The 57,671-nt window shown below is 69.6% G+C and carries 48 protein-coding genes and 2 tRNA genes (2 of these 50 cut by a window edge); 22 read left to right on the top strand and 28 right to left on the bottom strand.

The window, feature by feature from the left end:
* A protein-coding gene (locus C8K38_RS10780; protein WP_097211464.1) for an FUSC family protein crosses the window boundary here: on the top strand, positions 1–201 show its 3' end. 840 nt of this gene lie to the left of the window's left edge; 201 of the gene's 1,041 nt are visible here — the last part of the coding sequence; its start codon lies beyond the left edge, outside the window; the stop codon is at positions 199–201.
* Here C8K38_RS10780 and C8K38_RS10785 read toward each other — a convergent pair.
* The 9 genes from C8K38_RS10785 to C8K38_RS10830 all read right to left on the bottom strand — a co-directional run bounded on the left by C8K38_RS10785 (position 176) and on the right by C8K38_RS10830 (position 12,201).
* Complete coding sequence (locus C8K38_RS10785) at positions 176–892, bottom strand: HNH endonuclease family protein (RefSeq protein ID WP_245220985.1); 717 nt, start codon at positions 890–892, stop codon at positions 176–178. The two genes, C8K38_RS10780 and C8K38_RS10785, sit on opposite strands and share 26 nt — an antisense overlap.
* A gap of 137 nt (positions 893–1,029) precedes the next feature.
* Positions 1,030–1,596: a hypothetical protein gene (locus C8K38_RS27120; RefSeq protein ID WP_097211465.1), complete on the bottom strand. Its 567-nt coding sequence runs from the start codon at positions 1,594–1,596 to the stop codon at positions 1,030–1,032.
* Between the two features lie 313 nt (positions 1,597–1,909).
* The gene (locus tag C8K38_RS10795) at positions 1,910–2,593 is read right to left on the bottom strand and encodes a response regulator (protein ID WP_097211466.1); all 684 of its coding nucleotides are present in this window, start codon (positions 2,591–2,593) and stop codon (positions 1,910–1,912) included.
* Positions 2,590–5,142: a sensor histidine kinase gene (locus C8K38_RS10800; RefSeq protein WP_097211467.1), complete on the bottom strand. Its 2,553-nt coding sequence runs from the start codon at positions 5,140–5,142 to the stop codon at positions 2,590–2,592. Before C8K38_RS10800 ends, C8K38_RS10795 begins: the two co-directional genes overlap by 4 nt.
* Positions 5,143–5,152: 10 nt before the next feature.
* On the bottom strand, positions 5,153–6,088 hold the full coding sequence (locus C8K38_RS10805) for a potassium-transporting ATPase subunit C (RefSeq protein ID WP_097211468.1): 936 nt from the start codon (positions 6,086–6,088) through the stop codon (positions 5,153–5,155).
* 1 nt (position 6,089) lies between these two features.
* A complete protein-coding gene (gene kdpB / locus C8K38_RS10810; RefSeq protein ID WP_097211469.1) occupies positions 6,090–8,237 on the bottom strand; it encodes a potassium-transporting ATPase subunit KdpB in 2,148 nt (715 codons plus the stop codon).
* Positions 8,237–9,907 carry a potassium-transporting ATPase subunit KdpA gene (gene kdpA, locus C8K38_RS10815; protein WP_097211470.1) on the bottom strand — a complete coding sequence of 557 codons (1,671 nt, stop codon included), beginning with the start codon at positions 9,905–9,907 and terminating at the stop codon, positions 8,237–8,239. The genes kdpB and kdpA overlap by 1 nt, the downstream gene beginning before the upstream one ends.
* The gene (kdpF, locus tag C8K38_RS27610) at positions 9,907–9,996 is read right to left on the bottom strand and encodes a K(+)-transporting ATPase subunit F (protein ID WP_099459046.1); all 90 of its coding nucleotides are present in this window, start codon (positions 9,994–9,996) and stop codon (positions 9,907–9,909) included. The genes kdpA and kdpF overlap by 1 nt, the downstream gene beginning before the upstream one ends.
* 660 nt (positions 9,997–10,656) lie before the next feature.
* Positions 10,657–12,201 carry a Na+/H+ antiporter gene (locus C8K38_RS10830; protein WP_097211472.1) on the bottom strand — a complete coding sequence of 515 codons (1,545 nt, stop codon included), beginning with the start codon at positions 12,199–12,201 and terminating at the stop codon, positions 10,657–10,659.
* A gap of 194 nt (positions 12,202–12,395) precedes the next feature.
* Here C8K38_RS10830 and C8K38_RS10835 point away from each other — a divergent pair, with 194 nt between their 5' ends.
* The gene (locus tag C8K38_RS10835; RefSeq protein ID WP_097211473.1) at positions 12,396–13,190 is read left to right on the top strand and encodes a TetR/AcrR family transcriptional regulator; all 795 of its coding nucleotides are present in this window, start codon (positions 12,396–12,398) and stop codon (positions 13,188–13,190) included.
* Here the strand turns inward: C8K38_RS10835 and C8K38_RS10840 are convergent.
* Positions 13,172–14,155, bottom strand: coding sequence for an endonuclease/exonuclease/phosphatase family protein (locus C8K38_RS10840; RefSeq protein WP_097211474.1), 984 nt, complete (start codon positions 14,153–14,155; stop codon positions 13,172–13,174). The two genes, C8K38_RS10835 and C8K38_RS10840, sit on opposite strands and share 19 nt — an antisense overlap.
* Before the next feature lie 78 nt (positions 14,156–14,233).
* Positions 14,234–15,475 carry a PucR family transcriptional regulator gene (locus C8K38_RS10850; protein WP_218840962.1) on the bottom strand — a complete coding sequence of 414 codons (1,242 nt, stop codon included), beginning with the start codon at positions 15,473–15,475 and terminating at the stop codon, positions 14,234–14,236.
* Positions 15,476–15,723: 248 nt separating this feature from the next.
* Between C8K38_RS10850 and C8K38_RS10855 the strand changes: the two genes are divergently transcribed.
* Both C8K38_RS10855 and C8K38_RS10860 read left to right on the top strand, forming a co-directional pair.
* Entirely contained in the window at positions 15,724–16,569 is an 846-nt protein-coding gene (locus C8K38_RS10855) for an alpha/beta fold hydrolase (RefSeq protein WP_375124787.1), read from the top strand.
* Positions 16,566–17,147 carry a DUF4203 domain-containing protein gene (locus C8K38_RS10860; protein ID WP_097211476.1) on the top strand — a complete coding sequence of 194 codons (582 nt, stop codon included), beginning with the start codon at positions 16,566–16,568 and terminating at the stop codon, positions 17,145–17,147. The genes C8K38_RS10855 and C8K38_RS10860 overlap by 4 nt, the downstream gene beginning before the upstream one ends.
* On the opposite strand, the gene C8K38_RS10865 is transcribed toward C8K38_RS10860, so the two are convergent.
* Both C8K38_RS10865 and C8K38_RS10870 read right to left on the bottom strand, forming a co-directional pair.
* A complete protein-coding gene (locus tag C8K38_RS10865) occupies positions 17,120–18,454 on the bottom strand; it encodes an MFS transporter (protein ID WP_097211477.1) in 1,335 nt (444 codons plus the stop codon). The two genes, C8K38_RS10860 and C8K38_RS10865, sit on opposite strands and share 28 nt — an antisense overlap.
* 10 nt (positions 18,455–18,464) lie before the next feature.
* On the bottom strand, positions 18,465–19,673 hold the full coding sequence (locus C8K38_RS10870; protein ID WP_108168816.1) for an amidohydrolase family protein: 1,209 nt from the start codon (positions 19,671–19,673) through the stop codon (positions 18,465–18,467).
* 62 nt (positions 19,674–19,735) lie between these two features.
* Here C8K38_RS10870 and C8K38_RS10875 point away from each other — a divergent pair, with 62 nt between their 5' ends.
* From C8K38_RS10875 to cmrA, 4 genes are all read left to right on the top strand, one after another.
* Entirely contained in the window at positions 19,736–21,109 is a 1,374-nt protein-coding gene (locus C8K38_RS10875; RefSeq protein WP_097211478.1) for a glutamine synthetase family protein, read from the top strand.
* Positions 21,110–21,199: 90 nt separating this feature from the next.
* Complete coding sequence (locus tag C8K38_RS10880; RefSeq protein ID WP_077042177.1) at positions 21,200–21,727, top strand: PadR family transcriptional regulator; 528 nt, start codon at positions 21,200–21,202, stop codon at positions 21,725–21,727.
* Between the two features lie 351 nt (positions 21,728–22,078).
* The gene (locus C8K38_RS10885; RefSeq protein WP_097211479.1) at positions 22,079–24,109 is read left to right on the top strand and encodes an NADPH-dependent 2,4-dienoyl-CoA reductase; all 2,031 of its coding nucleotides are present in this window, start codon (positions 22,079–22,081) and stop codon (positions 24,107–24,109) included.
* A 17-nt stretch (positions 24,110–24,126) separates the two neighbouring features.
* Positions 24,127–24,930 (top strand): mycolate reductase, encoded by an 804-nt coding sequence (gene cmrA / locus C8K38_RS10890; protein ID WP_097211480.1) that lies wholly within the window; start codon positions 24,127–24,129, stop codon positions 24,928–24,930.
* A 263-nt stretch (positions 24,931–25,193) separates the two neighbouring features.
* On the opposite strand, the gene C8K38_RS27385 is transcribed toward cmrA, so the two are convergent.
* Entirely contained in the window at positions 25,194–25,421 is a 228-nt protein-coding gene (locus C8K38_RS27385) for an RGCVC family protein (RefSeq protein WP_245220986.1), read from the bottom strand.
* 62 nt (positions 25,422–25,483) lie between these two features.
* Here C8K38_RS27385 and C8K38_RS10900 point away from each other — a divergent pair, with 62 nt between their 5' ends.
* From C8K38_RS10900 to lysA, 6 genes are all read left to right on the top strand, one after another.
* On the top strand, positions 25,484–26,662 hold the full coding sequence (locus C8K38_RS10900) for an ankyrin repeat domain-containing protein (protein WP_257017445.1): 1,179 nt from the start codon (positions 25,484–25,486) through the stop codon (positions 26,660–26,662).
* The gene (locus C8K38_RS10905; RefSeq protein ID WP_097211482.1) at positions 26,652–27,221 is read left to right on the top strand and encodes a DUF4274 domain-containing protein; all 570 of its coding nucleotides are present in this window, start codon (positions 26,652–26,654) and stop codon (positions 27,219–27,221) included. The genes C8K38_RS10900 and C8K38_RS10905 overlap by 11 nt, the downstream gene beginning before the upstream one ends.
* On the top strand, positions 27,218–28,228 hold the full coding sequence (locus tag C8K38_RS10910) for a hypothetical protein (RefSeq protein ID WP_097211483.1): 1,011 nt from the start codon (positions 27,218–27,220) through the stop codon (positions 28,226–28,228). The genes C8K38_RS10905 and C8K38_RS10910 overlap by 4 nt, the downstream gene beginning before the upstream one ends.
* Positions 28,221–29,084 (top strand): hypothetical protein, encoded by an 864-nt coding sequence (locus C8K38_RS10915; protein ID WP_097211484.1) that lies wholly within the window; start codon positions 28,221–28,223, stop codon positions 29,082–29,084. Before C8K38_RS10910 ends, C8K38_RS10915 begins: the two co-directional genes overlap by 8 nt.
* 166 nt (positions 29,085–29,250) lie before the next feature.
* A complete protein-coding gene (locus C8K38_RS10920) occupies positions 29,251–30,273 on the top strand; it encodes a beta-ketoacyl-ACP synthase III (RefSeq protein WP_097211485.1) in 1,023 nt (340 codons plus the stop codon).
* A 104-nt stretch (positions 30,274–30,377) separates the two neighbouring features.
* A complete protein-coding gene (lysA, locus tag C8K38_RS10925) occupies positions 30,378–31,721 on the top strand; it encodes a diaminopimelate decarboxylase (protein ID WP_097211486.1) in 1,344 nt (447 codons plus the stop codon).
* On the opposite strand, the gene C8K38_RS10930 is transcribed toward lysA, so the two are convergent.
* Together C8K38_RS10930 and sigJ are read right to left on the bottom strand one after the other, a co-directional pair.
* Positions 31,718–32,908 (bottom strand): NAD(P)/FAD-dependent oxidoreductase, encoded by a 1,191-nt coding sequence (locus tag C8K38_RS10930; RefSeq protein ID WP_097211487.1) that lies wholly within the window; start codon positions 32,906–32,908, stop codon positions 31,718–31,720. The two genes, lysA and C8K38_RS10930, sit on opposite strands and share 4 nt — an antisense overlap.
* Positions 32,909–32,988: 80 nt before the next feature.
* Entirely contained in the window at positions 32,989–33,930 is a 942-nt protein-coding gene (gene sigJ, locus C8K38_RS10935; protein WP_097211552.1) for an RNA polymerase sigma factor SigJ, read from the bottom strand.
* Positions 33,931–34,096: 166 nt separating this feature from the next.
* Here sigJ and C8K38_RS10940 point away from each other — a divergent pair, with 166 nt between their 5' ends.
* The gene (locus C8K38_RS10940) at positions 34,097–35,731 is read left to right on the top strand and encodes an AMP-binding protein (protein WP_097211488.1); all 1,635 of its coding nucleotides are present in this window, start codon (positions 34,097–34,099) and stop codon (positions 35,729–35,731) included.
* Positions 35,732–35,792: 61 nt separating this feature from the next.
* On the opposite strand, the gene C8K38_RS10945 is transcribed toward C8K38_RS10940, so the two are convergent.
* The gene (locus C8K38_RS10945) at positions 35,793–37,637 is read right to left on the bottom strand and encodes a helicase HerA-like domain-containing protein (protein WP_097211489.1); all 1,845 of its coding nucleotides are present in this window, start codon (positions 37,635–37,637) and stop codon (positions 35,793–35,795) included.
* 117 nt (positions 37,638–37,754) lie between these two features.
* On the opposite strand from C8K38_RS10945, the gene orn reads away from it, so the two are divergent.
* Together orn and C8K38_RS10955 are read left to right on the top strand one after the other, a co-directional pair.
* Positions 37,755–38,354, top strand: a complete 600-nt coding sequence (gene orn, locus C8K38_RS10950) for an oligoribonuclease (RefSeq protein WP_097211553.1) — start codon at positions 37,755–37,757, stop codon at positions 38,352–38,354.
* Positions 38,355–38,443: 89 nt separating this feature from the next.
* Positions 38,444–38,516, top strand: a tRNA-His gene (locus C8K38_RS10955).
* A 146-nt stretch (positions 38,517–38,662) separates the two neighbouring features.
* Here C8K38_RS10955 and C8K38_RS10960 read toward each other — a convergent pair.
* Positions 38,663–39,808 (bottom strand): L,D-transpeptidase, encoded by a 1,146-nt coding sequence (locus C8K38_RS10960; protein ID WP_373560250.1) that lies wholly within the window; start codon positions 39,806–39,808, stop codon positions 38,663–38,665.
* Between the two features lie 366 nt (positions 39,809–40,174).
* Between C8K38_RS10960 and C8K38_RS10965 the strand changes: the two genes are divergently transcribed.
* A tRNA-Lys gene (locus tag C8K38_RS10965) sits at positions 40,175–40,247 on the top strand.
* Positions 40,248–40,340: 93 nt separating this feature from the next.
* Here C8K38_RS10965 and C8K38_RS10970 read toward each other — a convergent pair.
* Both C8K38_RS10970 and C8K38_RS10975 read right to left on the bottom strand, forming a co-directional pair.
* Entirely contained in the window at positions 40,341–40,826 is a 486-nt protein-coding gene (locus C8K38_RS10970) for a hypothetical protein (protein ID WP_097211491.1), read from the bottom strand.
* A gap of 8 nt (positions 40,827–40,834) precedes the next feature.
* Positions 40,835–41,056 carry a DUF3618 domain-containing protein gene (locus C8K38_RS10975; RefSeq protein ID WP_077042185.1) on the bottom strand — a complete coding sequence of 74 codons (222 nt, stop codon included), beginning with the start codon at positions 41,054–41,056 and terminating at the stop codon, positions 40,835–40,837.
* A 127-nt stretch (positions 41,057–41,183) separates the two neighbouring features.
* On the opposite strand from C8K38_RS10975, the gene bcp reads away from it, so the two are divergent.
* Positions 41,184–41,657, top strand: coding sequence for a thioredoxin-dependent thiol peroxidase (bcp, locus tag C8K38_RS10980; protein WP_097211554.1), 474 nt, complete (start codon positions 41,184–41,186; stop codon positions 41,655–41,657).
* Between the two features lie 15 nt (positions 41,658–41,672).
* On the opposite strand, the gene C8K38_RS10985 is transcribed toward bcp, so the two are convergent.
* The 4 genes from C8K38_RS10985 to C8K38_RS11000 form a co-directional block, all read right to left on the bottom strand.
* Positions 41,673–43,019, bottom strand: coding sequence for a dipeptidase (locus C8K38_RS10985; protein ID WP_097211555.1), 1,347 nt, complete (start codon positions 43,017–43,019; stop codon positions 41,673–41,675).
* A 33-nt stretch (positions 43,020–43,052) separates the two neighbouring features.
* The gene (locus tag C8K38_RS10990) at positions 43,053–43,550 is read right to left on the bottom strand and encodes a hypothetical protein (RefSeq protein WP_097211492.1); all 498 of its coding nucleotides are present in this window, start codon (positions 43,548–43,550) and stop codon (positions 43,053–43,055) included.
* Positions 43,550–45,019 carry an APC family permease gene (locus C8K38_RS10995; protein ID WP_097211493.1) on the bottom strand — a complete coding sequence of 490 codons (1,470 nt, stop codon included), beginning with the start codon at positions 45,017–45,019 and terminating at the stop codon, positions 43,550–43,552. The genes C8K38_RS10990 and C8K38_RS10995 overlap by 1 nt, the downstream gene beginning before the upstream one ends.
* Before the next feature lie 171 nt (positions 45,020–45,190).
* Positions 45,191–45,997, bottom strand: coding sequence for a TetR/AcrR family transcriptional regulator (locus C8K38_RS11000; RefSeq protein WP_306455727.1), 807 nt, complete (start codon positions 45,995–45,997; stop codon positions 45,191–45,193).
* A gap of 66 nt (positions 45,998–46,063) precedes the next feature.
* Here C8K38_RS11000 and C8K38_RS11005 point away from each other — a divergent pair, with 66 nt between their 5' ends.
* The 3 genes from C8K38_RS11005 (at position 46,064) to C8K38_RS11015 (ending at position 48,594) form a co-directional block, all read left to right on the top strand.
* Complete coding sequence (locus C8K38_RS11005; RefSeq protein WP_097211495.1) at positions 46,064–47,035, top strand: ATP-binding cassette domain-containing protein; 972 nt, start codon at positions 46,064–46,066, stop codon at positions 47,033–47,035.
* Positions 47,032–47,811 (top strand): ABC transporter permease, encoded by a 780-nt coding sequence (locus C8K38_RS11010; RefSeq protein ID WP_179800521.1) that lies wholly within the window; start codon positions 47,032–47,034, stop codon positions 47,809–47,811. The genes C8K38_RS11005 and C8K38_RS11010 overlap by 4 nt, the downstream gene beginning before the upstream one ends.
* 93 nt (positions 47,812–47,904) lie before the next feature.
* On the top strand, positions 47,905–48,594 hold the full coding sequence (locus C8K38_RS11015) for a TetR/AcrR family transcriptional regulator (protein ID WP_245220990.1): 690 nt from the start codon (positions 47,905–47,907) through the stop codon (positions 48,592–48,594).
* 8 nt (positions 48,595–48,602) lie between these two features.
* On the opposite strand, the gene C8K38_RS11020 is transcribed toward C8K38_RS11015, so the two are convergent.
* The 4 genes from C8K38_RS11020 to C8K38_RS11035 all read right to left on the bottom strand — a co-directional run.
* Positions 48,603–49,349, bottom strand: a complete 747-nt coding sequence (locus C8K38_RS11020; RefSeq protein ID WP_097211496.1) for a MerR family transcriptional regulator — start codon at positions 49,347–49,349, stop codon at positions 48,603–48,605.
* Between the two features lie 7 nt (positions 49,350–49,356).
* On the bottom strand, positions 49,357–49,848 hold the full coding sequence (locus tag C8K38_RS11025; protein WP_218840965.1) for a DUF6194 family protein: 492 nt from the start codon (positions 49,846–49,848) through the stop codon (positions 49,357–49,359).
* A 110-nt stretch (positions 49,849–49,958) separates the two neighbouring features.
* Complete coding sequence (gene acpS / locus C8K38_RS11030; RefSeq protein ID WP_077042191.1) at positions 49,959–50,375, bottom strand: holo-ACP synthase AcpS; 417 nt, start codon at positions 50,373–50,375, stop codon at positions 49,959–49,961.
* Positions 50,375–57,671, bottom strand: partial view of a type I polyketide synthase gene (locus tag C8K38_RS11035; RefSeq protein WP_097211497.1) — the 3' portion only. It continues 2,006 nt past the right edge of the window; 7,297 of the gene's 9,303 nt are visible here — the last part of the coding sequence; the start codon falls outside the window, past its right edge; it ends in the stop codon at positions 50,375–50,377. The genes acpS and C8K38_RS11035 overlap by 1 nt, the downstream gene beginning before the upstream one ends.

Genomic DNA, 57,671 nt, shown 5'->3' on the forward strand with positions numbered 1-57,671 from the left:
ATGACACGCAACTACGGCCTGGCCATCGGGTTCTTCACACCGTTGATCATGCTGATGACCGAACTGGCCGACCCGACCGAGCCGTGGGCGCTCCTCGAAGCCCGGGTGATCGCCACCCTCGTCGGAGTCGCCGCTGGCGTCGCGGTCGCGGTCGTCACCCACCGACCTCCGGTCACTAGCAGGACGAGAGCACTCGCGTGATCGCGTCCTTCTCCGCCTGGGTGACCCACAGCCGGTAGGCGGCCTTGACCTCGACCTGCTTCGAGACGTAGGTGCACCGGTACGGCTTCGCCGGCGGCAGCCACGTCGCCGCGTCGCCGTCCGACTTCTGCGCGTTCGTCGGGCCGTCGACCGCGAGCAGGTTCCGCGGATCGTTGGCGAAGTCCCGACGGGTCGGCTCGTCCAATTGCTGCGCGCCCTTCTGCCAGGCGTCGCTGAGCGCGACCACGTGGTCGATCTGGACCGCGCTGGAGGTGCCCGAACCGCGGGTGAACGCGATCGACTTGCCGGTGTACGGATCGTGCAGGGTGCCGGTGAGCACGATGCAGTTCCTGGTCCCCGGCTTGACCGTCGTGTCGACGAGGTCGCGGGCGAGGATGTCGTTGCGGGTGTCGCAGCCGTTCCTGCCGCCCGCGACGGTGACGTCGTCGGTCCAGGACGGTCCGAACTGATCGCGCGAGTATCCCGTCTTGGGTGCCCGGCCCTTGACCGGGATCGTCTCGAGCGTGGCGAGGGTGGCGGCCACCCCGTCGGCCTGGGCGCTACCGGAGTCGCCCGCGCTCCCGGTCGGCATCGCCTCCGCCGCTGGAGCAGCGCAGCCGGTCAGGGCCAGTGCTGCCACCGCGGTGGCGATCAGGAAGAGACGCGGACGGGCGGCCGAACGAAAACGCAAGGGGGAACTCCTGTTCGAGATGTGAGCGGGCCGCCCAGTATGGCGCACAAAGGGGTCGGTCCCCGCGCGACGCGCGGGGACCGACCCCTTTGTTGACCCACATCACGGACCCGGTGCGGTCCCGATGCGCATCGCGGCTAGCGATGATCCCGGACGATCGGTCCGGACTGGTCGCGATGGTCGCGGACGATCGGTCCGGATCCATCGGAAGGCCCGACGATCACGCCACCGGGCGGGTTCGGGTCGACCCCGTCCCCCCGATGATCACGAACGACGGGATCGGACACCGGGCCAACGGGTCCCGGTTCGACCGGGTCCACCACCGGACCGGGATCCACCGGCCCTGCAGGCGGCGGGACCACCGGATCGGCCACGGGTCCGCCGGGCTTCGGGCCGGCCGGGCCGCCCGGGTTCTGACCCGCCGGTCCGACCGGATCGGTACCCACGGGCCCGCTCAGACCCGGGACCGTCGCCGCGTCGACCGGTGCCACGACGGCCCCCTGTCCCACACCGCCACCCGTGGCGCGGCTCGTATCCGAGCCCGGTACGACCGCACCCCCCGGCCCGACCGGGGCGTTCACGCTCGTCGCCGTTCCCGGATCGGTGTGCGATGCGATCGACACGGCACCGACCCCGGCGAGGGCGATGGCGGCGGCCGCCGCGGCTGAGGCGATGATGGTGCGGGTCATGGTGGTCTGGCGCATGGGATGTCGCTCCGTTCGGTTCGGTATCGGGTTCGAATTCAAGAGTCGCCCGCCGCGCCGTCTTCCGAAACACACCCAAGGGTGAGCAATCCGCTCCCCCTGCTCCCCCGTCCGGGCCCGCCACAGCACCCATGCCTGGATGCCGAGCACAACGGCGCCGATCAGTCCCACGATGTCCGGCCCGGTCGCACTACCTGTCCGCGGCCAAGCAGACACTCAAGGTCCCCGAACAGCGCTACCTCGAATCCTGTGCTGCCCAACCGGCAACGCGCACGGCAGGCGACGCACAGTGACCTGATCGGGCACCCCCGGATCATGGCTCGAAGCGGTAGCCCATGCCGGGTGCGGTGATGAGGTAGCGGGGCCGCGACGGGTTGGGTTCGAGCTTGCGCCGCAGCGACGACAGGTAGATCCGCAGGTAGTGCCTGTCGGCGGTGTGGCCGGGTCCCCACACCGCGGTCAGGAGTTGCTCTCCGCCGACGAGGATTCCGGGATTGCGCAGGAGTGGTTCGAGAATTCCCCACTCGATCGGTGTGAGGTGCACCCTCTCGTCGTGGGGGCCGGTGACCACCTTGCGGGCGAGGTCCACGCGCAGGTCGCCGACCTCGACGACAGCGGGCCGGGCGTCATCGGCGGCTCGGCGCAGTACGGCGCGGACGTGGGCGAGCAACTCGTCGATGCCGAACGGTCCGGTGATGTAGTCATCGGCACCCGCGTCGAGGGCCGCTACTTCGTCGTGGCATCGGGAGTGGCCGCCCACCACGATGATCGGCATGCGGGTCCGCTCACGCAGCCTCGCGATCAACTCGCTGCCGTCGCCGCCCGAGAGGTCCAGGTCGATGTCGAGAATGACCAGGTCGGGATGCCAGGTGGTGGCCTGTACCAGGGCCTGCGAGGCATCGGGGGTGGTGCACACGTCATAGTGCCGCGTCCTGAGTATGAATCCGAGTGCCTGCAGGAGTTGCGGCTCGGTCTCAACGAGCAGGATGCGAGTCATGCGGGGTCCCTCGGGCGGTCCCTCGTCACGGTCTCCTCCGCCGGCAGGGTGATGATCATCGTGACACCGCCACCGGGCGTGTCCGTGGGCACGATGGAGCCGCCCATCGCTTCGGCGAGGCTCTCGGCCACGGCAAGCCCGAGATCGACCCGGCGATCGTTCTCGCCGTCCGGCTCGGGCGCCGGTAGGCCGAGCGGATCCCGGTCGGCGTCGACGGGGAGGTCCGGGCCGTGGTCGATGACTCGCAATTCGACGATGTCGCCGAACACGCTTGCCGCGACCAGGACGTCCTCACCCGGTGGGGTGCGGTGCAGGGCGTGCGCGATCAGGTCGACGAGCACTCGCTCGAGTAGCCCGGGGTCGGCGAGCACGGCAGGCAGTTCTTCGGCGATCTGCACCCGGATTCGATCGGCGCCCGCGCCGATGGCGTCGAAGACCCGTGGAATGGCGTCGTCGAGCGCGACCGGTTGAACCGCCGTACCCAGCCCCCCGGCTCGCGGACGACCCATCTCGACCAGCGTGGCGGAAAGATGATCGAGCCGTTTCAGCGAGACGGCCGCAGTCGCGAGGAGCTCGTCCCGGTCCGCCGCGGTCCGGTTGCCGTCGGCGTGTCGGAGGCGTTCGATGGCCGAGGTGGCGGAGGCCGACGAGGTGCGCAGGTCGTGACCGACGGCCTCGAGGAGCGCGGTGCGCATTCGATCGGCCTCGGCCAGGGGCCGGGCATGTTCCGCCTCGTCCGCGAGCCGCTGCTGGCGCAACGCCACCGCCGCCTGGGCTGCGAAGGCCTCGAGGACCTGTCGGTCGGCGGCAGGCAGCGTCCGCCCACGCAGCGCAAGGGAGAGGTCGTCGTCGACGGCAACGACCATGTCGCCGTCGTCGGGGCTGAGGCAGGGCTCACCCCCGACCGTGGCAGCCACCCGCCACCGCGCCGGTTCCTGCTGGCGGGCCGGCGTCAGTGGGGTGTCGGGTGGACGCTCGAGCAGGGTGACCGATGTCAGCGCGTAGGTTTCGCGCAGACGATCGAGAATCGCGGACAGCGCCTTCTCACCGCGCAGCACGCTGCCCGACAGGTTCGCCAGGACGGCCGCGTTGGCACTCGCCTGCGCCGCGTCGCGGGTACGGCGGGCGGCCAGGTCCACCACCGCGCTGACCGCGATCGCGATCACGACATAGGCGATCAGCGCGAGCGCATTCTGTGCCTCGGCGATGGTGAACTCGTAGATCGGCGGGGTGAAGTAATAGTTGAGCAGCGCGGAGCCGAGAAGTGCGGCGACCAGCGCCGGCCACAGCCCGCCCACCAGCGCCACCCCGACGACGCCGAGCAGGAACAGCAGGATGTCGCTCGGCAGCGACAGGTGCCCCCGCAGGTTCGCCAGCACGACCGCCAGCAACGGCATCCCGACGACGGCGAGAACGAACCCGGCCACCCGCCGCAGCCGGGTCAGCGCCGACAACCGTTGGGCACGGCCTTGTTTCGTCGCCTCGTGCGTGACCATGTGCACGTCGATGCTGCCCGACAGCGCCGTCACTTCCACCCCGACCCCGCGGGAGAATATCTGGGCGAGCCGCCCCCGTCGGGACGCGCCCAGCACCAGCTGGGTCGCGTTGACGCCGCGAGCGAACTCGAGCAGCGCATCAGGGACGTTGTCCCCCACCACATGGTGGAAGGTGCCCCCGAGACTCTCCACCAGTGCCCGCTGCCGGGCCAGGTGGGCGGGGTTGGCGCCTGCCAGACCGTCACTGGGGGTGATGTGGATCGCGAACAGGTCGGCACCCTTGGATCGATCAGCGATCCGCGCGGCCCGGCGGATGAGGGTCTCCCCCTCTGGGCCTCCGGTCAGTCCCACGACGACACGTTCACGGGCCTCCCATGTGCCGGTGATGTGGTGGTCGGCCCGGTAGCGATCGAGTTGGTCGTCGACCTTGTCTGCGAGCCAGAGCATCGCCAGTTCGCGCAGCGCGGTCAGGTTGCCGACCCGGAAGTAATTCGAGAGCGCGGCACCCACCCTCTCCGGTGGATAGACGTTGCCGTGGGCCATCCTGCGTCGCAGCGCCTCGGGGGCCATGTCCACGAGTTCGACCTGGTCGGCGCGGCGGACAACCTCATCGGGGACGGTTTCACGCTGCGGGATGCCGGTGATCTGTTCGACGACGTCGTTGAGGGACTCGAGATGCTGGATGTTGACGGTCGAGACGACGTCGATGCCGGCGTCGAGGAGATCCTCTATGTCCTGCCACCGCTTGTCGTGACTGGATCCCGGAACGTTGGTGTGGGCGAGCTCGTCGACGAGGGCCACTCGCGGTGTTCGTGCGATCACCGCCTCGGTGTCCATCTCGGTGAACGTGGCACCGCGGTAGGTCATGGCCTTGGTGGGGACGACCTCGAGATCGTCGACCATTTCCAGCGTGCGTGGGCGGCCATGGCAGGCGACATACCCGATGACGACGTCGGTACCACGGTCGCGGCGTCGGCGCCCCTCACCGAGCATGGCGTAGGTCTTCCCGACCCCGGGGGCAGCGCCGAGGTAGATACGCAATGTGCCCCGCATGCGAGCCTGCCTACCTCGGAACCGGGTACTCGGCGTCGAGTGCGAGGTTCAGCTCGAGCACGTTGACGCGCGGTTCTCCGAGGAATCCCAACCCGCGCCCGTCCCCGTGGTCGTCGATCACCGACCGGACCTGGTCGACGGAGATCCCACGGGTCCTGGCCACCCGCGCCGCCTGCAGATCCGCGTAGGCCGGTGAGATGTGCGGATCCAGTCCGCTGCCACTGGCGGTGACCGCGTCCGCCGGGACCACCGGTGTCGCCGGGGCGTCACCGCGGATCGGCACGATCTGACCGATCGAATAGTCCTCACCGAACTCGGCACATTCGACCCTGACACCGTCGTACGCCCCGATAAACGGAGTGACCGGTGTCGACTTGTCCGTCGAGCATTGCTCATTGACGCTGACCACCCGTGTGGGGTGCACGACGTTGCCGCCCTGGTCCCGTGGACCGATCACCGACAACACCGCGCCGACACCACCTGGGGTGCAGAACGGACGGGACCCGTCGACACCCTCCAGTTCACCGACCGAGCGGCTTCGTGAGCACACCAGGGTGAGCAGTCCGGCTTTGAACCCGGCGTCCTCCGGCGTCGCACCCTGTGCGATCAGGGCCGGATCCGGCAGTATGTCCCGGACGCTCTCGGGCCCGAGGTTGCTCGCGCCGGTAGCGGTCGGGTCGTAGCCGTCACCCGCGGCGGACGGGCGGGGTTGGACATATTGCGGCAGCGGGTTCCCGTCGGAATCGGTGAAGGATTGCCCGATCAGGGCGCTGCCCACAGCCTGGCCGTTGACCTGGATGATCGATCCTTCCGCGTTGTCATGCAGGCCGGGAAGGGACGCCACCACCCAGACCACGAGCGGGTAGGCGATGCCGGTGATGACGGTGAGCACGACCAGGGCGCGCAGCGCGGCCAGGTGCTGCCGGATCCACGAAGAGGTTTGCATGTCAAGACATCCCGGGGAGGAACTGAACGATCAGGTCGAGGAGCTTGATCCCAACGAACGGTGCGATGATGCCGCCGAGTCCGTAGACGTAGAGGTTGCGGCTGAGCAGTTTCGACGCGCTGCTCGGCCGGTACTTCACCCCGCGCAGCGCCAGCGGTATCAACGCGACGATCACGAGCGCGTTGAAGATCACCGCAGACAGGATCGCGGACTCCGGGCTGTGCAGGCGCATGACGTTGAGCAGATCCAGTCCGGGGAACAGTGCCACGAACATCGCGGGGACGATGGCGAAGTACTTGGCGATGTCATTGGCGATCGAGAAGGTCGTGAGCGCGCCGCGGGTGATGAGCAGTTGCTTGCCGATCTCCACGATCTCGATGAGCTTGGTCGGGTCGGAATCGAGGTCGACCATGTTGCCGGCCTCCTTCGCCGCCGAGGTGCCGGTGTTCATCGCGACCCCGACGTCGGCCTGCGCGAGCGCGGGGGCATCGTTGGTGCCGTCGCCGGTCATCGCGACGAGCTTGCCGCCCTCCTGTTCCCGCCTGATCAGCGCCAGTTTGTCCTCGGGTGTCGCCTCGGCGAGGAAGTCGTCCACGCCGGCCTCGTCCGCGATCGCCTTGGCCGTCAACGGGTTGTCGCCGGTGATCATCACGGTGCGGATCCCCATCCGGCGCATCTCGTCGAAGCGTTCCCGCATGCCCTGTTTGACGACGTCCTTGAGGTGGATGACACCGAGTACCGCGGCCCGCCCGTCGGCGACCTCGCCGACCACCAGCGGGGTGCCGCCGGAGGCGGAGATGCCGTCGACGAGCTGCCCGAGCTGCGGGGAAACCTCGCCGCCCTGCCTGCGGACCCAGTCCGCGACCGCGGTGGCGGCCCCCTTGCGGAGCATGTGGCCGTCGAGGTCGACACCCGACATGCGGGTCTGCGCGGTGAAGGCCACCCAGCTCGCCTGTGAGAGCTCCCCCGGGGTGCGTTCGCGCAGACCGTAGGCCGCCTTCGCGTACACCACGATCGAGCGCCCCTCCGGGGTCTCGTCGGCGAGGCTGGAGAGCTGCGCCGCATCTGCCAGCTGATCCTCGGAAATCCCCGCGACAGGGAGGAATCTCGATGCCTGCCGGTTACCCAGGGTGATCGTGCCGGTCTTGTCGAGCAGCAGCGTGTTCACGTCGCCTGCCGCCTCGACCGCACGCCCGGACATCGCCAGCACGTTGCGCTGCACCAGGCGGTCCATCCCGGCGATGCCGATGGCCGAGAGCAGCGCCCCGATAGTGGTCGGGATGAGACACACCAGCAACGACACCATGACGATGCCGGTTACACCGTGAACGTCCAACGCCGCCGTGTCGGGAACGCCGGGGTTGTTCGCCTTCGAATAGATCGCCAGCGGCTGCAGGGTGGCGACCGCGAACACGAAGATGATCGTCAGCGCGGCGAGCAGGATGTTGAGGGCGATCTCGTTCGGCGTCTTCTGCCGGTTCGCGCCCTCGACCAGCGCGATCATCCGGTCGATGAAGCTCTCGCCCGGTTTCTGCGTGATCTTCACGACGATCCGGTCGGAGAGCACCCGGGTGCCGCCGGTGACCGCGGACCGGTCGCCGCCCGACTCGCGGATCACCGGCGCGGATTCGCCGGTGATCGCGGACTCGTCCACGGAGGCAATGCCTTCGACGACGTCTCCATCGCCAGGGATGGTCTGGCCTGCCTCCACGACGACGTAGTCGCCTTGCTGCAGTTGCGGCGCTCCGATCTGCTCCTCAGTGCCGACGACGCCCGGCGCCCAACCGTTGATCCGGCGCGCGATCATGTCGGTCTTGGCCCTGCGGAGGGTTTCGGCCTGGGCCTTGCCGCGGCCCTCGGCGACTGCCTCGGCGAGGTTGGCGAAGATCACTGTCAGCCAGAGCCAGAACACGATCGCCCAGGCGAACCACGAGGGATCCGTGACGGCAAGCACGGTGCTCCAGATCGCGCCGACCCAGACGATGAACATCACCGGGTTGCGCCACAGGGTGCGGGGGTCGAGCTTGCGCACGGCGTCGGGCAGCGATCTGATCAGCATCTTCGGATCGAGAAGCCCGCCCGCCACGCGCCCGACCTGTGTCGGCGGCGGTGACGCCCCTCCAGGCGGTGCCATGGTCGTATCGGACATCAGTGCATTCCTTCCGCCAGCGGTCCGAGCGCAAGCGCCGGGAAGAAGGTCAGCGTCACGAGGATGACGGTGACCCCGGCGACCATGCCGACGAACTGCGGCCGGTGGGTGGGCAGTGTCCCGATCGACGCCGGGGTGGTGCCCTGCGAGGCCAGCGCACCGGCGAGGGCGAGGACGAAGATCATCGGCAGGAACCGACCGAACAGCATGGCCAGCCCCAGCGCCGTGTTGTACCAGGTGGTGTTCACGGACAGGCCGGCGAACGCGGAGCCGTTGTTGTTGGCCGCAGAGGTGAAGGCGTAGAGGACCTCGGAAAGTCCGTGCGGGCCGGTGTTCAGCATCGCGGCTCGTTGTGCGGGCAGTGCCGTCGCCACGGCGGTGCCGACCAACACGACCAAGGGTGTGATCAGGAAATATGAAGCGGCCAGCTTGATTTCGCGGGGGGTGATCTTCTTTCCCAGGTATTCGGGTGTCCGGCCGACCATCAGCCCGGCCACGAACACGGTGATCACCGCGAGCACGAGCATCCCGTACAGACCGGACCCGACGCCGCCGGGGGCGACCTCGCCGAGCTGCATGTTGAACAGCGTCATCAGGCCGCCGAGGCTGGTGTACGAATCGTGGAAGGAGTCGACCGCACCGGTCGAGGTCAAGGTGGTGGCGTCGGCGAAGGTGGCCGAGTTCGTCACGCCGAACCGCCCTTCCACCCCTTCCATCGATGCGCCGATCGCGGTCGGCACCGTGCCGTGGTGTTGCAGTTGGAAGACGCTCATCAATGTCACGCTGACCACGGCGAGTGTCGCCATGACTGCGGCGATCGCATAGCCCTGCTTCGTGCTGCCGACCATCCGTCCGAACGTGCGCGGCAGGGAGAAGCTGATCATCAGCAGAAGGAAGATCTCGACCCAGTTCGTCCACGTGGTTGGGTTCTCGAACGGATGCGAGGAGTTGGCGTTGTAGAAGCCGCCGCCGTTCGTGCCGAGTTCCTTGATCGCTTCTTGGCTGGCGACCGGGCCGCCGGTGATGGTTTGCCGCGTCCCGGCGAGAGTGTCGACGATCTGAGTGTGCAGGTGGAAGTTCTGAATCACCCCGCCGGCGATCAAGACGATCGCGGCGACGAAGGCGATCGGAAGCAGGATTCGGATCGTGCCTCGCACCAGGTCCACCCAGAAGTTGCCGAGATTGCCGGTCCGGGTGCGGGCGAAGCCGCGCACCAAGGCCATCGCCACACTCATCCCCACCGCGGCCGATACGAAGTTCTGTACGCCGAGACCTGCCATCTGCACCAGGTACCCCATGGTGGATTCACCGGAGTACGCCTGCCAGTTGGTGTTCGTCACGAAGCTGGCCGCGGTGTTCCAGGCAAGCGCCGGGGTCATCGGCGTGGCCGGATCGGACAGGTGCAGTGGCAGATGCTGTTGCAGCAGTTGGAAGCCGAACAGAAAGAGGATGCTCACCGCGGAGAACGCCAACACGCTCCGTGCGTAGGCGGGCCACGCCTGCTCTCCATCGGGGTCGGCGCCGATCATCCGGTAGATCGCCCGCTCCACGCGTGAGTGTGTGGTGCGGCTGTAGACGCGATACATGTAGTCGCCCAACGGCTTGTGCACCAGGACGAGTGCGAGCACGAGAGTGCCGGTGAACACGATCCCCGCGGTCGCGGTATTCACTAGAATCTCTCCGGGAACAGCAGGGCCGCGATCAGGAAGACGGCCAGCAGCACGACCAGAATCAGGCCGACGGCGTTGTCGACGTTCACAACCGCTCCACGGCCTTTTGGATCAACCCGAGCACGGCGAAGACCGCCACAGTCAGCACGATGAACGCGAGAACCATCATCTTTACGTTCCTTTTGCCGAACGCCTGTCGAGATTCGTGCCGGTACCGACCGCGGCTTCGAAAAGTAGGGTCGACAAATCGATCGGCCGAATCCCCAGCATCAAGGTGGGACGGTCCACCGGACCACCCGCACGTTTCTGTGTCAGTCAACACCCGTCAGCGCCGGATTCGACATTCCTTACGGATTCATAGCGCCCACGACATGGACATTGACGAGGCGTTGACACCACGACCTCTCCTGGCCGGCCGTGGCCCGGCCACTTCACGCGGTGTGCACGTATAGATCTCGCGAAGAATGTGTCGGCAGCCTTCTCGCCGAACCGCCGTGGGTCGACGCTGGTCTTGCACGGTATCGAGATATGAATAGGAAAGAAGCCTCGTCGTGGGTGATCAACTCATCACCATCCTGCTCCTGGGTTCGTTCCTCGGCGCTGCCCTGACGATCCGCCATCTCAACCATGGCGGTCCCACCCCAGCTGACGTGAACCCGGTGCCCCGGTGACCCGGCGGAATCGCCACGGGTTCTTCACCCCAGGTGCGATTCCGCACGTGGCCCATCGACCGTGTCGTGCTCGTGCCGTCAGCGGTCGCCGAGGGCTGCGTCCTCCCGGTCGAGGTCGCGTTGCAGGCTCTTGCGGGTGGTTTCACTGATCTGGTGCTCGTCATATAGGCGGCGCAGTTCGACGTTCTGGACGGCGATCACCTCGTGCCGCAGTTCGCGATATGCGGCGTCGAGGGTGCTGCCGTCGGGGCTGTCGGTGGTGTGGTCCAGCCGGGCACCGAGGCCGCGCCGCACGCGGTCGATAACAGGCTCTGGCTGGGTCTCCAGGTCGGCGAGGCGGTCGACGAAGGCAAGGGCGGCGCGATCGAGGATGTCGCGGGCCTCGACCTCCTCGCGGGCGGTGTGCTCTGGCTCCAGGGCCAGGCCGGAGCGGTTGACCACCCGAGCCAGGCTCAGCCCCTGTACGACAAGGGTGAAAACGACGACGGCTGTGGTGAGCACGAGGGCAAGGGGCCGCCCGGGCAGGAGCTCACCGCTGGTGGTTGTCAGCGGGATGGACAGGGCGGCGGCCAGGGGCATCACGCCGCGGGTGCCTGCCCAGGTCACTACGGCGGCCATACGCCACGAGGATTGACCGCCGGTGGACTTCGTGACAATGGACAACGGCACCATCCACAGCACCCGGACACCGATCAGGACGGCCGCGAGGACCAGTGCCTGCAGCGGCCACCGGCCGGTGCCACTGGGCAGGTCCCGCACGAGCGTGGGCAGTGCCAGGCCGACGAGGCTGAAGACCACACTCTCCAGCAGGAAGACCACGACCGCGTAGACAGCCTGGATCTGGAGACGGATCTGGGCGTCGCTGAAGCGATGGCTGGAGCGGCCGAGCAGGACTCCCGCGACGACCACCGAGGTGACGCCTGAGGTGTGTGCGAATTCCGCGAGCACGAACGCGGTGTAAGGGGTGACCAGGGCGATCACGGTCTCGAGGACCGGGTCCGTGGTACGCCTGTGGATCAGGGCGACCACCCCCGCGACGGCGGCGCCGATGAGGCTGCCGCCGCCCGCGAGCACCACGAACTCCCAGCCGGCCGCCGGCCAGCTCACCGCGCCCGCCGCCACCGCGATGCCGACGGCCACCTTGAACAGCACGAGCGAGGTGGCGTCGTTGAACAGGCTCTCCGCCTGCACGAGGACTTGCACGCGCCCTGGCAGGGCCAGGCGCCGACCGAGCGCGGTGACCGCCACCGGATCGGTACTCGCCAAGACCGAACCCAGTACGAACGCCATCGCCGGAGACAGGCCCGTCACCGCCACCGCGGCATAGCCCACCGCCGCCGCCGAGGCCAGGACGAGGCCGAAGGCGAGGATTGTCACCGGCCGCCACACCGTCCGCAGATCCCGCAGCGACAGTTCCTCGGCGGCCGCGTACAGCAGCGGTGGAAGCACCACCAGCGCGATGATCTGCGGCGGGATCCGCAGCGCGGGCGCCCCCGGTATCAGGGCCACCGCGAGACCGGCGAGCACCAGCAACGATGGGGCGGGGATACGCCAGCGCCGAGCGAAGGTGGCCACTGCCGTGGCCAGTACCACCAGGAACAGGACGGTTGCCACTTCGCGCATTTGCGATGCCCCTGATCACGAGAGACGGGGTCCCTGCCGCCGATCGCTGCAGTCCAGCACCCGCGCCGACCAGGCTTCCCGGCACACCAAGGTTGATTTTATCGGAGCCTTGACGGGCAAGGACATCGATCGCGCTCAACCGTGGCGCCGTATGGCTCGAGGGGTTCCATGACGGGCGGGAGGAGAATGTCCCCGTGACGTCAAAAAGGGAGGTCCCCTCCGATCCGGCCCGCACCCTCGGACTGCTGTGGGGGCTGCATGGGAAGGCCGGGCGCAAGGGCCTGACGGTCGAGGCGATCGTGGCCGCGGGCATCGAACTCGCGGACGCCGAGGGCCTGGACGGTGTCTCGATGAGGCGCGTCGCCGACCGGCTCGGTTCCGGTGCCATGTCGCTGTACACGCACGTCCCTGGCAAGGACGACCTGGTCGACCTGATGCACGACAGCGTGCTCGGCGGCCTCTACGCGGATCTCGACGAACCCGCCCAGGCACCGGGCGGCTGGCGCGGCGGCCTCGCGTTCATCGCCGCCCGCAACTGGGACCTCTACCAGCGCCACCCCTGGATGCTCCAGCTCGTCGGGATGCGTCCCGTCCTCGGCCCGAACACCGTTCGCAAATACGAGGCCGAACTGCGACCGCTGGACGGAATCGGTCTCTCCGACGTCGAGATGGACTCGGTCCTGACGCTGGTGTTGACCCATGTGGTCGGGACCGCCCGCCTACTCGTCAGCGTCGGCGCGACCGCCGAGAAATCCGGGCTGACCGACGCGCAGTGGTGGGACCTCGTCTCGCCGACCCTCGAACGACTGATGGATCCCGCCGAATTCCCGGTGTCCGGGCGGGTGGGCGAGGCGGCAGGGACCGAGTTCGAGTCCACCGGCGACCCGGTACACGCGCTCCGATTCGGGCTCGACCGCATCCTCGACGGCGTCGCGGTCCTGATCAACGAACGGACGCCGTCGGACCAGGGTCAGTCGGAACCGGAGTAGTCGTCGGGGGCGTTCAGGTCGATCTCCGCGACCACGCCGCGGTGATCCGAACCCGGCAGGTCCACCGCCTCCGCGTTCACCGCAGCCGCCCCGGAGACCAGGATGTGATCGATCCCCAGCACCGGGGGCCACCAGCGGTCAGCCGGATAGGTGCGCAGCACACCGGCACCGGACTGCTCCGCCGCGTCGTTGTACCCTTCGCCGATCAGGGCCCGGAACTGCGCGTGATCGTAGGTCGCGTTGAGATCGGCGCCCATGATCACCGGCTCGCCGCGCCCGCGGAGGCCCTGCAGGATGTCGCGCACCTGGCCCATCTCCTGGGACCACGTCGTCGTCTGCGGTCGGGGCCAGGGTGGCAGCGGGTGTGCCGCGACCACCATGAAGGGCCGCTGCTCCGGTTTGTGCACCCGCACGGAGACCATGTTCAGCACGAAACCCATGTGCTCGGTCTCCTCGCTGATCGGGTGTCGGCTCCAGATCCCGGTCCCGCCCCCGCCCCACTCCATCGGTCGCAGGTACCGGTACGGCAGCTCTGCGTCCAGACCGGCGGCACCGAGCTGCGGGATCGCGCCGTCGGTCAACTCATTGACCGTCAACACCTCGACGCCACGCGAGCGGACCTGCGCGACAAGGGCTTCCGGGTCGCCCTTCCCGAAGAGAATGTTCGCCTGCATCACCGTCAGCTCCGGGTCACCGTCGGAGGCACGGTCGCCCAGGTAGAGCGGCAGCTGCGTCCACGCCGCGGCCGCCACCACCACCGCCGCGACCACCGTCCCGACCCATTGGCGAGTACAAGCCAGCGCCGCAAGGCCGACCACGCCGCACGCCATCAGGAACGGCGCGAACGACGCGAGCACGACGAGCACGGTGACCGTCGAGTCCAGGTAGTGCGCGAGGACACCCACCGCGGCCGCCAGCACCGCCGCCCACCCGAGGGTCGTCACCGTCCATCGAACCAACCGCATCGAATCCCCCTCGTGGTCGCGGCGCCGGATCGCCGCGAGCCCTCCACTATGCCCGAGACGGTCCGCGGGGCCCTCCGCTCAGGCGAGCGCCCTGCGGGCCGCCAGCGCCGCCCCCACGTGCGGGAGGTCGGCGGGGTCCGCCGGGTTCAGCCCCGTCAGCTCCGCGACGCGCCGCATGCGGTAGTCGACGGTATTGGCGTGTACCTGGAGCGCGGACGCCGTCGCGCGGCGGTTCAGTCCGCTCGCCACATAGGCCTCGAGAGTCTGCATCAGCTCCGGCCTCGCGACCAGTGGCTCGAGCAGGCCTGCCAGTTCGGGGTGTGCGGGGCTAGGCCTGCTCAGCTGATACTCGAGCAGCACGTCGCGCAGCCGGTACAGCCCCGGTGGGCGGCCCGATCGCGAGATGAGCGCGATGATCTCGGCCGTCTGCTCCACCGCCGCGGGCACCTCGGCGGGCGCAGCAACCAGCGCCGCCGCCCGGATCTCGGTGCCCACCACCGCCTGCGCGCGATCGACCATCCGTTTCAGCGCGTCCCATTCCGGCGGGTTCCCCGGACACGGGATCAGGGCCGTCCCCCCGCTGCTGTCGATGACGGTGAGCGCGGGCTCCCCGGTGATCCGGTCCAACTCGGCCTGCAGCCTGCGCAGTTTTCGCCTGCCCGCGACCGTCCCGCTGACGCCGTCGCCGCGCTCGTCGACGTGCTCCCCGATCGACAGGCTCATCGCGAGATAGTGCGGGGCGAGTCGGAGCCCGGTTCGCTGCGCGATGGCATCCAGCGGCTCCCCGGCGACCAGCGCGGCCATCAGTGAGCGGCGGCCGGAGTTCTCCTGACTGTCCATGATCTGGCGCTCCTCGAGGTACGACGAACTCACCTCGAGGGTCAACTGGCGCAGGAAATCGAGCACCATCACCATGATCGTCTGCACGTCGCCGATGTCGCCGGGTTCCGCGTCGGCGAAGAGCTCCTCGGCCGCCATCCCGATGCCGACGTGGTAGGCGTGCAGCACGGCATCGAGTGGGACGCCCTCCTCCGCGCGTCGTGCCGAGGAGTTCCGCTGTTCGACGAACTCTGCCTTGCGCCCGGGCCGACGCTCACGGACGAGCGTCGCGAACAGTTCCATGTTGTGATGCACGATGTCCGCGATCTCGCCCTGCACCACCTCCTGCGGCAGCTCCTTGTAGATCGGCAGGTCGTCGACGAGGCGCTCGATCACCGCGGCGGTCAGGTCGGTCGCTGCGGCGTCCAGCCAGTTCGCCACCGACCGTCCGGCGATTCGCAGGGGCTCGTCATCGCGGAACCCACCATTGGCAATCGTCACAGTTCACTCCCGAAAACCCCTCAAGTACCACGCCGGGTCACCTGGTACCAAGAGATACTTAGCATGCTTCCGGAACCGGACGAACCGGATCGGCCGATGCGCTCACCTCATCGTCACAAACCCCGGGCACACGGCCGAAGTGGGCACGATCGGGGCCGCCCACGAATGTCGCCCTTTTCGAGGCCCGAGCGGTAATCTCAGCCCATACCGGGTATGCAACGACGAGCGTTGAGGGACAAATGGATTCCGTGGACGATCGTACTCACACCGCAGTGACCGCCGGCGGACTCACCTTCGACGTCGAGGACTCCGGTCCCGCCGACGGCCCCCCGATCGTGCTGCTGCACGGCTTCCCGGAGACCTCGGCCTGCTGGCGCCCGCTGACCCCGCTGCTGACCGCGGCCGGACACCGGGTGATCGCGCCGTCGCAGCGCGGCTACTCCCCCGGCGCCCGACCGGTCGGTGTCGAGCACTATTCGATCGAACTGCTCGGCGCCGATGTGGTGGCCCTGATGGACGCCACCGGCATCGCGTCGGCACACGTGGTCGGGCACGACTGGGGTGCGGTGGTCGCCTGGTGGCTCGCCGCACACCACCCCGAACGCGTCGAGAGCCTGACCGCGGTGTCCGTTCCGCACCCGTCGGCGTTCGGCTGGGCGCTGCGCGAGGACGCGGACCAGCAGAAGCGGTCGCGCTACATCAGCGTCTTCCGGGATGGCCAGGTGGCGGAGAAGTTGCTGCTCGACGACGACGCCAAGCGCCTGCGCGCGGCGTACGGCGACCTCGATCCCGATCAGGTTGCCGAGCACGTGCGGGCCCTCACCGAGCCGGGCGCGCTGACGGCCGCGCTGTCCTGGTACCGCGCCATGCGCGCCGACTTCGGCGGCATTCCCTCGGTCCGGGTGCCCACCACCTACGTCTGGGGCTCCGCCGACGAGGCGCTCGGCCGCGCCGGCGCGGAGCGCTGCGGCGAATTCGTCGACGCCCCTTACCGTTTCGTCGAGCTCGACGGCGTCAGCCACTGGATACCGGAACAAGCACCCGACGCGCTGGCCGAAGCGGTCCTCGCGCGAATCGAAGGGAACGAAAAATGAGCGGGATCGCGGTACTCCTGGTCGGTGTCGTCCTCTGCTTCTGGGGCATCGGCTCGCTGCACGTCGCCGTGCTCGCGGCCGGCTTCGGGCTCGGCTGGCTGATCGCGGACCTGTTCAACGCCTCGCTGACGACGCTGATCCTGTTCGCGCTCATCGGCGCCGTCGCCTCGTGGGTGGTCACCACGCTGATCTTCAAGTTCTCCGCCTACTTCATCGGCGGCCTGACCGGCGCGATGGCGGGCGCGAAGCTCGCGGACGTCCTGCAGCCAGGGGACAACAACTGGGCGCTCAGCGGGATCGTGATCCTCGCGGTCGCGGTGGCGTCCGCGTTCCTCGCCGACAAGTACCGGGCCAGGGCGCTGCTGTGGCTCACCTCGATCGGCGGCGCGAGCATGATCCTGGCCGGTCTGGGACGAACCAGCGACACCCTCTCCTTCCTGCACGAACCGGAGGCCGGTTGGGAGCAGGTCACCTCGACCCTGCTCTGGATCGCGCTCGCCGCGGCCGGCTGGATCGTGCAGCGACGACTGTTCGCCGACAAGCTCAAGGTTCAGACCGACGAGGGTTCGCGGCGGTAGTCGCGCTCGGGCGCCCGCACCGGCAGCACCGCCGCCAGCCCGAGCGCCAGCACCACGAGCAGGCCGACGATGCCGGCCCGATCGCTGGCGAAGAGCCACGCGAACACCCCGAACAGGGTCGGCGCCAGGAACGAGACCGCCCGGCCCGTGGTCGCGTACAGGCCGAACATCTGCCCCTCCCGCCCGGTCGGGATGATCCGCACGAGGAAGGTCCGCGACGCCGACTGCGCGGGGCCGACGAACACGCACAGCAGCAGCCCGAACACCCAGAACGCCACCGGACCCGAGACCACCAGCAGGATCCCGCCGGCCACCAGCATCGCGACGAGCGAGGCGACGATGACCGTCTTCGGCCCGAGGGTGTCGTCGAACCGCCCGGCCGCCAGCGCCGCGACCCCGGAGACCACGTTCGCGGCCACGCCGAAGAGAAGCACGTCGGAGGACGCGATGCCGTAGACATTGACCGCGAGGACCGCCCCGAAGGTGAACACCCCGGCCAGGCCGTCACGGAAGAGCGCGCTGGCAAACAGGAACCCGACGGTGCGGCGATCCGCCGTCCACAGCTCCTTGAGGTCTTGCCACAGCACACCGTAGGACGCGAAGAACCCCGCCTGGGCCGCTCCTGGATCAGCCTCCGTGCGGGGCAGCTCCGGTACCGCGACCAATACGGGAATCGCGAACGCCGCGAACCACAGTGCCGCCACCAGAGCCACCATCCGGATGTTGAATCCCCCGTCGGTGCTCAGGCCCAGCAGTCCGCGGGTGTCGCCGTCGCCGACGATGAACCCGAAGTAGCAGACCAGCAGCAATACGATGCCGCCGAAATAGCCCATCGCCCAGCCGAACCCGGACACCCTGCCCACATTCGCCGGGGTGGACACCTGGCGCAGCATCGCACTGTAGGGCACCTCGGCGAGCGTGAACAGGACCGACCCGATGCCGAGCAGGGCCAGCCCGGCCCACAGGTACTGGTACCGGTCCTCGATCAGGAACATCGCCGCCATCACGACCACCACCGCCGCCGTGAGGAACGCGAGCGAGCGTCGCCGGTGCCCGGTCGCGTCCGAGCGCTGCCCGGTGACCGGCGCCAGGACCGCGATCAGCAGGCCGGAAGCGCCGAGCGACCAGCCGAGCCACGTGCTCGCCGAGATCGAGCCCGGCAGGTCGTCGCCGACCGCGTCGGTGAGGTAGACGGAGAAGACGAACGTCACGATCACGGCGTTGAACGCGGCCGAGCCCCAGTCCCACAGCCCCCACGCGAAGACCTGCTTGCGGGTGACGCCGGTACCGATCGCCTCGGGGCCCATGACCGCGAGCCTAGGCGAGCGAACCGCGTCCGGCTCCCCCGTCGTCGAGACCGTATGCGCGGCGGGCGTTCTCCGCGGCGATCAGGTACGCGATCCGCTCGGCGTCCCGCTCGGACCAGGCATCGCCATCGACTCCCGCCGCCAGGAAGTCCGACAGCGCGCGGCGGAACAGCATGGCGCTGACGTGGAACAGCTCCGGCAGCCCGTAGCCGTCGGAGGAGAACAGCACCGAACCGAAGGGCGCGAGTTCGAGCAGTTCGGCCACCACCTGTCCGGCCCGGCTCCCGACGTTCTGCACCGCGAGGCCGACATCGACAAAGACATGGTCGAACACCTGCGCCAGGCAGCCCGCGTTCCGATGAAAGGGGTAGGTGTGCAGCAGCATGATCGGTACCCCGCGACCGGCCGTTGCCCGCAGCAGCGGCGCCAGCAGCAGCGGATCGCAGCGGCCGAGATCCGCATCGGCATCGCCGAATCCGGTGTGGAACTGGATCGGCCGGCCGAGATCGACGGCGGTCCAGATCAGGAACCTGATCAGGGTCTCGTCGGCCAGCCGGATCGGCGCGCCCCGCTCGATCCCGGCAGCCCACCGTGCAGCCGCGGCGGCCACCTGGTTCGTGGGCGGACGCTCCGGGGCCAGATCCAGACCGACCCGATACGCGGCGATCGACTTGAAGCCGATCGAGGTCGCCGCCGCGGCCGCCAGACGGTCCCGGCAGGCCTCGACGAAATCGCCAGCGCCATGGACGGCGATCACCCGCTCCGCGACCGATTCGAGCCGGACGATCTCCCGCGCCGAGGCCCCGGCACAGGCGGCCAGCTCGTCCGGCGAGGTCAGTCCGTCGGGCCGAAAGCCGGTGTCCACGAAGAACTCGGAGATCCCCGCGCCCCGAAACAGCCGCCGGGCCACCTCGACGGGGCCGAGCTCGGCGCGGCGCGCGAGGTAGTCGTCGGCGGGCGCGTGCGGCGGCAGGTCGAGCACGGGGCCGCACAGGCGCCGGACCGCGAGCCCGACCTGGGTGTCGAACAGCGTCCCGTGCCAGCGACCGGGCGCATCGGCCTCACAGAGCAGCGATTCGAACCCGGCCCGGTCGAGTGGGCCCCGCACGATCCCGTGGCAGTGGTGGTCGACGAGCGCGATCTGTCCGACGAGCTCCTCCAGGCGCCGTTCGCCCGGTCTCGATGGCCGCGCCGACGTATCGTCTGAGGATCGTGCCATGACCGCCATTCTGCCGCTGAACGGCAATCGCCGCTGATCAGAGACCGCGCGAAGGAGCCGCAATGGACCGGGACGAGCGTGAGCGGCGGGCCGCGGAGGCCGGCCCGGTGGCGGCCAGGCTCGCCGATCAGGGCGTGGTCGGGGTGGCGCTCACGTGGGTCGACAACAGCGGGATCACCCGGACGAAGGCGGTCCCGGTCGATCGGCTGGCGAACGCCGCGGCCTGGGGCGTCGGCGCGTCGCCGGTGTTCGACGCGTTCGCGACCGACGATTCGATCATCGCGGGCCGCTGCGCGGGTGGGCCCGTTGGCGACCTGCGGCTGCTGCCGGACCTGAACCGGACCGTCGCACTCGCCGCGCAGCCCGGCTGGGCGTGGGCGCCCGCCGACCGCTACACGCAGGACGGTACTCCGCACCCGCAGGATGCCAGGGACGTCACCCGTCGCGCGGTCACGGCACTGGCCGACGCCGGCCTGACCGCGAAGTCCGCGATCGAGGTGGAATGGACCCTCGGGCTCGACCAGGACGACTTCGTGCCCGCCACCCGTGGGCCCGCCTACGGGTTCACCCGTCTCGTCGAACACTCGGACTACCTGGCCGACCTGCTCACCGCGCTGCGCGAACAGGGCGTCGCGGTGGAGCAGATCCACCCCGAGTACGCGGCCGGGCAGTACGAGCTGTCCGTGGCCGCCGAGGATCCGCTCGGCGCCGCCGACACCTTCGTGCTGGTACGCGAGACGATCCGGGCGCTGAGCGCCGACCGGGGCCTGCGCGCCTCCTTCTCCCCGAAGGTGGTCGCCGACGGCGTCGGGAACGGCGGCCACGTGCACCTGTCCATCTGGCGCGGCGGGGTGAACCTGCACGACGGCGGCGACGGGCCCTGCGGCATGACGGACGCCGCGGAGTCCTTCGCGGCGGGCATCCTGCACCGGCTGCCCGCCCTGCTCGCCGTCGGCGCACCCTCGGTCGCGAGCTACCTGCGGCTCGTTCCCGGCCACTGGGCGGCCCCGTTCCAGGCGTGCGGCCACGAGAACCGCGAGACCGCGCTGCGCCTGATCACGGGCAGCCGCGGCGAGGAGAGCCGCGCGGCCAACCTGGAGGTCAAGGTCCTCGACCAGTCGGCCAACCCGTACCTGTGCATCGCCGCGCTGATCTTCGCCGGCCTGGCCGGGCTCGCCGAGCGCTCACACCTGCCCGGGCTGGTGGACGTCGACCCGGCCGGGCTGAGCGAGGACGAGCGGGCCCGGCTCGGAATCCGCGCGCTACCGGGCACGCTCACCGAGGCCACCGACGCGTTCGAGGCCGACGCCGTGCTGGGGGCGGCACTCGGGCCGGAGCTCGCGGCCACCGTCGCCGACCTCCGACGCGCCGAGGTCGCACGCTTCGCCGACTCGAGCCCCCGGGAGATCGTGGCCGCGCTCCGCTGGGTCTTCTGACCGTCTCGGGCCGGCGTTCGCCGGCAGGAATCAACTGCGTGGATATGAACTCAGTTGCATAGTCTCCTCGTTGCATAGATACTCGATCCCGTGGCACTCGAACATGCGCTGTTGGTCTCGCTCTCCGAACATTCCGGGTCGGGATACGAGCTCGCGCGTCGATTCGACAAGTCCATCGGCTACTTCTGGAACGCCAGCCACCAGCAGATCTACCGCGTGCTCAAGCGGATGGACGAGGCCGGCTGGGTGGACGGCGAGACCGTCGGCCAGGACGGCCGCCCGGACAAGAGGGTCTACCGCGTCAGCGACGCCGGCCGCGCCGAGCTGCGGCGGTGGATCGCGGAACCGACCGAGGCCGGGAACCTGCGCAACGAGCTGGCGGTGAAGATCCGCGCCGCATCCTTCGGCGACCTCGACGACGTGCGCGCCGAGGTCGGCAGGCACCGCGACGACCACGCCCGGCGGCTCGAGGTCTACCGACTGATCGAGAAGCGCGACTTCCCCGCACCCGACCGGCTGTCCGGCACCGACCTGCACCAGTACCTGGTCCTGCGTGGCGGCATCCGCGTCGAGGAGGGCTTCACCGCCTGGTGCCAGGAGGTGCTCGATGCGCTGTGACCCCTGGTCGCTCCGCGGGCTCCGCTCCTGTGACCCCTGGTCGCTCCGCGGGCTCCGCTCCTGTGACCCCTGGTCGCTCCGCGGGCTCCGCTCCTGTGACCCCTGGTCGCTCCGCGGGCTCCGCTCCTGTGACCCCTGGTCGCTCCGCGGGCTCCGCTCCTGTGACCCCTGGTCGCTCCGCGGGCTCCGCTCCTGTGACCCCTGGTCGCTCCGCGGGCTCCGCTCCCGTGACCCCTGGTCGCTCCGCGGGCTCCGCTCCCGCGCCCCCTGGTCGCTCCGCGGGCTCCGCTCCTGCGCCCCTGACCCCGACCCCAGCACTCCAGCCCGAGTCCGACCCGAAAGGCCGCCCACGTGAGCAACCCGTACCCGAACCTGTTGTCCCCGTTGGACCTGCGCTTCACCACGCTCCGCAATCGCGTGGTGATGGGCTCGATGCACACCGGGCTCGAGGACCGGACTCGCGACATCCCGAAGCTCGCCGCGTATTTCGCCGAGCGGGCCCGCGGCGGCGTCGGCCTCATCATCACCGGCGGCTACGCACCGAACCGCACCGGCTGGCTGCTGCCCCTCGGGGCCAAGCTCACCACCCGCAAGGCCGCGAAGCTGCACCGCGAGGTCACCGACGCCGTGCACGCCGAGGGCGGCAAGATCGCCCTGCAGATCCTGCACGCGGGCCGGTACTCCTACCAGCCGCTGAGCGTGTCGGCCTCCTCGATCAAGGCCCCCATCAACCCCTTCCGGCCCCGGGCGCTGACCGGCCGCGGCGTCGAGAGCACCATCGACGACTACGTGCGCTGCGCGGAGCTCGCCCAGTCCGCCGGCTACGACGGCGTCGAGATCATGGGCGGCGAGGGGTACTTCATCAACCAGTTCCTCGCGGCCCGCACCAACAAGCGCACGGACAAATGGGGCGGCAGCGCCGAGAACCGGCGTCGCTTGGCGGTCGAGATCGTTCGGCGCACCCGCGCGGCGGTGGGGTCGAACTTCATCATCGTCTTCCGGCTGTCCATGGCCGATCTCGTGGAGAAGGGCCAGACCTGGGACGAGATCTCAGCCCTGGCAAACGAACTCGAGGATGCCGGCACCACTATCATCAACACCGACATCGGCTGGCACGAATCTCGGGTGCCCACCATCGTCACCTCCGTGCCGCGGGCCGCATTCGTCGAGTTCACCGCCAAGGTCGCCGCGGCCGTGTCGATCCCGGTCTGCGCGTCGAACCGGATCAACATGCCGGAGGTCGCCGAGGAGATCCTCACCCGCGGCGACGCCGAGCTGATCTCGATGGCCCGGCCGATGCTCGCCGATCCCGACTGGGTCCGCAAGGCCGAGACCGATCGCAGCGACGAGATCAACACCTGCATCGCGTGTAACCAGGCCTGTCTCGATCACGCATTCGTCCGCAAGAACGTGTCCTGCCTGCTCAATCCCCGCGCAGGCCGCGAGACCGAGCTGGTGCTTGCACCAACCAGGCGGGCGAAGAGCGTGGCCGTCGTCGGCGCCGGACCCGCGGGCCTGGCCGCGGCCGTCGGACTCGCCCAGCGCGGCCACACCGTCGAACTCTTCGAGGCCGGCGCCGAGATCGGCGGCCAGTTCGGCATCGCCCGGCGGATCCCCGGCAAGGAGGAGTTCGCCGAGACGATCCGTTACTACACCCGGCAGCTGGAACTGAACGGCGTGAAGGTGCACCTGGGTACCAGGGTCGATGCAGGCCGGCTCGCCGAGGGTGGGTACGACGAGGTGGTCCTCGCCACCGGCGTCACCCCGCGGATTCCGAGCATCCCCGGCATCGACCACGCCAGCGTGCTCTCGTACGCCGAGCTGGTCCGTGACGGCAGGCCGGTGGGCGACCGCGTCGCGGTGATCGGGGCGGGCGGCATCGGCGTCGATGTCTCCGAGTACCTCACCCACGCCAGCTCCCCCACCCTCGACCTGGACGAGTGGAAGCGGGAGTGGGGCGTCACCGAGTCCGACGCCGCACCAGGCTCGCTCACCGCGCCCACGACCGAGCCGTCGCCGCGGGAGGTGTACCTGCTCCAGCGCAAGCCCGGCCAGATAGGCGCGCGACTCGGCAAGACCTCCGGCTGGGTGCACCGGGCCGCCATGAAGAAGAAGGGCGTGCACCAGCTCTCGGGTGTGAACTACGAGCGGATCGACGACGAGGGGCTGCACATCACCTTCGGCGAGAAGCACGAACGGGCGCAGGTCCTCGCCGTCGACAACGTGGTGATCTGCGCGGGTCAGGAATCGGTGCGTGAGCTCGAAGGCGACCTGGCCTCGGCCGGGGTGACCACGCACGTGATCGGCGGGGCGGACGTCGCGGCCGAACTGGACGCCAAGCGGGCCATCGAGCAGGGCACCCGCCTCGCGGCGGCGATCTGACCCGCTAGCCTGAGCCCGTGAGCCTGCCTACCCCCACCCCTGATTCCCGCGCGGTCGTGACCGGCGCCTCCTCCGGCATCGGCGAGGCGCTGGCCACCGACCTGGCCGCGCGCGGATACTCGCTGATCCTGGTGGCCCGTCGCGGCGACCTGCTCGATGCGCTGGCGGCGAAGCTGACCGCGGCGCACGGCGTCGAGGTCGAGGTCCGCGCGGTCGACCTGTCCGATCGGGACCAGCGCGGGGGCCTCGTCGACGAGCTAGCCGAACGCCCGATCAGCATCCTGTGCAACAACGCCGGGATCGCCACGTTCGGCCCGGTGTCCGAGCTGGACCCCGCCTACGAGCGGGCCCAGGTCGAGCTCAATGCCGTTGCCGTGCACGACCTCACGCTTGCCGTGCTGCCCGGAATGCTCGCGCGGGACTCCGGCGGCATCCTGATGGTCGGATCGGCGGCGGGCAACATGCCGATCCCGAACAACGCCACCTACGCGGCCACCAAGGCGTTCGTGAACACCTTCTCCGAGTCGCTGCGCGGTGAGCTCACCGGCACCGGCGTGCACGTCACCCTGCTCGCACCGGGCCCGGTGCGTACGGAGATCCCGGACCCGGCGGAGGCCTCGATCGTCGACAAGCTGGTCCCCGATTTCTTCTGGATCTCCAGCGAGTACACCGCCAAGTTGTCGCTGGACTCCCTCGCGAAGAACAAGATGCGCGTGGTGCCGGGCATCCTGAGCAAGGGCATGTCGGTGGCGGGCCAGTACAGCCCGCGCGCGGTGGTCGCGCCGATCGTCGGCACTTTCTACAAGAAGCTGGGCGGCTAGGGGCCTGCGGCCAGGAGCTTGTGGAAACACAGCGCTTTCACAAGATAGCTAGGCTAAGTTCTTGGCTACGCCGGACAATCGGCGATGAGGAAAGTCGGAGGACACCGTGGAATTTGTTGGCTCTGTCGCCGGTATTGCGCAAATGGTCATCGGCACCATCCTCGCCAACACCGGATCGGGCGGTTCCGGGTCCGGCTGGTGAACGCACGACCGGATTCGGCTCGCTGCCCGCGAGCCGAATCCGGTCGAAGGCGATTTCTCGTTCAGTACCGCGTGTAATGCTGCCCGATCACCTGTTCACCGGCACAGATGCACTTCCGCTCGAGGTGACGGTCCGTGGTCGCGGCGCAGAACCGGATACCGAGCGCATCGTGGGACTCCAGGCTGTGTGGGCACGCCGGGCAGGAGGGCGACGATTCCAGCGCCTGAGCAGGGTCGGGAGACGCAGAATCTGCTTGAGAATTCGACACATCGGTCGGGTTCGACGCCATGGCGGCGCTCCAGTTCTCGGCCCTTCGCCTGCGGACCGGTTGAGCGCCGAGGACGACATGGCTTGACCGCGCATATACGAATTGCCCTCGACATCCACGACGCTACTCTTCCCCGCCTGCCGCTCGGGTTCCGCCCGATGATCAACTACCCGGGCAGATGGACCCGATACAAGGAGGCCCTCGTGGCGAAGCGCAGGACCCTGCCGAAGGATTTCGACGAGAAGCTGAAGACCGAATCGCTTGACGATCTGAAGGCGGTGTTCGACAAGTCGATGCTCGATGCTCGCGGCGGATCCAGCAAGCAGACCGCCATCGGATTCGTCGAGTGCCCGGACGAGCTGATCATCTGGCTGGTCGAGCAGGGACTCGATGTCGACGCCGCGGACCTCTATGAGGACACCCCACTCTGGACGAGAGCATCGAGGGGTCGCGCGGAGCAGATCCCGCTCCTGCTGTCGCTCGGGGCGGACATCCAACGACCGAGCCGGTATGGCGAGTCGCCCCTGCACGCCGCCGCGGGAGGCCAACGCCCCGACGCGACGCGGGTGCTGCTCGAACACGGCGCCGATGCCCGCGCTCTGAACGGCGCGGGCGAGACCCCGATGCTGCATGGTCTTCGTCGGACGCGGAACTTCGTCATCCCTGGCATGGCCCGGGTCGCGAAGCTGCTCCTCGACGCCGGCGATCCCGTCACCGAGGAGATGCGGGCCGCGGCGACCCGGATCGGCACCGAGTTCGAGTTCCACCGGGACAGCTTCAACCCCGACTTCCTCGACGAGACCGACGCCGGCCTCACGGAGCTCTACCGGTTGTTCGGCGTCACGCCCGTTGCCGGGCGTCGGCGGCACGACGGCGTCTCGCCGATCGCGGTTCCCACGGGCGCGTGGCAGGACCAGCATCAGGCGCTCTGGGAGTTGCTGGTGCCGTCGAACGGCCCTGCGACGACCGTGCAGGGCGAGGTGGTCCGCCTCACCGGACGGATCGCGCGGGAGATCCTCGACGACGGCAGCCCGAACTGGGGCCGCGACTTCAGGCACATGCTCGCCGCGCTGCCCGAGCACTACGCGAGCGGCACCCCGCTCCCGGCCGGCGAACTGCAGGAGGCCCAAAGCCTCTCGCGGGCCTTGAAATCCGGCGACGGGGATGACGCGCAGGTGTATCGCCTGAGCGAACTCGCGGTCGCGTGGGTCGCATCGAATCCGACACCGGTCCCGCTGGGGAAGGTGAACTATGGGCGTTGACTTCGACGAGCTGGAGCTGCGCCTGATGCGCGAGTTCCTGGAGAGTGCGTCCGCGACCGAGTGGTTGGTGACGGCACTCGCGATGAACTACGACGGCAAGTCCGACCTGATCGCATGGATGGCCGCGCATCCGAAGCTCGATCGTGCCACCGCGGCGGCCTTGTACTGGTACTCCCAGCCGGGTTACTACCAGAGGTTCCGCAGCGAGGCCGATGTGCCGTCGGTCAATCGCGCGGGATGGGCGAATGTGCATGTGCTGCAGGACCGTGTCGTCTCCGGCACGGTGGCGGGCGCCGGTGCGTCGTTCGACCCGGCGAACGACCTCTCGACTCCGACCGGGAACCCGAGGCATCCCGGCCAGGACTGGACGGCGGAAGCGCTGGGCGCACACGACGATCCGGGATGGTTGATCCCGGATGTGATGTTCGAGTCCGTCACCGGAGACGCCGTCGACATCCGCGGATACGTGGAGTCCAACGGATGGGACGAGGGTATGCCGCCCACTGTGCTCGAAGAACTTGAAGCTGCATGGCAGGCCGAAGGTGAGGACGACGAATGATGACCTGCTATGCGGAAGTCGAGAACGCCGTTCGTGAGTGTGCAACCCACGCTACGGCCCAGGCGCAGGCCGAGTTCGGGCTCGCGGTCACGCGGGAACTCCTCACAGCGGATGGCGTGGCTGCGGCGGCGGCCGCCGAGCTGACGGAGGCCGGGGCACGCGCCGTCAGCGCGGCGGCCGATGGAGCGGGTACGGCCTCTGCCGAGCAGCTTCGGGTATGGATCGGGGAGATCGACGAGGGCGATCTGTCGGATGGCGACATGGATCCGGATCTCCTGCGCGCGATCACCGCGCTGGAGGCGTGGGCCGCTTATCTGGAGGAACGATCGCCGGAGCGGATCGCCGCACTGGGCATCGCGCTGCTCGAGCAGGCGGACTTCGAGGCGAGTGGGGCGCCGTTGGATGACTTCCTGGCGCCGCCCGAGACTCGGCAGGCGTACGAGCGGATTCGTGCGGCGCTCACCGAGCCGGCGATGCACGGAAGCGAGCCACGGGCCGTGTGGGAGAACAGCATCACGATCGATGCTGTGGACAAGGCGGCTGTCCGGCGGGCCTTCGTCGCTGCGGCGGTGTCGCGTCGCCTGCGGATCGCAGGCGCGATCGCGCTCCCGATCGCGCTGGTCGTCGGCATCGTGTCGGCGGTGTCGGGTCGCCCGGTCGGAGCGTTCGCATTCGGGGTGATCGCAGCCCTCATGCTGCTGCTTGTCGTCTTCGGGGTCATCCTTCGTCGCGTTGCCACGAAGGCAATCGAAGACGGCATGGGTGTCGGATCGCGACTCACGGTGCGGATCGACGCGGACGGGCTGGGGTTGGACGGCGGGTTCGGATCATCGCGCGCCCCGTGGAATTCGCTCTCCAGCGCGGTGCGCATCAAGGGCACCATCGTGTTTCGGAACATGGCGGGGAAGGCGGCGTTCTTCGTGCCGGGTCGCGCGCTCGACGACACCGCACTTGCACTGGCCGAGAAGTACATCAAGCGGGATCGGACAAGGACCGGAGATGAGTGACGAGGGCGGCCGCGATCAGGCGTGGCGGGACGAGCTGATCCGCCTGGGCGGCAGCATCCATCAGGACGAGGCGGAGCCGCTCAGCGATGACGAGGACGCCGTCCAGCAGGCAGGCATCGACCGGTACCTCGCGATGCTCGACGCCCTCGACGGGCGGGCGATCGATCCGGAAACCATCGAGGCGATCCTGTGGTCGTTGCACCCGCTCGACGACTACGGCATCTACGAGGCCGCCTACGGCGTTCTCTCGCAAGCCGATCCGACAACGGCTGGTGCCGCCACCGCCCGGGTGCTGCCGAACTGGCTGGAGTCGCGCGGGGATCACCACAGCATCCGCACCGGCTCGATGTTCGTCACGGGTGCCGAGGACGCGAGCGGCGCGTTCCTCACGGCGACCGATACCTGGGGCGATGCGCAGCGAGCGCTCGTGCGCCGAACGGTCGGCCGCTGGGTCCGTGACGACGAACAGTGGGAACCGATCCACGAGGCACTCGGCGGCACGAACAGGAAGCCGGTGCTCGATCCGATCCCGGACGACTGGCCCGAGGACTGGAGATCCGCGGCCGAGGCGTTCCGCGAGAGCGGTCGGGTCGATCGCGCCTGGACGAACGAGAAGGACTTCCCGAGCAACTTCGACCGCGTGTTCGCGATCATGGAGCTCGGCCACGGCGCGCGCTGGCGGGAGGTGCCCGACTTCCTCAACGCGCTGCTCATGCGTCGGAGGAACGAACTCCCGAAGTTCATCGGTGCGCTCGCCGCGCTCGCTGACGATCGCCGCGAACGGATCGTCATGGCCGTCGATGCCGCGCGCCCGGACACCGCCGAGTACCTGCGCGGGCTCTTGGAGGAGCGATGAGGGCCGTTGATGCCCTCGACGACCTCGCGGTTGGCGCGGAACGGGCCACCATCTAGGAGACACCCTCTAGGGTGCGATCGATGCCCCCTAGGGTGCCTATCGTCTGGCCCGGCCAGGACCCATGCTGAAGCGGCAAGGCAACATCCGCCGCATCAGGAGATGAACGATGGCCGCCCCGATCACCGCCACCACCGGCTCACCACACAGCGCCATCCTCGGCCTCGGGGTGTACCGGCCGTCCCGCATCGTCGACAACGCCGAGATCTGTCAGAGCATCGATTCCAGCGACGAGTGGATCCAGACCCGCTCCGGGATCAAGACGCGTCGGTTCGCCGGGCCGGAGGAGTCGATCCTCGAGATGTCCGTCGCGGCGGGACACCGGGCTCTGGCGTCGTCGAGGGTTGCGCCCGAGCGGATCGGCTGCGTGATCGTCGCGACGTCGACCTACCTGTACCAATCGCCCGCCGTCGCCCCGCAGATCGCGCACCGGCTCGGTGTCTACGGGGCCGCCTTCGACGTCTCGGCCGGGTGCGCCGGCTTCTGTCATTCGCTGGCGGTCGCCTCCGACATGGTCCGCGGCGGCAGCGCGGAGCACGTCCTGGTCATCGGCGTCGAGCGGATGAGCGAGTGCCTCGACCTGACCGATCGGACCACCGCGTTCATCTTCTCCGACGGCGCCGGGGCCGTGGTGGTGGGACCGTCGCAGACTCCAGGGATCGGACCGGTCGAGTGGGGCTCGGACGGGTCGCAGGCGAACGTGATCTGCCAGGCCCCGTCCTGGGACGTATACCGCGACAATCCCACCGGCCCGCGGCCGACCGTCAAGCTGGACGGGATGGCCGTGTTCCGTTGGGCGGCATTCGAGATGGAGAAGGTCGCCAGGGCCGCGCTGGACCGGGCGGGCGTCGTGCCCGAGCAGCTGGACGCCTTCGTCCCCCACCAGGCGAACCTCCGGATCACCGACATCATCGCCAAGCGGCTGGGCCTCTCGCCCGATGCCGCGGTCGCGCGCGACATCGTCGAATCCGGGAACACGTCGGCGGCGTCGGTCCCGCTGGCGATGGACACGCTGCTCCGGTCCGGCGAGGCCCCCGCGGGCGGCACGGCCCTGCTGATCGCGTTCGGGGCCGGGCTGTCCTACGCCGCGCAGGTGGTCAGGTTGCCTGCGAACGCCGATTCGTCAGGATGACGTCAAGCCGTGACGGGTCGGCGTCAAGGTCGCGTCAGGGGCCGCGTCCACGCGCCCGAACGCGAGTACTCCGGAGGGTGAACCATCACCCCTAGGAGAACCCGGTGACCCTTCTCGACATCTTCCCGTCGCTCCGCTCCGCCATGTCCCCGCGGCTCGATCCCGCGGTGTGGCCGATCAACACCCACCACGACGAGCAGGGCCGGATCACCGTCGGCGGCGTCGCGTTGTCGGATATCGCCGACCAGTACGGAACGCCGAGCTACGTGATCGACGAGCTGGACGTCCGGCACCGCTGTCGCACCTACCGCGAGATCTTCCCGGAGGCCGAGATCGCGTACGCCGGAAAAGCGCTGATGACCAGGGCGCTCGCCTCCTGGGTGAGCCAGGAGGGGCTGGCCCTGGACGTGTGCTCGGCCGGGGAACTGGCCATCGCCCTCTCGGCGGGCGTCGACGCGCGCCGGATCATCATGCACGGCAACGCCAAGACCCCCGCCGAACTCACCGCCGCCCTCGACGCGGGCGTCGGCCGCATCGTCATCGACTCGCACACCGAGATCGCGGTCCTCGGCTCCGCGCTCGACCACAAGCAGGACGTGCTGGTCCGGGTCACCCCGGACATCGACGTGCACGGTCACCGCGCGGTCCGCACCGGTGTGGCGGACCAGAAGTTCGGGTTCCCCATCGATCACGGCCAGGCGGACGCCGCGATCGCGCGGGTACTCGACCAGCAACACCTGAACCTGATCGGCCTGCACTGCCACCTGGGGTCGCAGATCACCGATCCCGAGCACTTCGGCGCCGCGGTGCACCGGATGATCGCCCAGATGGCTCAGGTGTACCACGATCACGGACTGATCCTGACCGAGCTCAATCTCGGTGGCGGCCACGCGGTCTCGTACGGATTCGACGACATGCCCCTTGACCTCACCCTGCTCGCCGCGACCATCGAGGACGCGCTCGACGAGGCCTGCGCGCGGCACCGGTTCCCGCGGCCGCGGATCACCCTCGAACCGGGCCGTGCCATCGTCGGCAGGTCGGGCGTGACGGTGTACCGGGTCGTGTCCGTCAAGCAGATCGAGGGCGGGCGCACCTTCGTCTGCGTCGACGGCGGCATGAGCGACAACCCCCGCGTCTGCCTCTATGCGGCCAGGTACAGCGTCGCCCTCGCCAACCGGCATCCGGTGGGCGCCCAGATACCGGTCACGGTCGCGGGTCGACACTGCGAATCCGGTGACGAGCTGGCCGTCGACGTCGCCATGGCCGCGGACGTGCGCCCCGGCGATGTGCTGGCGATCCCCGGCACCGGCGCCTACCACCACGGCCTCGCGTCCAACTACAACTCGGTGGGCAGGCCGCCGATCATCGCGGTGTGCAACGGCTCGGCGCGCGAACTGATCCGTCGCGAGACGATCGACGACCTGCTCCGAAGGGAATCCTCGCTCTAGCCGCGTCGCGGGGTGACGAGGCCGGACTCCGCTACGCCGGTTGCCGCAACGTGCCGGCGGCGGCTCGGCATCAGCAGGGTCGGATGACCGATGCCCCAGGCCGCGCCCGAGCAGACGAGCTCCTTGATGCGTGCGGCGGCCCTGCCCGTGATCGCGGTGGGCTTGGCCTGGTCATCGGGAGTCACGGGCTGGATGATTCCGTCGCGGCGCCCCAGGCTGATGCACTGGAAGTTGTAGCCGATCGTGGTCTCGGGGACCTCGCGACCGGTCAAACGTACGGCGAGGGCATCGGCGGCCTGCCACGCCGTCGGACCGCCCGAGGCGCAGGACATCCGCAGTGGCTTACCGCCCGCACCCTCGGCGAGCACAGCGTCGCCGACGGCGTAGACATCGGGGTGCGAGACCGAGCGCATGCTGCGGTCGACCACGATCTGTCCGTTGCCGGACACCTGGAGTGCGGTGGCAGCCGCGAGCGGATGCGCGGCGAAACCCGTTGTCCACACGGTCATATCGGCCGGGATCTCCCTTGCGGCACCGTCGATCACGGCGCCGGCGGTGACGCGTGTGATGTCGATGTGGTCGTGGACCGTGATGCCGAGCCGGTCGAACGTGCCGCACAGATGACGCTGGGCCTTCTCACTCAGCCAGTCGCCGACGCCTCCGCGAGCGGCGATCGAGATCGCGAGATCCGGGCGGGTCTCGGCGATCTCGGTGGCGGCCTCGATGCCGGTCAGGCCGCCGCCGACGACCACGACCGTTGCGCCCGGGGACAATTCGTTCAGCCGCGCGCGCAGCCGCAACGCGGCCTGCTTGCCCGCGACGCTGTGGGCGTGCTCCGAAACACCGGGGACGCCGTGGTCGGCGCCGACGCTCCCCAGGGCGTAGACGAGGCTGTCGTAGCCGAGGGACTCGCCGCCGTCGAGATCGACGGTCTTGCGATCGACGTCGACCGCGGTGACCAGCGCGGTCACGACCTGCACGCCGGTGCCGGCGAAGTACTCGCGCAGCGGGCGGGGGCGCAGATCCTGACCGGCCGCGAGTTGGTGCATGCGCACCCGTTCGACGAAGTCGGGGTCGGCATTGACGAGGGTGATCAGGGCGTCGTCGCTGTGCAGTCGCTTGGCGAGACGGCCGGCGGCGGTGGCTCCGGCGTACCCGGCTCCGAGGACGACAATGCGGTGCTTCATGGCTCGCTCCTATCGGTGTGGACTCACCTCATGAACCGGATAGGCGCGCGATCCCTGACACGAACGCTATGTGATGTGGGTCACCACGTCACGGCGAGCGGGCTGTGCGGACCCTCCGCCTCCCACTGGCGCGTGATGCGGCCCAGCTTCTCGGGGTTGACCTGGATGTGGACCGCCGCGATGCCGTCCGGAGTGACGTCGAGGGCGAAGACGGCGAAGACCCGCTCACCGACCTGCGCCAACACACCGGGACCACCGTTGACCACGCAGGCATAGAACACCGGATCGCCACCGACATAGCGGCGCTTGGCGTCGGTCAGACGGAAGGCGTGGCTCAGGTAGCGCGCGATCTCGAGCGCACCGAGGACCGGCGTCTTGCGGGCCGGGATCCGGCCACCGCCGTCGGCCACGCCGACCGCGTCGTCGGCGAGCATCCGGATCAGCGGATCGGTGTCGCCGCTGAGGACCGCGGCGAGGAATTCCTCGACGATCCGCCGAGTGGCGGCCTCGTCAACCGTGGCGCGGGAACGCCCGGTGACGTGCTGCTTGGCCCGCCGGTAGATCTGCTGACAGTTCGACTCGCTGAGGTCGAGGATCTCGGCGATCTCGCGGTGGGAGTAGCCGAACGCCTCGCGCAGCACGTAGACAACGCGCTCGTTGGGCGAGAGGCGCTCCATGAGCAGGAGCATCGCGAGGGAGACCGACTCGCGCTGCTCGGCGGTGTCGGCCGGACCGAGCATCCGGTCTCCGGCGAGCACCGGCTCGGGGAGCCACTGTCCCACATAGGTTTCCCGCCGGGCCCTGGCCGAGGTGAGCTGATTGAGGCAGAGATTGGTGAGCACCTTTGTCAGCCACGCCTCGGGCGTCTCGATCCGGTCCCGGTCCGCCGCATGCCAGCGCAGGTAGGCGTCCTGCACCGCGTCCTCCGCGTCACCGGCCGACCCGAGCAGCCGGTAGGCGATCGCCTCCAGGCGACCCCGGGAGGCTTCGAACAGGTCGACCTCGTCGGCACTGAGTGTCATCGCCCCATGGTCGGCCATGCGCGCGGACGGTGTCCACCCGCCGGACATCGGTCACCCACACGAGCAGTCGGGTACACGCCCATTGGCACGATCCTTACCGCCGAGTAAGTTACCGGGGGGCTGTGGCCGTCGCCATAAGACCCCAGATCGAGGAGGAACCGCCGAGATGCCGAGCGTTACCGGAGCAACCGACCTACTCAAGGGACTCGTCCCCGTCACCAAGGCGGGCATCGTCGGCCCGATGGGCCCGAGCAGGCTCGCCGGCGTCGTCTCCGCCTGGTACCAGTGGGACTTCACCGCGGGCGGCCTGCTCGCGGTGGCCGCGCGCCGCGACGGCGACCGGATCGCCGTCATCGACGACCGGGGGCCGATCAGCTACCGGCAGCTCGATGAGGACGCCCACGCGCTCGCCGCCGCGCTGCACGGGCGTGGGCTGCGCGAACGCGGGCGGATCGGCATCCTGGCCCGCAACCACCGCGGCTTCCTGATCGCGATGGGCGCGTCCGCACGGCTCGGCACCGACCTGGTGCTGCTGAACACCGGGGCCTCGACCACCCAGCTCGCCGAGGTGCTTGCGGAACAGAAGATCGACTGGCTGCTGGTCGATTCCGAGTTCACCCCGCTGCTGACGGACACGGCCCCCAGCGTCGCGGTGTTCGCCGACGCGGAGCCCGTGGAGGCTGCGAAGGCCTCGGACCTGGTGGGCTTCGAGGATTTGCTCGTGGACGGGCGGCGGAGCACCGCGCCGCTGGCCCGCCGTCCGAGGCGCGGCCGGATCGTCGTCCTCACCTCAGGCACGACGGGCACGCCCAAGGGCGCAAACCGGCCGGAACCGCGCAGCTGGATGCCCGCGTCCGCCCTGCTCTCGCGGCTGCCCCTGCGCAGCGCCGAGACCACGGTCGTCGCATCGCCGATCTTCCACACCTGGGGCCTGGCCGCCGCTCAGGTCGGCCTTGCCCTGCGCTCGACCATGGTGCTCACCCGCCGATTCGACCCGGCAGGCACCGTGGCCCAGGTCGCCGCACACCGGGCCACCGCGCTGTGGGTGGTACCGACGATGTTGCAGCGGATCACCGACCTGCCTGCCGGTGATCGGGACGTCGATCTCTCCACGCTGCGGGTGATCGCGGCCAGCGGCTCGGCGATCCCGACCGGGGTGGTGCACAAGACCTTCGAGGTGTTCGGGTCCGTGCTGTACAACTTCTACGGCTCCACGGAGGTGAGCTGGGCGTCGATCGCGCAGCCGCACGAGCTGCGTGAGCACCCCACCACCGCCGGCCGTCCCCCACTCGGGACCGTGGTGCGGATCCTCGACGATCGCGGCCACGAGGTGCCGCACGGCACCGTCGGCCGTGTCTTCGTCTGCAACGGAATGCTGTTCGAGGGCTACACCCGCAGCGGGAGCGAGAAGGAGATCAGCGGCGGGCTGATGTCCACCGGCGACCTGGGGCACTTCGACCCGACCGGTCTGCTGTTCCTCGACGGACGCAGCGACGACATGATCGTCTCGGGCGGCGAGAACGTCTACCCGCGCGAGGTCGAGAACCTGCTCAGCGAGCTGCCCGGGGTGCTGGAGAACGCGGTCGTCGGCATCGACGATCCGGAGTTCGGCGCGCGGCTGGCCGCCTACGTGGTGCGCACCGACGACCCCGACGGCGCGGGCCTGACGGAAGACGGGATCAAGTCGCACGTGAAGGCGCACCTCGCCCGGCACTGCGTCCCGCGCGAGGTCGCGTTCCTCGACGAACTCCCCCGCAACCCGGCGGGCAAGGTAGTTCCCCGCTTGCTCCCGAAGGGCTAGGCGGCTGCGCCGCCTGTGCGCGGTTGACGAGTCCATGGACTCGTCAACCGCGCACAGTGCGTCAGCGCTTGCGGCGGCGGCCGGTGCCGAAGATCGAGCGCGAGATCTCGCGTCCGGCGACGGTGGCCGCCGACCGCAGGAAACTCTTGACCGCCGCGTTCTCCATGATCTTCTCCACCGCGCTCGGCTCGTCCGGCGGCGGGGGCGGCAGGTCCGGCAGATCCGGCAGGGCGGGCGGCAGGTCGAGGCCGTCTACGTTCGGCGCGCCGGACACACTCGCCGTCAGCTTCTCGTAGGCCGATTCCCGGTCGATGGTCTGGCCGTACTTCGCGTGCAGCGGGCTCGCCGCGGCCGCCGCCCTGATCGCCGGCTCACCGATGGTGTCCATCAGCGACCGCGGCGGCGGGATCTTCGCCCACGCCACCGGCGTCGGCGCGCCCTTCTCGGACAGCACGGTCACCACCGCCTCACCGATGCCGAGCGAGGTCAGTGCCTTCTCCAGGTCGTAGTGCTCCGTCTTCGGGTAGGTGCGAACCGTCTTGTTCAGCGCCTTCTGATCGTCCGGGGTGAACGCGCGCAGGGCGTGCTGGATCCGGGCGCCGAGCTGCGAGAGCACGTTGTTGGGAACGTCCGTGGGCAGCTGGGTGCAGAAGAACACACCGACGCCCTTCGAGCGGATCAGTTTGACGGTCTGCTCCACCTGCTGCAGGAACGCCTTCGACGCGTCCGTGAACAGCAGGTGCGCCTCGTCGAAGATGAAGACCAGCTTGGGCTTGTCCACGTCGCCGACCTCGGGCAGCGTCTGGAACAGGTCGGCGAGCACCCACATCAGGAAGGTGGAGAACATCACCGGGCGGGCCGCCTGCGCGCCCAGCTCGAAGAGCGTGATGATGCCCTTGCCGTCCGGCCCGACCCGCAGCAGATCCTCGGTCTCCAGCTCCGGCTCGCCGAAGAAGGTGTCGCCGCCGTCCGCCTCCAGGTTGACCAGCGCGCGCAGGATCACGCCCGCGGTGGCCGAGGAGACACCGCCGATGCCCTTGAGGTCGGCCTTGCCCTCGTCGGAGGTCAGGTGCGCGATGACCGAGCGCAGGTCCTTGAGGTCGAGCAGCGCGAGGCCCTGGGTGTCCGCCCAGTGGAAGATCAACCCGAGCGTGGACTCCTGGGTTTCGTTGAGCCCCAACACCTTGCTCAGCAGGATCGGCCCGAAGCTGGTGATGCTCGCACGCACCGGGATGCCGATGCCCTCGGTGCCGAGCGAGAGGAACTCGACCGGGAACCCGGTCGGCACCCAGTCGGTGATGCCGGTCGAGACGGCCCGCGCGACCATCTTCTCGCTCGACTCGCCTGGCGCGGAGAGCCCGGACACGTCGCCCTTGACGTCGGCCATCACCACGGGCACGCCCGCGGCCGAGAGCTGCTCGCAGATGCCCTGCAAGGTCTTCGTCTTGCCTGTGCCGGTCGCGCCCGCGACCAGTCCGTGCCGGTTGATCGTGGCGAGCGGAATCCGGACGCGCGCAGCGGGATCCACGACGCCGTCGACGATCACCGTGCCCAGCTCCAGCGCCGCGCCCTCGAACGCGTAGCCCGCGGCGATCTCCTGCGCGGCAGGGCTCGGGGCGGCGGCGGTCTCGACCGGGGCGGGGGCCGCTGCGGCGGGCGTGGCTTCGGCCGCCGGACCGTCGGCGGGAGCGGTTTCGACCGGCGCCGGCTTGGCCGGGGTCTTCGCCGCCTGGACCCGCGCTGCTTCTGCGGCGGCCTGCTCCGCGGCCTCTGCCGCCGCCAGCGCCTCCGCCGCCACGCGGGCGGCCTCCTCGGCAGCGGCCTTGGCGGCCTTGGCCTTCTCCTCGAGCGATACCGAGTCCACCTGTGGAGCGGATTCACCGGATGAGGTTGGATCCACCGTCATTCATGCCCTCCTCGGAGCGACAACGTCGTCGAATGTGTCCGCCGCCGCCCAGCCGACCGGGCCCGCGAAGCGACCAGTTGACCTTAACCCGGCCATCGGCTGACTACTGTGTTCATGGTGCAGGACAAACTTGTGTGGATCGATTGCGAAATGACCGGACTGCGGCTCGGCACGGACAAGCTGATCGAGGTGGCCGCGCTGGTCACCGACAGCGATCTGAACGTGCTCGGAGAAGGTGTGGACATCGTCATCCACGCCGACGACGCCGCGCTGGCCGACATGCCCGACGTCGTCAAGGAGATGCACGAGCGCTCCGGACTGACCGAGGAGGTGCGCCGGTCGACGGTGACGCTCGAGGAGGCCGAACAGCAGGTGCTCGCCTACATCCGCGAGCACATCCCCGCCGCGGGCACCGCTCCCCTGGCCGGCAACTCGATCGCCACCGACCGCGGATTCCTCGCCAGGGACATGCCCGCACTGGACAAGTACCTGCACTACCGGATGATCGACGTCAGCTCGATCAAGGAGCTGTGCCGCCGCTGGTATCCCCGGATCTACTTCGGTCAGCCGGAGAAGGGGCTCGCACACCGAGCGCTGGCGGACATCCAGGAATCCATCCGCGAACTCAAGTACTACCGACGGACCGCGTTCGTCGCGGAGCCCGGTCCCACCACCGACGACATCGCCGCGGTCGTCGAGGATCTGGTCGCCGAATAGATATCGATTGGCATTCCGGCGACGAGTCAGGCTAATATCGTGCACGCCGATACGGAGCAGCCCGCGAGGGTGAAACCGCGCCGGCAATGGTGACTGTAGTTCAGTTGGTAGAGCACCAGGTTGTGATCCTGGCTGTCGCGGGTTCGAGTCCCGTCAGTCACCCGAAGAGAACGCCCCCCGACTCCGGTCGGGGGGCGTTCTCCGTTTCCGGGGCATGCACGGACCCTGAGACCCGGCGCACCGGTCCGTACAACGCGAAGGGCCCCGCACCCTGTTGTGGGTGCGGGGCCCTCGCTACGGCCGCGAGATCAGGCGTTGCCGGCCTTCCAGGTCGCCCACGGGATGTTCCAGTCGCCGAGGCCGTCGGTGCCGGGCAGCGTGCCGCCGACGGTGTTCTTCACGATCGCCAGGTCGCCGCGCTTGGTGTTCTCGAACACCCATCGGGCGTTGGCCGGACTCAGGTTCAGGCAACCGTGGCTCGTGTTGGTGGAACCCTGCTCCCCCACCGACCACGGCGCGGAGTGGAAGAAGATGCCGCTGTACGACATTCGGGTCGCGTAGTCGACGGGAGTCTTGTATCCCTGTGGGGAGTTCACCGGGACGCCGTACGTGGACGAGTCCATGATCAGGTGCTCGAAACGGTCGCCGATGATGTACACACCGTTGTCGGTCGGCGAGCTGTCCTTGCCCATGGACGTCGGCATCGTCATGACCACCTGGCCGTTGCGCTCGAAGGTGACCTGCTTGGTGTTGTCGTCGGCGTACGCGATCATCGAGTCGCCGATCCGGAACTCGCGGTGCTCGTTCGCCTGACCGAACAGGGTGCCGCCGAGGTTACGGCCGAAGACGTTGACGTCCACGGTCACCGCGGTGCCAGGGGCCCAGTAGTTCTCGGGGCGCCAGCGCACCTCGCGGTCGTTGACCCAGTAGAAGGCGCCCGGCACCGGCGGGTTGGTGACGACCGTGATGGCTTCCTGCGCGGCCTTGCGGTCGGGGATCGACTCGTCGAACTGCACCGCGACGGGCTGACCGATGCCGACGACGTCCCCGTCCCCCGGCATCACGTACGGCTTGGTGATGTTGCCCGGCGAACTCGTGGTGAAGCTCGACACCGTTGTGCTCGCGCCGCCCAGCCCGAAAGCGTCGGCCTGAAGACGGTATTCGCCGTTGTACTTGAGCGGCTGCGTGTTCACCCAGGATTGACCGTCCGGGGCGATGGCGCCTGCCACCGGGTCGCCGGACTCGTCGAGGAGCGTCACCTTCGACAGCTTGCCGTCCGCCACCCGGACCGCGACGGGGTCGCCAGGCGAGTACCCGACCGCGCCGTCCGCGACGGCGGAGGTCACCTTTGGCTTGATCAGCTCGAACACCGGGTTCAGGTCGATGGCCGCCTGCGCGGGCGCCGCCTCGGCATCCTCACCGAACTGCACCGTGCACCCCGTCGCCACGAGCATCGCTGCCGCTGCGAGAGCCACCGCACTCAGCGTTCCCCGTATGGTCGCCACCCTGATCCCCACCCTCATGTACTCGAAGCCACTAAACACACCATCCACAACCGGCCGCCACAGGGCGCACACCGGACGCGCAGAGCTGTGAACTGCCATGATGCCAGGCTCGGCGCCATGCCAGCCAACAGCGTCCCGGCCGACCCAATAACGTTCACATTCCAATCGCCGCCCGGGCCGCGAGTGTTACCCCGTACAGGCCCCTGACCAGCCCGTCGAGTGCCGACGGGGGGCTGATTTGCATTCGCTCGGATCGCTCGTCTAATGTTCTCCACGTCGCAGAGAGCGGGGCGCGAGTCCCGAGCGAGTGACAATGCGCCTATAGCTCAGTTGGTAGAGCAAGTGACTCTTAATCACTGGGTCCGGGGTTCGAGTCCCTGTGGGCGCACACGAGAAGGCCCCGACCATCACGGTCGGGGCCTTCTTTGTTGTCGGTTGGGGGCCGGCATCGTTGAGGGAAGGGCAGACCGGGGTTCGGTGCTCAGTTCGCGAAGTGCCGTCGCAGCTTTCGGTGCCGGTGCGCGAAGAACCCGCCGATCACCCGCTCCAGCAGCCCGGGCAGCCCGGGGACCGCGGCGATCGGACCGCGCGGCTCGAAACGCACGCGGTCGTGCACGAGGGTCGCTCGCGCGCCCTCGTCGGTCAGGGTCCGCTCATGTTCCCATGTCCGCATCGAGGCCATCGTCGAGCGCTCGAGGAACCGGTGGCCCGGCTCCAATTCGGCGAGCATCAGGTCGTCATGGTCGAACGGGACGATGCCGAACAGGTACAGCCGGCATCGTCCGACCTTGCGGCCGACCTCTACGGTGTCCACCGTCAGCCCCCGAGCGCCCCTGGGCATCGCCATCCGCAGCAGCGGCATCATCTCGTCGTTGATGCCCTGCGGGGTGACGATCCGCGCCCAGACGGCCTCGCACGGCGCCTCGACGACCGAGGTCCGCTCGAAGGTGCGGAATCGGGTGGACACCGCGTCGATCAGCGGAAGATCTTGCGCAGCACCAGTACCGCGACCAAGGCGCCCGCGCCGATCAGGGCGAACTTGACCGGCGGTTCGTTGATCTTGGCGACCAGGCCCGCCTTGGCGTTCTCGACCAGTCGCTTCGGGTTGGTGCGGACGCTCAGTTCGTCGAGCGTGCTGGCGAGCTGGTTGCGCGCCTGCTCGATGTCGCGCTCGATGCTCTCGGTGTCCCTGGGCACGTGGATCCCACTTTCTCTCATCGTCGATCTTGCTTGGTCATGACCGTACCGGTGCGGCGCGCGTGTGCGCAGGGAGGAACCGCCGACGTCCGGTGTCACGGCCGGGGCTGCCAGTAACCTGGTCGGCGTGACCGAGAACATCAGACTCGCCGCCGGGGACACCGCGCCCGGATTCACCCTGCCCGACGCCGACGGCAAGGAGGTCTCGCTCGCCGACTACCGCGGACGCAAGGTGATCGTGTACTTCTACCCGGCGGCCAGCACCCCCGGCTGCACCAAGCAGGCCTGCGACTTCCGCGACAACCTGGCCGAGCTGAACGGCGCGGGCCTCGACGTCATCGGCATCTCCCCCGACAAGCCGGCGAAGCTGGCCAAGTTCCGCGACAACGAGGAGCTCACCTTCCCGTTGCTGTCGGATCCGGAGCGCGAGACGCTCAAGGCCTGGGGCGCGTTCGGCGAGAAGACCATGTACGGCAAGACCGTGCAGGGCGTGATCCGCTCCACCTTCCTGGTCGACGAGCAGGGCAAGATCGAGGTGGCCCAGTACAACGTCCGGGCCACCGGTCACGTCGCCAAGCTGCGCCGCGACCTGTCCGTCTGAGCCCGGCCGCGTAGATCAACGGGTGGCGGCGAACCGTCCGAGGAACAGCGCCTCCGCGACCGCGAGGTTCTCGATCTCGGACGGGTCGACGCTCTCGTTGGGTGCATGGATGAGGCAGCGCGGCTCCTCGACCCCGAGCATCACGATCTCCGCACCGGGGATCATGGTCGCGAAGACGTTGCAGAGCGGGATCGAGCCGCCCTGCCCCACCGTGCCGAGCGGCTTCCCGAAAGCCTCGGCCATGGCGTCGGCCAGGGCCGCGTAGCCGGGCCCGTCCGTACTGGCGCGGAACGGCGATCCGATCTGCTCCGGTTCGACCGTCACCCGCGCACCCCACGGCGCGGCGGCCTCCAGGTGTGCGATCAGCGCGTCCTGCGCCTTCTGCGGATCCATCCCGGGCGGTACCCGCAGATTCAGTCGCGCCGACGCCCTCGGCTGGATCGCGGCGGCAGACCCCACGACCGGCGGGCAGTCCATCCCGAGGATCGTCAGCGCGGGCCTGGCCCACACCGAATCCGCGACCGAACCCGATCCGGGCAGGCCGACCCCGTCGAGCACCCCGGCGTCGGTGCGGAACTGCGCCTCGGCGTATTCGGCGCCGTCCCACCGCTGCCCGGAGTCCAGGCCCTCGACCACGGTGTTGCCGTCCTCGTCGCGGAGCGTGGCCAGCATCTGTACCAGCGCGGCGAGGGCGTCGGGCGCGGGCCCGCCGAACATCCCGGAGTGCACCTCCCCCGCCATCGTCTCGACGTGCACGACGACATTCGCCATCCCCCGCAGGGTGATCGTCGCCGTCGGCTCGCCGACCTCGGCGTTGCCGGTGTCCACCACCAGGATCATGTCGGCCTCGAACAGTTCGGGGCGCTGTTGCACCAGCTCCTCGAGGCCACCGGTGCCCATCTCCTCGGAACCCTCGGCCACCACCCGGATGCCGACGGGGAACGGCGTGCCCAGCGCGCGCAATGCGAGCAGGTGCATCACGATGTTGCCCTTGCAGTCCGCCGCACCACGCCCGTACCAGCGGCCGTCGCGTTCGGTGAGCTCGAACGGCGGGGTGTGCCACAGCTGCTCGTTGCCCGGTGGCTGAACGTCGTAGTGGCAGTAGAGGAGAACCGTCGGAGCGCCCTCGGGCCCCGGCTGGTGCCCGACGACAGCGTTCGAGCCGTCCGGGGTCTCGATCAGTTCGACCTGCCCGATCCCGGCCGCGACGAACGCGTCCCGCACCCAGTTCGCCGCGTCCGTGCACCCCTGCGGCGGGAACTGACGGGGATCGGCCACCGACTTGAAGCCCACCAGCGTCGCGAGCTCCGTGCGCGCCGTGGGCATCAAGTCCCTTACCTTGGAGCGAATCTCGTCCGGCATTGCCACCTCCTGGGCTGTCACCGACGGCTCCCGCTAATTGCCGTCGACAAGTTTCAGATCGTTCAGGGATTCCTCGAACTCGGCCGACTGCTCCGGGCAGTAGACCTCGATCACCAACCGTGCCCCCGCCACCGCGTCGTGGGTCGCGAGAATGGGACGCTGGCCGGGTCCGGCGGCACCGCTGACCAGTTGCTGATTGAGCACACCGGCCTTGAGTGCGCTGCCGGGATCGGTGCACGCGGCACCGCCGTCCGATCCGAGCACCCGCGCTGTCGCCTCGACGTCGAGAGCGCCCAGGCCCGCCGCCTCGAACTGCGCCGCGAGCTCGGTGGCCTTGGCGTCCGCCTCGTCGGTGCGCTTGTTCTCGTTGAAGGTGACCAGACCCCAGGCCGCCAGCCCGACGAACACCGCGAAGGCCGCCAGGTAGAGGATCCAGTGTCTGTTCTCCGGCCGCTTGTGCAGATCGTCGACGGGGGCGACGCTCACCTCGCCGACCTCTGGCCGTGTGTCGCCGTCCTCTGGTGTGGTCATCACGCCTCCTTCTCCAACGGGTCTGCCGAGACTTCCTGTTTCCATGACGGTTTGCGCAGGGCCAGGATCAGGAGCGGGACCCCGATCCCGACGATCCCGAACCCGCCACCGACGATGAGGATGTAGACGAAGACGCTGCCGCCGCCGAACTGAGAGGGCGGCACGAACCCGATGCAGAATGCCGCGAGGCTCGAGACGATGCCGACCCAGCAGAGCAGGAAGAGCGCGGGCGCGCGGTAGCCACGCGGCTGCTCCGGCCGGTTCTTGCGCAGCCGCATCGCGGCCACGAACATCAGCAGATACACCACGAGGTAGACCTGGGTGGTGATCACCGACAGGATCCAGTAGGCGCTGGAGACCTCCGGGATGAAGGCGTACAGCAACGCGATGAGGGTGGTCACCGCACCCTGTGCGACCAGGATGTTCTGCTGGACCCCGTGCTTGTTCAACCGCTGCAGGATCGGTGGCAGGAACCCGTCCTGCCTCCCGATCATGAGCAGCCCCTTGGAGGGCCCGGCCAACCAGGTCAGCATCCCGCCCAGCGATGCTGCGATCAGCATCAACGCCAGAATCGGTGTCGCCCATCCGAATCCGAAGTGCGCGAAGAAGATGTCGAACGCCTGCATCACGCCCGCGGTGAGCGAGAGCTTCTCGGCAGGCACCACCCAGCTGATCGCGATGGCGGGCAGGATGAAGATGGCGAGCACCAGGCCCATCGCGACGAACATCGCGCGCGGGAACTCCTTGGCCGGCTTGCGCAGGCTGGAGACGTGGACGGCGTTCATCTCCATTCCCGAGTACGACAGGAAGTTGTTGACGATGAGCACCAGGCTCGCGATGCCGGTCCACGCGGGGAGCAGCGCGCTGAACTCCATCGGCGCGGCGGAGGGGTTGCCCTGCCCGAGGAACACCACGCCCATGACGATCAGCAGCACGCCCGGGATCAGGGTGCCGAGAACGAGTCCGGCGCTCGAGAGTCCGGCCACGGCCTTCATCCCTCGCGAGGAGACGAAGACCCCGGTCCAGAACAGGGTGACGATGATGATCGCGGTGTAGAGCCCGTTCGAGGCCAACGCCGGATTGATCACGTAGGCGAAGGTGCTGGCCACGTAGGCCAGCAGCGTCGGGTAGTAGAAGATCGTCATCGCGAACTGGCACCAGACGGCGAGGAAACCCGCCTTGTCGGAGATGCCCTCGCCCACCCAGCGGTAGACCCCGCCGGACCAGCCCGAGGCGAGCTCGGCCGCCACCAGCGAGGTCGGCAGCAGGAACACGATCGCCGGAACGATGTAGAGGAACACGCACGCGAGGCCGTATATCGCCATCGACGGCGCGGAGCGCAGGCTGGCAACCGAGCTCGTGGTCATCATCGCCAGCGCGATCCAGGTGATGTATTGCTGCCGGGGCGCGACGGGGAGTCGCCTCGGCGTCGCGGCGCTGTCCGCCGGACCCTCTGTGTCAACGCTCATCGGTTCCCACCAATCGACGTCGTACCGGGTCACCGACGCGACCGCGGGCTTCCCCCTTGCACTATTCCCCCGGCGCAACGGATTTGCAGCGGATCATGCACGTCCAGCGCGCGAATTCACCCGGTTCGGATGAGGGGTGCGCGCCCGCAACAACGGCTGAGGACCGGCCCGTCAGCGGTGCGCGTCGACCAACTTCTCGATGCCGTCGAGCATCAGGCCGAGCGCAAAGGCGAAGTCCGCGTCCTCCCAGTCGACCTCGGGGTCGGCGTCGAAAATGCCGTCCGCGAGCGCCCCGGTCAGGTGGGGGAACTCCGCCGGGGAGAGCAGGCGCGGCAGCAGCACCGGATAGTCCAGTGCGGCGGCGTACTCGGGCGACACGGTGGCGGAGGCAGCCGCGAAGTCCGCTGCGAAACGGGCGCGCCCGATCACGTAGAGCGAGGTGTTGAGGACGATCTGGAAACGCAGCGGCTTCGGCAGCGGCGTGTCGGCCAGGCAGCCGAGTCCGACCTCCAGCCACGCCATGTTGTTGGGTCCGGTCGGTGGCACCCCCCCGAGGGACAGCTGCAGCCACCACCGGTGCCGCATCAAGGCCTCGTACTCGGAGGTCGCCCACTGCGCCAACGCCTCCCGCCACGGCGTACCCGGCTCGATGTGCGGCGCGGGCCCCACCACCCGGTCGGTGATCAGCTCGATCAGCTCGTCCTTGCTCTTGACGTACCGATAGAGCGACATGGTCGTGAAGCCCAGTTCCTTCGCCAGGCGGGCCATCGACAGCGCTGCGGCACCCTCCGCATCCGCGACTTCGATTGCGGTGTCGAGGATCTTCTCGATGCTCAGTCCGCGGCGCGGACCCCGACTGCCCGGTTCGGCCAGCCCCCAGGCGAGCTTGACGGCCCGTGGCAGATCCCCGGCCCCCGCGTTGTCCGCACCACTCGTATCCATATCCGTACCGCTCCCGTCGTCACCTCTTGCGCTCATCGTAAAACTGTGTACCTTATAAACCAAAGTGTATGACATACACAGTTTCGTGAAAGGGACTATCCCATGACAAGACCCGAATCCACCGGCGCGATTTCCGTCGCCGGGCTCACCAAGTCCTACGGCGACCACACCGTGCTCGATGGACTCGACCTGTTCGTGCCCGAGGGCGGGGTGTTCGCACTGCTCGGCGCCAACGGCGCGGGCAAGACCACCACCGTCCGGATCCTGTCCACCCTGATGCCCTTCGACTCCGGCACCGTCAGCGTGGCAGGGCACGACCTGCCCCGATCGGCCCAGGAGGTGCGCCGCAGCATCAGCGTCACCGGTCAGTACGCGGCGGTCGACAAGCTGCTCACCGCCCGGGAGAACCTCGCGCTCATGGGCGAGCTCCATCACCTCGGCAGGCGCGAATCGCGGCGCCGCGCAGCCGAACTCCTGGACCGCTTCTCCCTCTTGGACGCGGCGGACCGGCGGTCCGAGACCTACTCGGGCGGCATGCGGCGGCGCCTCGACCTGGCGATGAGCCTGGTGGCGAACCCGAAGGTGGTGTTCCTCGACGAGCCGACGACCGGTCTGGACCCGCGCAGCCGCCGCGACATGTGGATCGTCATCCGTGAGCTGGTCGCGAGCGGCGTGACCATCTTCCTCACCACCCAGTACCTCGACGAGGCCGACGAGCTCGCCGACCGGATCGCCGTCATCGACGGGGGCCGGATCGTGGCCGAGGGCACCGCCGACGAGCTCAAGCGGCTCGTCCATGGCGGACACATGGAGCTGCAACTCACCGATCCCGCCCAGCTGGACCGGGCCGCGGGCGCGTTGCCCGGGTCCGTCACGCGCCCCGAGACCCTCACCGTCGAGGTGCCAACCGACGGCAGCATCGCGTCCCTGCGCGCCCTGCTCGACCGCATCGACGACGACATCTCGGTCGAGAAGTTCGCCCTGCACACGCCCGACCTCGACGACGTCTTCTTCGCCCTCACCGGCTCGCCCCGCGACGCCGACGCCCCGACCACGAAAGCAGCAGCCCGATGAGCACCCAGACCCTGCCCCGCACCGCCGTCGCCGCCGACTCGCTGGCAATGCTGCGCCGAAGCCTCAAACACCTGCTGCGCAGCCCGGACTCGATGATCATGGCGGTCGCGCTGCCGATCATGCTGATGCTGCTGTTCGTGTACGTCTTCGGTGGCGCGATCGACACCGGCACCGCATACATCAACTACGTGGTGCCCGGAATCATCCTGCTGTGCGCCGCCTTCGGCGCCTCGACGACCGCGGTCGGCGTCTCGTCCGACATGACCGAGGGCATCATCGACCGGTTCCGGACGCTACCCATCGCCCAGTCCTCGTTCCTGACCGGGCACGTGCTCGCCAGCGTGGTCCGCAACCTGCTCACCACTGCGATCGTCTTCGCGGTCGCCCTGCTGATGGGCTTCCGCCCGACCAGCGACCCGATGAAGTGGCTCGGCGTGATCGGGATGATCGCGGCCTTCGTCTTCGTCCTGTCGTACCTGTCGACGGCCCTCGGCCTGCTGGCGAAGAACCCGGAGGCGGCGGGCGGGTTCACCTTCGTCATCATGTTCCTGCCGTACGTCAGCAGCGCCTTCGTGCCTGCCGAGACGATGCCGACCTGGCTGCGGTGGTTCGCAGAGAACCAGCCGATCACCCCGATCATCGAGACGGTCCGCGGCCTGCTGATGGGCACCCCGATCGGCAACAGTGCCTGGCTCGCGGTGGCCTGGTGCGCGGTGATCGCGGCGGTCGGGTTCGTCTGGGCGAACGTCCTGTACCGCAACCGCGTCACCCGGTAGCTCCCCCGGGTATCCGATACCCCGGGAAACACCCAGAACCCGGGGTTCATCGGATCCGGCGACAAAGACGGATAACCTGGACAGGTGGAGTCCATGACCAGCAGCCGAACCTCGCGCCGCGCGGACCCGGCCCTGGAGGCTGGTGCCGACCCAGCCGCGCTGGAGGAACTGCTCCCCCGCAAGAGGCCGACCCAGGAGCGCAGCCGACGAAAGTTCGACGCCCTGCTCGCCTCGTCGCGGGACCTGCTCACCGATGTCGGGTTCGAGTCGTTCACCTGCGAGGAGGTGGCGTCTCGGGCCGATGTCCCCATCGGCACGCTCTACCAGTTCTTCGCCAACAAGTACGTGATCGTGTGCGAACTGAACCGGCAGGACTTCACCTCGGTGCGCGACGAACTCGAGCAGTTCAACGGCGAGGTGCCCTCACTCGACTGGCTGCGGTTCCTTAACAACTTCGTCGATCACCTGGCGAAGCTGTGGACCTCGGACCCGTCGCGGCGCGAGGTGTGGCTGGCGATGCAGTCCACCCCGTCGACGCGGGCCACCGGAAAGATCCAGGAGCGCCAGCTCGCCGAGCAGATCTCCCGGATGCTCGCGCCACTGACCCCGCGCACCGAACGCGACCGCCGCACGATGATGGCCGAGGTCCTCGTCCACGTCGTGTACTCGATGCTCAACTTCTCGGTCCAGGACGGGCAGAGCCACGCGGACGCCGTCGACGAGCTGAAGCGGCTGATGGCCGCGTACCTCCTCGTCGCCGAGAAGGAATCGCGCTCCACCTGAGCGGGCGGTCACGAACCGGCGCGATCGGCGTTCGCCACGATCGCGTCGTGCACGTACCACGCGAACCCCGGTGCGATCTCGTCCCACTGCGCGACGGTCGCCGGGTCGGACAGGTAGTGCGCGGCCACCTTTCGGTGCTGCCGATGGCTGCAGGGGAAGAACCAGCGCGCCAGGTGCGTCCGGTGATCCTCGGCGGCCCGCATCGCGACCTCGCCGTCGGCGGGCTCGCCCGCGGCCAATGCGGCCGCGAAGGACGCGATGTCGGAATCGGCCTCCGCCTTGATCGCCGCCCAGTCCTCCTTCGTATAGGCCGCCGTGTGGGCGTCGACCCCCCACTGCTGCTCGACCTCCGCGAGCGCGGAACCGAAGCGGTCGGTGTCGAATATCTCGAGCTGCTCGGCGGCGGTCAGCGCGATGCCCGAGCCGCTCGCCCGCAGTTCGTGTTCGACGGCGTCGAGCAGGCCGTCGATGCGGGCCCGGCGCTCGCGCAGCAGCCGGTGCTGCCTGCGCAGATGCGCGTCAGGGTGCACCGCGGGATCGGCCAGGATCTCCGCGATCTCCTCGAGGCCGAACTCGAGCTCCCGGTAGAACAGGATCTGACGCAGCCGCGCGACATCGGCGCCCGTGTACCGCCGGTGGTTGGCGGTGCTGCGCGCGTGCGGCGTCAGCAGCCCGATGGCGTCGTAGTGGTGCAGGGTCCGCACCGAGACGCCGGACAGCCGCGCGAGCTCCCCGACCGTGTACCCGTCGTCCATACTCCGATCATCGCCCACCGTCACCCGTCCGGCGACGGCGCGCGGCGTGCGCGCGGGCCCGGTCGAACAGGTCCTGCACCAGCGGGAGGCTCGCCCGCGTGGGACACACGATCGACACCCAGGACTGCGCAGCGTACGTCGGGTGCGGCAGCAGCCGGTCGCCGACGGTGAAGTCGATCCAGTCCGCGTGCGCGGCGTGTGCGGCAGGCGGGTAGCCGAGCAGCTCCTCGAACCCGGCCCGACCGACGCCGAAGTTCACGCGGAACGCACCGTCACGATCCAGCGCCGAGTAGGTGTCCCAACCGGGCACGTCCTGGGTCACGATCGTCGCGAACGGGAACTTCCGGTCCGGGTCGAGGTGGACGAACGAGTCACCCCGGGAGGCTTCGGGCGCCCCGCTCGCCTCGTCGGCGGTCACCACGACCACCCCCGGCAACCGCGTCGCCGCGTCGATCACGTCCTGCTCCGTCAACATCCCGTCGTTCTCGTCTGCAGTCATGCCGCCACGCTAGGACCTCACGTCGCGTCAGGTGCAAGGCCGCCGAACGGGGACGAGGCCGGCCCGCGGATCGCTCCGCGGGCCGGCCTCGTCAATCCGTCGTCCGTTCGCTAGTCGGCGACCGGCACCACCAGGTCGGGCTCCTCGATGACGACCATGGCGCCCGCCATGTCGCCGTCGTGGGTCAGCGACAGGTGGATGATCGCGCCGGGCAGGAACTCCGCGGCCTCGTCGTGCAGCTTGATGCTCGGCCTGCCCCACGCGTCGTTGACCACCTCGATCTGCGCGTAGGCGTTGTCACCCACTGACGGCGGCCGGGCGAACCGGGACGACGCCCATGCCTTGATCACCGCCTCCTTCGCCGCCCAGCGCACCGCGTAGTGGCGGGCCGGGTCGGGGCTCTTGGACTCCGCGTAGCGGCGCTCCCCCGGCCGGAAGCTGGACAGCATGGCCGTTCCCGGACGGTTCATCTGCTCCGCGAACTCGGTGACGGTGACCAGGTCGTATCCGATTCCCAGAATGGCCATCACTGGCACCCCGGCAATCCGGATCGGTAGACGTCGTCGGCGCCGAGCCGGGCCTGCTCGTGCAGCAGCATGTCCGCCTCGAGCTGACGAGCCGCCTTCGCGGGCACTGCATCCCCGCCGAAGCGACGGTCCGCGGGCCGCTCGTACAGGTCCGCTCCCCCGCACATCGCCGACGCGAGTCGACGCTGCCCGGCGATCGTGCGCTCCTGAGCCTTCGCCAGGTAGTCCGCACGCGCGGCCGCCGGGATCGACTCGACGAACGCCTGCGGGTGCACCACCGCGATCAGGCCGGACACGTGACCGAAGCCGAGGCTGGTCAGCAGGCCCGCCCGGAGCGGGAGCCGCTCGCCGAAGCGAAGCGGTTCACGCGGCCAGACCAGGTGCGAGAACTCGGTCATCTTCTCGTCCACGCAGTCCAGGCTGCGGTTCGGCGGGATGACGCCCTTGGCGAGCACCTGGCACAGGCCGATCAGCTGGAACGCCGCGGCGCCGCCCTTCGCGTGCCCGGTCAGGCTCTTCTGCGAGACCACGAACAGCGGGGCCCCCGCGCTGCGACCCAGCGCCGCCCCGAGCCGCTCGTGCAGCTCGGCCTCATTCGGATCGTTTGCGGCCGTGGAGGTGTCGTGCTTGGACACCACGGAGATGTCGTCGGCGGTGACACCGAGCGCGTTGAGCGAGAGCGCCAGCTGCGAGTCCTGGCCGCCGCGTCCGGCACCGAGCGCGCCGATTCCGGGGGCCGGGATCGAGGTGTGCACGCCGTCGGCGAACGAGCCCGCCCACGCCACCACACCGAGCACCGGCAGTCCCATCTCCAGCGCCAGGTCTCCCCTGGCCAGCAGGATGGTGCCGCCGCCCGCGGACTCGACGAAGCCGCCGCGACGACGATCGTTGGCGCGGGAGAACCGACGCTCGTCGATCCCCTTGGCCAGCATGTCCTCGGACTTCGCCGTCGCGGACATGTCGCCGAAGCCGACGATGCCCTCGATGCCGAGGTCGTCGAAGCCGCCTGCGACCACCAGCTGCGCCTTGCCGAGGCGGATCTTGTCGACGCCCTCCTCGACCGAGACCGCCGCCGTGGCGCACGCCGCGACCGGGTGCACCATCGCGCCGTAGCCGCCGACATAGGACTGGACCACGTGCGCCGCGATGACGTTCGGCAGGGCCTCCTGCAGGATGTCGTTCGCGCGGGACTCGCCCAGCAGGGTGTCGATGTAGAGCGAGCGCATGGACGTCATGCCGCCCATGCCGGTGCCCTGGGTGTTCGCCACCGCGGAGGGGTGCACCCAGCGCAGCAGCTCCGAGGGGGTGAAGCCGCCGGTGAGGAACGCGTCCACCGTGGTGACCAGGTTCCACAGGCCCACCCGGTCCACCGATCCGGCCATGTCCGCGGGGATGCCCCACTTGGTGACGTCGAAACCGGTGGGGATCTGGCCGCCGACGGTGCGGGTCAACTTCGCCTTGCGGGGCACCCGGATCTCGGTGCCGGCCCTGCGGGTGACCTGCCAGTCGCCGCTGTCCGGCACGGCCGCCGCGACCGTGTGCTCCGGATCGGAGTCGACGAAGGCCCTGGCCTCCGCCTCGCTGCCGACCACGAACGTGAGGTCCTTGTCGAGGAACACGGAGGTGAGCAGCGGGGCCGTGTTGTCGACCATGGCGCCCTCGTCCCCGTAGGTGCGGATGCCGCACCGCTCGACGACGGTGTCGTGGTAACGGTCCGCGATCTCCGCCTCGGGCACGAGTTCACCGGTCTCGGTGTCGTACCAGCCCGCGACCGGGTCGCTCTCCCAGGTGACCAGACCGGTGTTCCATGCCAGCTCGAGAACGCCTGCCGCGGAGAGCTGCTCGTCGACCTCCATCTCGAAGCGGGTGCGGGACGAGCCGTAGGGTCCGAGCTCACCGGCACCGACGATCACCACCAGGTCGGACGGGGCGACGTCCAACTCGGGCCACGACGGCGCGGCCGGGGCGTCCCCGATCCGCGGCGGCGCGGGCAGCGCGTCGACGGTGTCGGCCGTGTCCTCCTCGGGCTCGTCGGCCGCCGCCTTCTCGGCGTCGGCCGCCTCGCGGGCGAGGGCCACCAGGTCGAGGTCGACCTCCGCCAGGCCGCCGGTCAGGTCCAGCTGGACCGGCGCGGTGACGGCCGCGGTGACGGTCTCCTGCGTGCAGGCCGCCAGCAACTGCTCGGCCATCTCGTCGGTGGACCAGGTGCGCACGCCCTTGGCCTCGACGGCCTCGACCATCGGGTCGTTGCCGCCCATCAGCCCGGTGCCGCGCACCCAGCCGATCAGCGCGTGCACGAGGGTGACCCGCTCGGCCCAGGTCCGCTCCGCGTTCCACCGCATGACCACCGCGTCGAGCGCGGCCTTCGACTCGCCGTAGGCACCGTCGCCACCGAACAGACCCCGGTTCGGGGAGCCCGGCAGCACCACGTGCAGGTGGGTGTCGACGTCGCGGTCGTAGCCGATCTTCGACAGCCCGCCGATCAGCCGCTCGACCGACCACAGCAGGACCCGCATCTCCATCTCGGCGCGGGCCCCCGCGTCGGAGAGCTCGCCGCCGACCCGGGGCGCGGCGAACGGGAAGAGCATCGTCGGGGTGACGGCCTCCTTGACCAGCTTCTTGGCTCCGCCTGCGGTCTCCGTCTGCTCCTCGCCGATCCAGGAGATCAGCGCGTCGACGTCCGCGTAGGACGCCATGTTGGCGGGCACCACCCAGAGGGCTGCGCCGGCACGGGCGTTGGCGCGGTACAGCTTCCGGTAGAAGCCGAGCCGCTCGGAGTCCAGGCGCGAGGTGGTCACGAAGACCGTCGCGCCGCCGCGCAGCAGGCCACCCGCGACCGAGGCAGCGATGGAGCCCTTGCTTGCTCCGGTCACGACGGCAACCTGATCGGACCAGACGCCGGGCTCGTCGTCGGTGACGGCGGCCGCCGCGGCGATGTCGGCGTAGACCTGGACGAGTTCCTCACGGCCCTCGGCCTCGGCCCGCTGACGCCACCAGTCGGCATGCGCGGCCACGGCACTGCCCGCGCCGGTGAAGTCCGCCTCGGTCACGGAGACCACGGTCGCGTGGTCGCCGATCCACAGCCGGGCCAGGTCCTCGCGGGCGGTCGCCCACCGGTCGTCGATCAGGACGGCCTTGCGTGCGTCGAAGGCCGGCGCGACCAGACGCGGCCAGTCCGAGCCCAGCTCGGTGGACACCAGGTCCACCAGCGCGGAGTCGGTGTCGGCGGGGCCGGAGGTGACCTCGTCGGACAGTCCGAGCTGCTCGAGCACCAGCCGGGCCGCGGAGGCCAGCACGCCGTTGCGGCCGGTGATGTGCTCGGTGAACTCGCCGAGCGCGGCGGCGTCCACGGTGCCGCCTGCCCCGCCACCGGTGGCGGGCAGCGACACGGCGACGCCCCGACGGGAGGCGACGGACTGGACGGCGGCGTCGATCACCGCGTCCACCGCGGCGCCGTCGGCGAGGGCGCCCTCGTGCAGGCCGCCGAGCGCCCCGCCTCGAACGCTCGACCCGTCACGGGTGCCGAGCGCCACCTCGGCGGTGACGTGGCTGGCCCAGCCGGATCCGAGCTCCCACACCTTCGCGACCCGCTCCGCGATGGCGGCGGGGCGACGGCCCGAGGGCCCGAACACCTTGCGCAGGTGGTCGTTCACCGAGTCGGTGAGCACCGGGCCGAACGGCTTGTAGGTGCGCGCCAGCTTGTTGACGGTGACCGCGAGCGAGCCCATGTCGGCATCCGCCGCGCCGTCGATGGCGCCGAGGGACAGCTCCGCGCCGAGGTCGACGAGCAGCTGGTTGCGGCGCGAGGACACACCGTCGCAGAGCGCCTCGATGGTGTCGACGGGGCCGATCTGGTCGGGACGCAGCTTGGTCCACAGCCCGATGAGCACGGCGGTGGCGTCCGAGGCCGAGAACGCGATGTCGTCGGGGCGCGGGCCGCCGGTGGCCGCCGCCGGGGCGGCGACGGGTGCGGGCGCGGCCGCGGCTGCGGGCGCTGCGGTCTCGGCCACGGGGGCCTCGGGCTCGTCGTCCTCGACGGGCGCCGGGTCGGTGTCGGTCGAGAAGACGATGCCCGCCTCGCGCTCGATGTTGAGCACCTCGACCGGGTTGCCGAAACGACCGGGCAGCTTGAGGGTCTGCGAGGCCAGGTTCGCCACGGTGGGCACCGCGCCGAGACCGATCTCGACGAAGCGCTCGACCCCGAGGCCGCCGTCGGCCTCGTCGCCGAAGAGCAGGTCCTGCGTCTCGATCCACCGGACCGGGCTGGCGAACTGCCAGGCCAGCAGCTCGGCGAGCACCACGCGGGTCAGTGCGGACGGGTCGGCGGCGTGCGCGTCGAAGTCGGCGAGCACCGCGGCCAGCTGCTCCGAGGGCACCAGGTCGGCGATCTCCTGCACGAACTCACGCTCGAGCGAGAAGGGCTTCGGCACCAGGTTCGGGATGTACCGCCCGATCAGGATCGCGGGATCGATCTCCTGCGGCAGCAGCGCGAGCAGCCGTTCGCGGAAGTCGTCCACGCCGCCGCGCAGCACGGTGGAGTGGAACGGCACGTCGATGCCGGGGATCTGGATGTAGGCCCGCTTGCCACCGAAAGCCTCACGGCGGGTGTCGATCTCGACCTCGAGCGCGTCCAGACCGGCAACGGTGCCCGCGATCGCGTACTGCGAGCCACGCAGGTTCAGGTTCACGATCTCGAGGAACTCACCGGTCTCCGAGGCGACGCCGGCCACGAACTCCGCGAGGTCCTCGTCGGCGACGCCGATCTGCGACGGCCGGATCGCGGCCAGGCGGTAGTTCGAGCGGCCCGCCTCGTCGCGGGGCACAAGGGCGTGCATCGCGGACCCGCGCTGGAACACGACCTCGAGCACTGCCTCGAGCGGCAGCACGCCTGCGACCGCCGCGAGCGCGTTGTACTCGCCGACGGAGTGGCCGGCCAGCAGCGAGTCCTCCACGAAGGCGCCGGACTCGCGCAGCTCCGCCACCTGGGCGACGCCCAGCACGGCCATCGCGACCTGGGTGAACTGGGTCAGGTGCAGCACGCCGTCGGGGTGCTTGTGGGTGACCCCGCGCGCCTTGAGGACGGTCGGGTTGTCGCGGACCACGGCCAGGATCGAGAAGCCGAGCGCCTCGCGGGTGTGCTTGTCGGCGCGGTCCCAGATCTCCCGCGCGGCCTTGGACCGGGCGCGGGCGTCGAGGCCCATGCCGGGGCGCTGGATGCCCTGGCCGGGGAAGGCGTACACGGTCTTCGGCGCGGCGGTGCGGCCGGAGGCGACCATCACCAGGTCGCCGTCCACCCGGCAGCCGACCTCGATGACCTCGGCGCCGCCGTCGTAGGCGATGCGGTCGACGCGGACGTCGATCTCGGCGCCGGGTCGGACCATGCCGAGGAAGCGGGCGGTCCACGCGGTCAGCCTGCGCGGCGGCACGACCGCCGACGGATCGATGGCGGTGACGACCTGCTGGGCGGCGGCGGAGAGCCACATGCCGTGCACGATCGGGCTGCCGAGCCCGGCGAGCAGCGCGGCCGCGTCGGAGGTGTGGATCGGGTTGTGATCGCCCGAGACGCCCGCGAAGGCGCCCATGTGCCGCGGCGCGACGATCGTGGCCTGGCGGCGACGACGGCGCGGGGTGTCGGTGACCGCATCGGTCAGCGAGCCGCCGGCCCTGGCCGGGTCGGCCAGCTCGCCGGCACCGGTGCGGCCGCGGATCGCGAAGCGCTCCACCAGCTTTGCGAAGGTCGGCGCGGCGGTGCCGTGCTCGCGCATGGCCCCCACCTCGACGTGCACCTCGACGACGCGACCCATGTCGGTGTCGACGACGGCGACGGACTCGGCCTTCACGGTGAGCACGCTGGTCTCGGTCGGGATCGCCCCGACGAGGTCAACGGCGTGGTCGAGGTGGACCAGGTCGAGCATGCCCTCGATGACGTGCGCGCCCTCTGCCGTGGTGGCGGCGCCGAGCACCGCGAACACGGCGGGCCAGCAGGCACCGACGACGACGTCCGGCACCGCGCTGGTGCCGATGGCGAGCGACTCGGGCAACCCGGCGCCGGTGACGCCCGCGTGGTCGGCGACCCGGTCGGGCACCCAGGCGAGGTTGACGCGCGCCGCACCGTTCTTGACGGCGGGCAGGTCCTGGCCTGCCGCGACCCCGAGCAGCGCCGACATGGCGGCCTCGGCGTCCGCCGCGGTCACCACCGGGGCGCCGCCGTCACGGGTCGAGGCGGGCACGGTGATCCGGATCCGCACGGCGCGGTCGGCGAGCAGCGGAACGGTCAGCTCGGCGTGCTCGGCGTCCACCGCGTTCAGGATGGCGCCGGTCCGGGCGTGGGTGGCGCTGTCGCCGTCGACCGTCCAGTCGGCGAGGTCGCCGAGACGGTGCACGGGGTTGCGGGTCAGGCGCGAGGCCCACAGGACGTCGGGCGCGGACAGCACGACACCGAGCAGACCGCGGGCCGTGGCCGCGTGCCTGCGGCTCGCGACGGCGGTCGGCGCGGCACCCGCGGCCAGCAGCTCATCGGTGGTGGCCCGCTCGAAGCGGTCGAGCAGGTCGCCGACGGGCTCGTCCACCTCGGTGATACCGGCGACGGCAACGGTGCCCGGGATGATGCACACCTGGTCGGCGGTGTAGCGCGGGTCGTGTGCCTGCCACAGGGAATCCGAACGCCACCAGCGACGGACGTCCTTGTCGATGACCGGCACGAAGTTGACCGGCTTGCCCGGGGTCTTGCACAGGGCGGTGAAGAACGGCACGTCGGCCGGGTGCAGCACGACCGATCCCGCGTCCGGGTAGGCGGCCTTGAGGGCGCACAGCGCGGCCTCGGGGCGCTCGAGGACCAGCTCGTCGTTGAACAGGGTCCGGATCGGGCCGCGGTCGTTGCGGTGCAGCCGGGCCTCGGCGCGGCGCAGCATCTCGGCGAAGCGGTCGCGCCAGGTGCCGTCGAGCCAGACCGACTCGGTCGCGTCGGCGTATGCCTCCGCCCAGTCGGTGCCGCAGTCGAACGTCTTGGCCGAGTCGATCCCGACGGCCAGCTCCAGGTAGCGGCGCAGCCAGCGCTCGTAGGTCATGGTGGCGACGTCGCCGAAGTACGGCTTGGCCGTGATGTCGAGCGCGGCGATGATCTCGTCGCGGCGCTGGGCGACGGCGTCGGCGTCACCGGCGACCTCGTCGAGCAGGCGGCCGGTGCGCGAGGCGGCGTTGTCGATCTCGTGGATGTCGGCGCCGAGCTGGCTGCGGCCGGAGGCCATGCCGCCGGTCGCGGTGCCCGCCCCGACCCAGTCGGGGGTGCCGGGGGTG

This window comes from Rhodococcus sp. OK611 (genome assembly GCF_003050885.1).
Lineage (GTDB): Bacteria > Actinomycetota > Actinomycetes > Mycobacteriales > Mycobacteriaceae > Rhodococcus_G > Rhodococcus_G oryzae.

Coding starts and splice junctions, on each gene's coding strand:
- C8K38_RS10795 (WP_097211466.1), bottom strand. CDS start 2,593: ATGACTCGCATCCTGCTCGTTGAGACCGAGCCGCAACTCCTGCAGGCA.
- C8K38_RS10990 (WP_097211492.1), bottom strand. CDS start 43,550: ATGACCACACCAGAGGACGGCGACACACGGCCAGAGGTCGGCGAGGTG.
- C8K38_RS11020 (WP_097211496.1), bottom strand. CDS start 49,349: ATGGACGACGGGTACACGGTCGGGGAGCTCGCGCGGCTGTCCGGCGTC.
- C8K38_RS10960 (WP_373560250.1), bottom strand. CDS start 39,808: ATGCTCGTGGCGACGGGGTGCACGGTGCAGTTCGGTGAGGATGCCGAG.
- C8K38_RS27385 (WP_245220986.1), bottom strand. CDS start 25,421: ATGGCGTCGAACCCGACCGATGTGTCGAATTCTCAAGCAGATTCTGCG.
- C8K38_RS10940 (WP_097211488.1), top strand. CDS start 34,097: ATGCCGAGCGTTACCGGAGCAACCGACCTACTCAAGGGACTCGTCCCC.
- C8K38_RS10865 (WP_097211477.1), bottom strand. CDS start 18,454: ATGGGCCCCGAGGCGATCGGTACCGGCGTCACCCGCAAGCAGGTCTTC.
- sigJ (WP_097211552.1), bottom strand. CDS start 33,930: ATGACACTCAGTGCCGACGAGGTCGACCTGTTCGAAGCCTCCCGGGGT.
- acpS (WP_077042191.1), bottom strand. CDS start 50,375: ATGGCCATTCTGGGAATCGGATACGACCTGGTCACCGTCACCGAGTTC.
- C8K38_RS11015 (WP_245220990.1), top strand. CDS start 47,905: ATGACCAGCAGCCGAACCTCGCGCCGCGCGGACCCGGCCCTGGAGGCT.
- C8K38_RS10830 (WP_097211472.1), bottom strand. CDS start 12,201: ATGCGCGAAGTGGCAACCGTCCTGTTCCTGGTGGTACTGGCCACGGCA.
- C8K38_RS10800 (WP_097211467.1), bottom strand. CDS start 5,142: ATGCGGGGCACATTGCGTATCTACCTCGGCGCTGCCCCCGGGGTCGGG.
- C8K38_RS11025 (WP_218840965.1), bottom strand. CDS start 49,848: ATGACTGCAGACGAGAACGACGGGATGTTGACGGAGCAGGACGTGATC.
- C8K38_RS10910 (WP_097211483.1), top strand. CDS start 27,218: ATGATGACCTGCTATGCGGAAGTCGAGAACGCCGTTCGTGAGTGTGCA.
- C8K38_RS11010 (WP_179800521.1), top strand. CDS start 47,032: ATGAGCACCCAGACCCTGCCCCGCACCGCCGTCGCCGCCGACTCGCTG.
- C8K38_RS10985 (WP_097211555.1), bottom strand. CDS start 43,019: ATGCCGGACGAGATTCGCTCCAAGGTAAGGGACTTGATGCCCACGGCG.
- C8K38_RS11000 (WP_306455727.1), bottom strand. CDS start 45,997: ATGAGCGCAAGAGGTGACGACGGGAGCGGTACGGATATGGATACGAGT.
- C8K38_RS10840 (WP_097211474.1), bottom strand. CDS start 14,155: ATGCGGTTGGTTCGATGGACGGTGACGACCCTCGGGTGGGCGGCGGTG.
- C8K38_RS10875 (WP_097211478.1), top strand. CDS start 19,736: ATGGACCGGGACGAGCGTGAGCGGCGGGCCGCGGAGGCCGGCCCGGTG.
- C8K38_RS10860 (WP_097211476.1), top strand. CDS start 16,566: ATGAGCGGGATCGCGGTACTCCTGGTCGGTGTCGTCCTCTGCTTCTGG.
- C8K38_RS10870 (WP_108168816.1), bottom strand. CDS start 19,673: ATGGCACGATCCTCAGACGATACGTCGGCGCGGCCATCGAGACCGGGC.
- C8K38_RS10995 (WP_097211493.1), bottom strand. CDS start 45,019: ATGAGCGTTGACACAGAGGGTCCGGCGGACAGCGCCGCGACGCCGAGG.
- C8K38_RS10915 (WP_097211484.1), top strand. CDS start 28,221: ATGAGTGACGAGGGCGGCCGCGATCAGGCGTGGCGGGACGAGCTGATC.
- C8K38_RS11005 (WP_097211495.1), top strand. CDS start 46,064: ATGACAAGACCCGAATCCACCGGCGCGATTTCCGTCGCCGGGCTCACC.
- C8K38_RS10930 (WP_097211487.1), bottom strand. CDS start 32,908: ATGAAGCACCGCATTGTCGTCCTCGGAGCCGGGTACGCCGGAGCCACC.
- C8K38_RS10920 (WP_097211485.1), top strand. CDS start 29,251: ATGGCCGCCCCGATCACCGCCACCACCGGCTCACCACACAGCGCCATC.
- C8K38_RS10805 (WP_097211468.1), bottom strand. CDS start 6,088: ATGCAAACCTCTTCGTGGATCCGGCAGCACCTGGCCGCGCTGCGCGCC.
- kdpB (WP_097211469.1), bottom strand. CDS start 8,237: ATGTCCGATACGACCATGGCACCGCCTGGAGGGGCGTCACCGCCGCCG.
- C8K38_RS10905 (WP_097211482.1), top strand. CDS start 26,652: ATGGGCGTTGACTTCGACGAGCTGGAGCTGCGCCTGATGCGCGAGTTC.
- C8K38_RS10945 (WP_097211489.1), bottom strand. CDS start 37,637: ATGACGGTGGATCCAACCTCATCCGGTGAATCCGCTCCACAGGTGGAC.
- C8K38_RS27120 (WP_097211465.1), bottom strand. CDS start 1,596: ATGCGCCAGACCACCATGACCCGCACCATCATCGCCTCAGCCGCGGCG.